We start from the raw sequence: 57,671 nt of genomic DNA, 5'->3' as shown, positions 1-57,671 counted from the left end.
AGGTCGAGCCGCGCACGACACCGCGACGCGCGCACCAGCACGTCGGGCCCCGACGCCTGCAGGAGTCCGGGGCGATTGGCGATCGTTTCACGCGCGTCGTCGATGCGGTCGAGTTCGTAATAAGCGTCGGCAAGCACGCATGCGCAGATGTTCGCGCTGATCGAATGCCGGCCGACGGCCTGTAGGGAGCGCGTGAGCAACGCCGAACCTACGCGCTCCGCTTCGCGTATGTTGCCTTCGAGCAGCAACGCGGTGGCGCGCGTCGACTGTGCAACGAGCGCCATGTCGTTGTCTTCGTCGGCAGGCGGAATCGGATGGGTTTCGAACAGGCGCCGCGCGTCCGCATAGCGGCCCGCGGCACCATATGCGGCGCTCAGTTCAGCAACCAGCATGTACTGCAAAAAAGGATTTTCGACTGGCTCGTCGCGATGCGGCTCCAGCAAGTCGATCATGCGTTGCGTGTCGTCGTCCTGGAACGCGATCGCGGCATGGATCAACGGCACGCTGCGGGCAATCTCTGGATGCGCCGACAGCGCGCTCGTCTGCAGTTGCGCGAGCCATGCGCGGGCTTTCGCGGGCCGCGTGGTCAATGCGACGGCAAGGCAGGCGATGAAAAGCAGCCGTTGATGCTTGAACAGTGTCTCTTCCGGCAATCGTTCGAGCAGATGAAGCGTCGGGCTCAGGTACTCGAGATTCCACGTGGCGGGCGCCGCGCGCTCGATGACGGAGGCGGCGAAATCGACGTCCTCGCCGGCGCTTGCATGCCGCACCGCCTCCGCCAGCAGGCCATGATCGGCAAACCAGCGGCTCGCGCGCCGATGAAGCTCCTGCACGGCGGGAGGATCGCGGCGCGCCAGCCGCGTCGTGAGAAATTCGCCGAAGAGCGGATGGAAACGGAACCAGCTCAACCGGTCGTCGGAATCGACGCGGATGATGAGCAGATTCTCGACCTCCATGCGTTTGAGCAGATCGGCCGCATTTTCGTTGTGCGTGACGAACTGGGCGAGCGGCGCGCAAAAGCGCCGGAAGACCGACAGCGCTTCGGCGAATTCGGTCAGTTCGAGAGGCAGGTGCGCGATGACCTCTTCGCTCAGATAGGTCTGCAGGTCGCTCGAACGCCAGACGAGGTCGCGCAGCGCGGCCCGGGTTTCGGGCCGGTTCTTGAGCATGATGACGATCAGCTGGATGCACGACGGCCAGCCGCCCGTCAGTTCGTGGATCAGCGTCAGTTCGTCAGCATTGAGCTTGCCGGATCCAAGATTCTCATCGACGAACGCGCGCGTTTCCGCGAGATCGAACGGCAGCGCGGCGCTGTCCAGTTCCGCGACCTGGTCCATCATCCGCAGCCGGCTCAGACTCAGCGGCGGCGCGACGCGCGACGCGATCACGAGATGCAGGTTGCCCGGTCCGTGGTCGAGCAGCGCCTGCATGAACTTGTGCGCGAGCGGCGCTTCGACGTGGTGATAGTCGTCGATCATCAGGTACACGTCTTTCGGCAGATCGATGGCGGCCTCGACGATGGCGGCGATCGACGCATCCATGGCCGCCGCGCTCGCTTCTTCGAGTGGCAGGTCCATCTCGACGGGTATCCCGCCGCGCTGCATCGCCGCAAAGAGCGCGGAGCAGAAGTCGATGTAGCCCTTGTCGTCGGCCGTAAGCGACAGCCATGCCACTTCCGCGCCTGCTTTCAGGCAGGCCTGACGCCATTGCGCGAGCAAGGTGGTTTTGCCGTAACCGGCGCTGCCCGTGACGAGCGCGAGCCGGCACTGGTTCATGCGTTGCAGTTGCGCGAGCAGCTCGGCGCGCGCGACGTGCTTGGCGCCAATGCGTGGCGGCGAGAACCGGGTCGAAACCAGATGTTTGGTGAAAGGGGTAGTCAAGAGCTCACACAGTCGATGCAATGCGCCGACCCGCCTTTTGATCGCGCGGTCCGCCGCATTCGCGCCCCCTCAGAACGAGGGGTGATAAATAGGGATACTGAACCTAACTTATCACAACTGTAACGTCAAGAATGAATGTTGTGATTATTGGGAGGGGCGATGAGCTATACGAAAACTTTGGTGGATTCAGTCGCTTGGCTGACGATGGATCGTCCATCTGCAATGAACAGTCTGAATCGCGAGATGGCGACGGGCCTGACCGCACAACTGAATGCATGGCGCCATGACGAGGCCGTGCGGGTCGTCGTGCTGACGGGCAACGGCCGCGCGTTCTGCGCGGGCGCGGACTTGATCGAGGCGGCAGAACCGCCGCACCCCGACAAGCGTGAATTTCTCGACCTGATCGTCGAATTCTTCGACACGCTGCGCGCCTTTCCGAAGCCGGTGATCGCAGCCGTCAACGGGCTCGCGCTGGCAGGCGGCCTCGAAGTGGTGCTTGCATCCGACCTGGTGCTGGCCGCCGAGTCCGCTCGCCTCGGCGATGCGCACTCGAACTTCGGCGCTTTCCCTGGCGCGGGCGGTGCTGCAATCCTGCCGCGCAAGGTGCCCGCGAACGTCGCACGCTATCTGCTGTTCACAGGCGACGCAATGAGCGCCGCGGAATTGAAGGGTTACGGCCTCGTCAACGAAGTGCTCGCCGACGCCGAACTGAAGCCGCGTGCTCAGGCGCTTGCCGAGCGCCTCGCGAAGAAGAGCCCGCTCGTGCTCGCGCGCATGAAACGCGTGGCGAACGAAGCAGCCGACAAGTCAGCCGCCGATGCGCTGCGCCATGAGTTGCTCGAGTTGCGCAATCACCAGCGTTCATATGACATCCAGGAAGGACTGCGCGCGTTTGCCGAAAAGCGCGAGCCTCAGTTCAAAGGCTGCTGACACCTATACCAACATCACGTGAAAAACATGGAAAACATCTACATCGTGGGCGTCGGCATGACGCCGTTCGGGCGTCATCTCGACAAGTCGGTCAAGCAGTTGACAGCATGGGCCGTCGAAGACGCGCTGAAGGATTCCGGTTGCGACCGTAGCTGGGTCGAAGCCGCTTACTTCGGCAACACGACGCAAGGCCACATGCAGGGCCAGCACATGATCCGCGGGCAGGTCGCGCTGCTTCCGCTCGGCTTCGGCGGCATTCCGATTCACAACATCGAAAGCGCGTGCGCGTCGGCGAGCAGCGCGTTCCATCTCGCCGTCACGCAGCTGCGCGCGGGCATGGCCGACGTGGTGCTGGCCGTGGGCGCCGAGAAGATGTACTCGCATGACAAGCCGCGCATGTTCTCCGTGTTCGATTCGGCGTGGGATGTCGAGACAGCGGAAGCGAACGCGGCGCAGATGGTCGAGTTGGGCAAGGGCGTCGCCGTGCCGCCGGGCACGACGTCCGACAAGCCGTATAGCGTGTTCATGGATGTCTACGCGGGCATCGGACGCCAGTTGATGGCGAAGCATGGCATCACGCAACGGCAGTTCGCGGCGGTGTCGTCGAAGAATCACGGTCATTCGGTGCATAACGAGCGCTCGCAATACCGCATGGCCATGTCGGTCGAAGAGATCATGGCGGCGCCGCCGATCACCTACCCGCTGACCTTGCCGATGTGCTCGCCGATTTCCGATGGCGCTGCTGCGGCGATTCTGTGCACGGAGTCGGCGCTCAAGCGCTACGGCTTCAACCGCAGCCGCGCGATACGCGTGCTCGCGACGGTCGTGCGCTCGGCATCGCAGCGTGCCGGCGACGATCTGGCAAACCACATCACGGTCCATGCCGCAAAGCTCGCGTATGAGGAAGCCGGCATCGGCCCCGAGGATATCCACGTCGCCGAACTGCACGATGCATCGGCGATCGGCGAGATCGCGCTGTGCGAAAACCTGGGGCTTTGCAAGCCGGGCGAAAGCGGCGTGATGGCTGAGCGAGGCGAGAGCGCGCTCGGCGGGCGTCTGCCGATCAACCCCTCGGGCGGTCTCGAATCGAAGGGGCATCCGATCGGCGCGACGGGTCTCGGGCAAATCTTCGAACTGGTCCAGCAACTGCGCGGCGAATGCGGCCCGCGTCAGGTGGAGGGCGCGCTCTTCGCCATTCAGGGCAACGGCGGCGGCCTGTGGGGGGTCGAGGAAAGCATCGACCATATCGGCATCTTCGGCCGCGCGTAAAACAATTGGATCAAAGGAAAAGAACATGCCGTATCAAATGCCCACCGAAGAACAGAACCTGGCTGTCGAAAGCTTTCGCAAGTTCCTGCAGGCGGAAGTCAAACCCGTGGCGAGGGAATATCGCGACCGCTTCATTCCGAAGGAAAAGATGCGCGAATTGACGCAGCGCATCGCCGAGTTCGGCCTGCCGGGCTGCACCATCCCCGTCGAGTACGGCGGCATGGGCTGGACGTTCACCACGCAGGGCATGTTGTTCGAGGAACTGGTGGCCTGTTCGTGCGACGTCGCGCTGTGCGTGATGCTCAACATGGGTCTTGCGATGATGCTGACCAAGGCCAGCCCCGAATTGCGCGAAAAGTACATGCCTCATGTCCTCGCCGGCAAGCTTTTCGGCTCGATCGGAATCAGCGAGCCCGACGTCGGCTCCAACGTGGCCGAACTGAAGACGCGCGCCGTGCGCGATGGCGATCACTTCATCATCAATGGCGAGAAGACGTGGATCACCAACGGCGTCTATTCCGATGTGTTGATCTGCACGGTGCGCACGGACAAGGGCCTTTCGCATATTCTCATCGACCGCAACGAGCACGGCTACGAGTCTCGTAATATCGACAAGATCGCGCTCAGTTCGCAGTCGACCGCGCAGATTTTCATCACCGATGCACGCGTGCCCGCCGCCAACCTGATCGGCGAGGACGGCGATGGTTTGCGCAATACGATGAAGGTGTTCGAGAATGCACGCGCGCACGTCGGCACGCTGTCCGTCGGCATCATGCGCGCGGCGCTGGAGGAATCGATCGCATACGCGAAGGAGCGCAAGCAGTTCGGCAAGGTGCTCGCTGCGCATCAGTTGATTGCCGCGAAAATCGCCAATATGGCGATCATGGTCGATGCGTCGCGTCTGATGTGTCAGCGCGTGTTCGGGCTGATCGACGCCGGTGTGCGTTGCGACATGGAATCGTCGATGGCGAAGGCGTTTGCGACGGAGGCGGCCGTCAAGGTGTGCCGCGACGCGGTGCAGTTGCACGGCGGCAATGGCATTACGAAGGAGTTCAATGTCGAGCGTCTGTTGCGGGAAGCGATCATTATCCCGATCCCGGATGGCACGACCGAGATCCAGCAACTGATCATCTCGCGCGCGCTCACAGATGTTGCAGCTTTTGTCTGAATCGGCGATCAAAACAACTGAAGAAGGAGAACGTATGGCGCGCAAAGTCGTCGTCGCAGGGGTGGGCATGGTGCCATTCAAAAAGCCTGGCGCCAGCGAAACCTATGACCTGATGGGCGCGCACGCCGCGCGACTCGCGCTGGCCGATGCCCGCGTCAACTATCAGGATATCCAGCAAGCGTATGCGTGCTTCGTCTATGGGGACTCGACGGCCGGGCAGCGCAAGCTTTATCAGGTCGGCATGACGGGTCTGCCGATCATCAACGTCAACAACAACTGCTCGACGGGCTCGACAGGGCTGTATCTCGCCCGTCAGGCAATCGAGGCGGGCGCGCTCGACATTGCGCTCGTGGTGGGGTTCGAGCAGATGAATCCCGGCGCGCTCGGCGACCACTTCACCGACCGTCCGTCACCTTCTGAGCGCTTTCTCAAGCAATGCAGCCGACTCGGTGTGCCGTCCGAGGTTGCGCCCGCGTTGCGCATTTTCGGCGGAGCGGGCATGGAGCACATGAAGCGCTTCGGCACCCCGCTCGAAAGTTTCGCGAAGATCCGCGCAAAGGCCAGCCGGCACGCGGCCAACAATCCGCTTGCGGTGTTCCGCAAGGTCGTGTCGGCTGAAGAGGTGATGGCCGATCAGGTGATGTGGCCCGGCGTGATGACGCGCCTGATGGCTTGCCCGCCGACCTGCGGCGCGGCGGCGGCCGTTCTTTGCAGCGAGGACTACGCGCGCCGTCACGGCCTCGATGCGCGTGTCTGGATTGCCGCGCAGGCGCTGACGACGGACGGCCCCGAGTCGCTCGAAGGCGACGACCTGCGCGACGTCGCCGGTTTCAGCATGTCGAGGAACGCGGCGCGTCAGGTTTATGAAAAGGCGGGCATCGGTGCCGAAGACGTGGACGTGGTCGAGCTGCACGACTGCTTCGCGCACAACGAACTGATCGTCTATGAAGCGCTCGGCCTGTGCCCGGAAGGCGGCGCCGCGAAATTCATCGACGACGGCGACAACACCTATGGCGGGCGATACGTCGTGAATCCGTCCGGCGGGCTGCTGTCGAAAGGGCATCCGCTCGGCGCAACTGGGCTTGCGCAGTGCACGGAACTGGTTCAGCAATTGCGCGGCAGCGCCGGCGAGCGGCAGGTCGATCGCGCGCGCATCGCGTTGCAGCACAATGTCGGCATCGGCGGTGCGTGCGTCGTCACGATGTACCGCAATTGACGGAGGTGTCGATGGACTTTCAACCCGACGCGGGACTCGATGTTTTCCGCGAGGAGGTGCGTGCGTTCCTGCGCGAGAATCTCCCCGCCGACCTGACAGGCAAGCCGGTGGGCAGCGTGCGCTCGATGCGGCCGGACCTCATGCGCTGGCAGAAGATTCTGAACCGAAAAGGCTGGAGCGCGCCGTACTGGGCGAAACAGGACGGCGGAACCGGCTGGACCGTGTTGCAGCGTCTCGTGTTCGACGAGGAGTGCGTCGCGGCAGGCGCGCCGACGCAAGACGGCTTCGCGCACAAGCTGCTTGGTCCTGTGTTGAATGCTTTCGCTTCCGACGAGCAAAAGGCGGCCCATGTACCGGCCATTCTGAATGGCGACCGGCTCTGGTGTCAGGGTTTCTCTGAGCCGGGCTCGGGATCGGACCTCGCATCGCTGCGCACGCGCGCCGAGCGCGACGGCGATTTTTATGTCGTCAATGGCCAGAAGATCTGGACCAGCTATGCGCACGAATCGGACTGGATCTTCCTGCTGGTACGCACCAATACGGAAGTGAAGAAGCAGGCCGGCATCAGCTTCCTGCTGGTCGACATGAAGACGCCGGGCATCACGGTGCGGCCGATCCGCAGCATCGACGACTGCCATCACCTGAACGAGACGTTCTTCGACAACGTTCGGGTGCCCGCCGCTAATCGCGTCGGTGCGGAAGGCGATGGCTGGGCGATCACGAAGTTTCTGCTCAACAACGAACACGCGAGCGCGGCGGACCTGCCGATTCTGCGCCGCTACCTGATCCAGTTGCGCAAGCTGGCGACGACGCAACGGATGGGCCGCGATCCGCTGATCGCACAGCCGGGATTCGCGCAGCGGCTCGCCCGCCTGGAGGCGGAGGTGAGCGCCGTCACGATGCTGGTCCATCGTGTTGCGGCGCTCGAGCAGGATCACAGCCACGCGGCGCATGCGATGGGCTCGATCCTGAAGGTGCGCGGCACGGAGCTTCAGCAGCGCATCAGCGAATTCCTCGTCGAGGCGCTCGGCGATTACGGCGCTGTTGCTTATCCGGAGCCGCACGATCCCTGCGACGGCGAACCATTACCGCTCCAGGGCGTGGGCCGGGGCATCGCCAACGAAATGTTCTTCCGTCGCGCATCGACGATCTATGGCGGCACGAGCGAGGTTCAGCGGGGGATCATCGCGAAGATGCTGTTTCAACTCTGAGCCGACAAGACGATTATGAATTTCAATCTCAACGCAGAGCAGCAATTGCTGCAGGACAGCGTGCGGCGTTTCGTCGACAAGGAATATGGCTTCGATACACGTACGGCGCTCATCAAGGCGCGCTCGACATCGAGTGCGCAGCATTGGCAGACGTTCGCCGAGAACGGGTGGCTCGCCGCTGCGCTGCCTGAGTCGTGCGGCGGCCTCGGCGGCACGCTGATCGACTCGGTGCTGATCGCCCACGAGTTCGGCCGCGCTCTGGTGGTGGAACCCTGGCTCGGCTGTGCGGTGCTCGCGGCGCAAACGCTGCTGGCGGCCGGCTCGCCTTCACAGCGGGAACGATGGCTACCACAACTCGCCGACGGCTCGCGCAAATTCGCGCTTGCCTACAGCGAGGCGCAGTCACGCGGCTTTCCCGAGCCAGTGGACTTGCGCGCACAGGTCACGTCGAACGGCTATGCGCTCAGCGGCACGAAGACACTGGTGATCGGCGGCGCAAACGCGGACAGCTTCATCGTGTCGGCGCTGACACCCGATGCGGACGGCATCACGCTGTTCCTCGTGCATGCCGATGCGCCCGGGCTTTCGCGCCGCGTGCTGCCGCTGCACGACGGCAGCTTTGCCGCGGAACTGACCTTCGAGCGCGTACCGGTGACACGCGAAGCCATGCTGGGCGAGCCCGGCGAGGGGCTGGCCGCGTTGCGGCACGGGCTGGCGCAAGCGACGGCCGCGCTATGTGCCGAACTCGTCGGCGGGATGGAAAAGGCGATCGAACTGACGGCCGACTACCTGAAAGTGCGCAAGCAGTTCGGCGTGCCGATCGGCAGCTTCCAGGCGCTGCAACACCGTATCGCGGACATGGCCGCGGAAATGGAGGTTGCACGCTCGATGCTGTACGCGTTGCTCGCGTCGATCGAGAACGACGACGAGGCGGCGCGGCAGCATTGCGTGTCGCAGGCGAAGTCGCTCATCGGTCGTGCCGCGCGCTTCGTGTGCGCCCAGGCCATCCAGCTGCACGGCGGCATGGGCATGACGGAGGAATGCCAGGTCGGGCACTACTACAAGCGCGCAGTCGTGGCGGAGGTGCTGTTCGGCACGAGCGACGCGCATGACGCGGCGTGCGCGGCGCACCTGCAAAAAGAACTGCTTCAAAAGGAAAACCACGCATGAAGATTTTCGACAAGATCGCCGACTTGCAGCCGCTTGTCGGCGAGTCGATCGGCACCAGCGACTGGCTGTCGATCGATCAGCCGCGCGTCAATCAGTTCGCCGAGGCGACGGGCGATCACCAATGGATCCACGTCGACGTGGAGCGCGCGAAGCAAGGGCCGTTCGGCGGCACGATCGCGCACGGCTTCCTGACGTTGAGCCTGATGCCGGCGTTCTTCGCTACCGCCTTCCAGATCAAGGAAACGAAGAGCGGGCTGAACTACGGGCTCGACAAGGTGCGGTTCATTTCGCCTGTGCCGGTCGGCAGCCGTCTGCGCGCGCATTTCCGGCTGATGGAGTGGAGCGCTGTCGCCAATGGCGGCGCGCAGCTCAAGATCGAGATGACCGTCGAATGCGAAGGCGCAAACAGGCCGGCCTGCATCGCGGAAACGATCACAAGGCTCTTCCCCTGAGATTCTATTTACCGACAACAAAGAGGCTGGAGATCCAAGCATGAGTATTCGATTTGACGGGAAGGTCGCAATCGTGACAGGCGCGGGCGCGGGCCTTGGCCGCGCGCATGCGTTAGCGTTCGCCGGGCGGGGCGCGAAAGTCGTCGTCAATGATTTTGGCGGCTCGCGTGACGGCACGGGCGGTTCGTCGGCGGCTGCGCTCGCGGTGGTCGAGGAGATCCGGCAGGCGGGCGGCACGGCCATCGCCGACGGCGCGAACGTCGCCGATTACGAGCAGGTGCAGAGCATGGTCAAGCGTGCAGTAGCGGAGTTCGGGCGCGTCGACATTCTCGTGAACAACGCCGGCATTCTGCGCGACAAGAGCTTCGCCAAGCTGGAAATGGCCGATATCACGGCGGTGCTCGACGTGCACCTGATGGGCTCGATCAACTGTTCGAAGGCGGTGTGGGACATCATGCGCGAACAGGGCTATGGACGTATCGTGATGACGACATCGTCGTCGGGCATGTACGGCAACTTCGGGCAAGTGAACTACGGCGCGGCCAAGATGGCGGTGATCGGCCTGATGAACGCGCTGACGACGGAAGGCCGCAAGAGCAACATCCGGATCAACACGATTGCCCCCGTTGCCGCAACCCGAATGACGGCCGATATCCTGCCGCAAGCGCTGTTGGAGCGTATCCAGCCCGAGCGCGTGACGCCCGCCGTGCTGTTTCTCGCGAGCGACGATGCGCCGTCCAAGACCATCATTGCGGCGGGTGGCGGTGCGTTCGCAGCGGCGACCATCGTTGAAACGGAACCGGTGCTGCTGCCGGATGCAGACGTGACGCCGGAAGGGGTCGCGGCTCGCTTCGGCGATATCGCCAACTGGAGCACCGCTCGCGCTTACGATGAGTCGGGTCATCAGGTGCAGGCGTTTTTGAAGCTCGTCTGCGGGCAGTAGACGTTTTCGCGAGCCCCAAAAAAAAGCCGCCGCATTTTCGCGGCGGCTTTTTTGCGTCGTGGCGGAACGATGCGCGGTGCGATAGCGGGCACCGCGCACGTCGAGGTGGCTCCGTCAGTCGAGATGACGCGCGATGATCAGCTTCTGGATATGGCTCGTCCCTTCGTAGATCTTGGTGATGCGGACGTCGCGCAGATATCGTTCAACAGGAAAATCAGTCAGATAGCCGTAGCCGCCGTGAATCTGCAGCGCATCCGAGCAGACCTTTTCGGCGATTTCGCTCGCGAACAGCTTCGCAATCGACGCCTCCTTGATGCAGTCGACGCCCGCATCGCGCAGACGCGCCGCATGGACGCAGTATTGCCACGCGACATCCACCCGCGCGGCCATGTCGGCGAGATCGAAGGCGACGCCCTGCAGCTTGATGATGGGCGCGTCATACGCGTCGCGTTCGCGTGCGTACTTGACGGCCGCATCGAGTGCCGCGCGGGCGACGCCCGCAGCGATGAACGCAATGCCGATACGGCCATCGCTCAGGCCGCCCATCACGGTGCGATAGCCGTCGCCTTCGTTGCCCAGCAGATTCGCGGCCGGCACGCGATAGTCTTCAAGCGCGATTTGTGCCGTATGCGCGGTGTGCTGCCCGAGCTTGCTCTCGATGCGGGTGACGTGATATCCGGGCGCTTTCGGGTCGATGATAAACGTGCTTGCGCCGCGTTTGCCCGCCGTCCGGTCGGTGATGGCAAACGCAATGCCCACCCCCGCCTCGCTGCCGTTCGAAATGAACTGCTTGGTGCCGTTCAGAACATAGTCGCTGCCATCGCGCCGCGCGCTGGCCCGTAGCGCCGCCGTGTCCGAGCCCGCGTGCGGCTCGGTCAGCAGGAATGCGCCGATCGACTTGCCGCTTGCCATCGCGGGCAGATAGCGTTGCTTCTGTTCCTCGGTGCCGTGATCCACGATGCTCATCGCCGTGAAGTTGTGCACATGGATGATGGTGGCAAGGCCTGCATCGACGGCGGCAATCTCATGTTGCGCAAGGCAGAAGTCGAGCACGCCCGCGCCCGTGCCGCCGTACTGCTCGGGAATCAGCATGCCCAGAAAGCCGAGTTCGGCGAGCGCCGCCAGCTCGCTGCGCGGCCATGCGGATTCGAGATCGCGCTGCGCAGCCGTGGGGCCGACGATTTCGTGTGCCACGCGTCGCGCGGTATCGCGGATCAGCGTCTGCTGTTCGGTGAAAAAAGCGCTGGTGATGTCGGTCATGATTATTTCGCGTTGGTGTGTGTCGCGGGTCGTGGGAGCGGATGAGCAGTCGCGGGTCAACGGGCCGTCCAGTCGAGCAGCACTGCGTCGTTATGCTGGCCGCGTCGCGGGATCGGGCCGGGACCGCCGGCGGGCGTCGCCGAAAAGCGGGGCGCCGGATTCGGCTGCAACAGGCCGTCTTCCCGCGTATAGACTCCGCGTGCGCGCATATGCGGATGATCGGCCGCTTCATCGGGACTCAGCACGGGTGCAAAACAGGCGTCGGTGCCCTCGAGCAATACGCACCATTCGTCACGGCTGCGGGTCGCAAACAGCGCGGCGAACTGCTCGCGCAATTGCGGCCACGCGCGCGGGTCATAGGCGTTGTCGAATGCGGTGTCGGCGGCGAGGCCGAGCTTCTCGCGCAGCTCGCGATAAAACTTCGGTTCGAGCGAGCCGACCGAGATATAGGTATCGTCCGCGCAGCGGTAAGTGTTGTACCAGTGCGGCCCATCGAGCAGGCTTTGGCCGCGCTCGGCGCTCATCTGTCCGGACGCCTGCAGCGACAGCAGCAACGACATCATGTGCGCGCTGCCGTCGACGATCGCCGCATCGACCACCTGACCCGCGCCCGTCGCGCGCGCGCTCATGACGGCGGCAAGCACGCCCACGGCGAGATACATCGAGCCCCCGCCGATGTCGCCCACGAGGCTCGGCGGCGTCATCGGCGCCTCGCCGGGCTGTCCCGAGTACCAGAGCGCGCCTGACAGCGCGATGTAGTTCAGGTCGTGACCGGCCGCATGGGCGAGCGGACCGTGCTGGCCCCAGCCCGTCATGCGCCCGTAGACGAGGCGCGGATTGCATTGCAGGCAGATTTCCGGGCCGAGGCCGAGGCGTTCCATCACGCCCGGACGCATCCCTTCGATCAGCGCATCGCAGCGCTCGACAAGCCGCAGCACGGTGTCGACGCCTTCCGGCGTTTTCAGGTCGACGGCCACCGAGCGCTTGCCCCGGTTCGCGATCTGCACGTCGCCGAGATCGAGTGCATCGGCCCCGGACTCGGCGCGTTCGACGACGACCACGTCCGCGCCCAGATCGGCGAACAGCATGCCGCAGAACGGGCCGGGTCCGATTCCCGCGATTTCCAGCACTTTGAGCCCGACGAGCGGGCCTTGTCTCTTCGATGTCATTGGCGGTCTCAGTCGATTTATCTGTGGCCAATGATAGAGAGCGGCCCTCCCGCAGCGCCCCCTATTCTTGAGGGGGACGTTGCGTTGTCGAAGCACCTATCCTTTGCATGCAAACAGGACGTGAACGTGATGCCGGATGCTGTGTGTTTGAGGTCGTTGCTTAAGAATCTTTAGCGATGCGTATTAAAAAAATGAAGGAGACAAGCATGCGTTGTATCAGTATCGGAATTTGCGGTGCATCATTGCTGATGGCGGCGGGAGGGGCGGCGGCGCAATCCTCCGTGACCTTGTATGGTGTCGCCGATGTGTTCGTCCAGTATCTGCGGAACGGCTCGCAACATACTTTTTCTGAACGCAGCGGCGGCAGCTCGGGATCGAACTTCGGCCTCAAGGGAAGCGAAGATCTCGGTGGCGGATTGAAAGCGGTGTTCACGCTCGAAAACGGATACAACATTGCCAACGGCGGGTTCTTCGTCGACAGCTCGGCAATGTTCTATCGTCAGGCATGGGTGGGCCTGAATCACGAGAAATACGGTTCGCTCACGTTCGGGCGTCAGTATCAACCAACGTTTTGGGCGGTATATCCGAGCGATCCGTTTCGCGGCAACGAGGTCTTGTCGCCGCTGTCGGCGGCGGCAAGCACGGTCGACAGAAATACGATCGCAACCCAGGCCGCTTCTGGCCGCAGCAGCAACTCGATTGTCTATCAGTCAGCCGTTATGGCAGGCGTGAAGCTTTATGCAATGTACGGCTTTTCCGCGACGACGACGCAGCCGGTGCCGACATCGACAGGCAATATTCTCGACCTCGCGGTGACGTATTCGGGCGCTGGTCTGTTCGCCGCGGCTGCGTACCAGAAGGTGCATGCGGGTACGGAAACGCTGCCTTCACTGCCCACGGCGCTCAACCTGCTGTCGACGGAGCGCTTCACGGGAGCATTGGCTTACCGCATCGGCATTGTGAATCTGCAGGCCAACTACACGTATAACCGTTCAACCGATGCGCCGGCAGGTTCGCTCGCGGCCCGTCTTAACGCGGCTCACTCATACAGCATCGCGGAAGTGGGCGCGACGATTCAGGCGACTTCCGCGGATACGTTCGAGATCGCCGGTATCCAGCGCAAAGCGCGGGGCGTGCATGACAACACGCTCGGCATCGAGGTCGGCGCCGATCACAACCTGTCCAAGCGAACCACGCTTTACGCGCGCGCCGGCTACATGAAGAACAACGGCGTGGCGACGATGAGCTGGCCGGGTATCACGGCGAGCGGGCCGAATGCGTCGCAGACGCTCGTGGCCCTGGGTATGGCACACCGCTTCTGATCGAGGCCCCAAGGGTGGCGGCTGGGAGTGGCGTCGCTATTCTCAGCCGTGATCAGGCTTGGGCAATGAGAAACAAGGCGGTCAAATGAATCTGCATAACAAGATGGCGGTGGTGACAGGCGCGGCGTCCGGTCTCGGACTCGCGACGTGCAAGCAACTCGCGACAGCGGGGGCGACGGTGGTCGGATTCGATCTCGATCAGCGCAAGCTCAATGAGGCGCTCGGCCCGCGCTTGACAGGCATCGCGGTCGATGTCGCGGATGAGTCCAGCGTGAAGGCAGGCATCGAAGCGGTGATCGCACTGCACGGTCGCATTCACGTCGCAGTGAACTGCGCGGGCGTGCTCGGGCCGTGCAAGACCATTTCGAAGGGGCAGCTGTTTCCGTCGGATTTGTGGAACCGCGTGCTGTCCGTCAATCTCACTGGCACGTTCAACGTGATCCGTCACGCGGCGCTCGCGATGACGCGTAACGAACCCGAGGAGACGGGCGAGCGCGGCGTGATCATCAATACGTCGTCAGGGGCGGCGCGCGCGGGGCAGATGGGCCAGGCGGCCTACAGCGCAAGCAAGGCGGGTGTGATCGGCATGACGCTGCCCATCGCGCGCGATCTCGCCGAGCACGGCATCCGCGTGGTCTCCATCGCGCCGGGACTATTCGAGTCCGGCATGTCAGCCGGGATGCCGCCGAAGGTCTCGGACGGATTGATCGAGAAGATGCTGTTCCCCCGCCGGATGGGCAAGGCGGACGAGTTTGCGGCGCTGGTGCGGCACGTCATCGAGAACGCCTATTTGAATGCGATGACACTCGATATCGATTGCGGCATGCGCTGACGGTTCGCGCGCGTGAAGGATGGGCTTGCTTCGGCGAAATCGGTGAAGCGGCCCTGAAGGAGGGCGGTATGTGCGGTCGGGAAAGGTGCTTGCGCGGCCTCGTTGAGAAATGGCTCGGCTCTGCTTCGCGAGATTGCATTCGCGTGACGCAGTTCGGCCATACGCGCCACAGGCCGTGGCGCTACGTGCGTATCGAGGCCACGCATACGTCGAACCCGTACGCATTTGTTTTCTTTCGGCATGACGACGGATCATGGTGCGTCTTTCCGCCGGATGACGCCGGAATGCCCACACTTCGCAGCGAGCGCACCGTCAAGGCCTTATATGCGCCGTGAGCACGAGCAGTCTCGACGGGCGCAGCAGGACGGCGCGCTTGCGCGTCGTCCCGTGCGCCCGTCCTGGCAGCATGCGTAAGCGTTCAGGATTACCGTCAGTCCGCACGCACCTTCACATACCTGCCGGGCGCCTGTTCGAGCGGCTTGTACTTCGCGCTGCCGAGCGTCGTGCGCGCTTTCACCTGGTCGCCGGCGTGTTGTTTCACCCAGCTAATCCAGTGATTCCACCAGCTACCCGGCTGCTTTTCGGCAGACGCGAGCCAGGCCTCGGGGTTATCGCCGTTCTCGCTGCTCGTCCAGTAGCTGCGCTTGTTCTTCGAAGCCGGATTGATGACGCCGGCGATATGTCCGCTCGCACCCAGCACGAACTCCGTTTTGCCGCCTAGCAGATGCGTCGAGCGCCACGCCGATTGCCACGGAACGATGTGATCTTCCTCGGTTGCCACCAGGTAGCCTGGCATATCAATGCGCCCAAGATCGACGGGAGTGCCGCACATCGTCAGCTTGCCCGGCTCGCGCAGATTGTTCTCGAGATACATGTTGCGCAGATACCAGCTATACATCGGACCAGGAAGATTGGTCGTATCCGCGTTCCAGTACAGCAGATCGAACGCGGCGGGCGTCTTGCCTTTCAGGTAGTTGTTCACGACGTACGGCCAGATCAGGTCGTTGGCGCGCAGCGTCTGGAACACGAAGCCGAGTTCACGTCCGGGATACAGGCCGCCGCGGCCGATCGTCTGTTCGCGCATCGACACGCCCATTTCGTCGATGAAAACGCCCAGATCGCCGGGTTCGCTGAAGTCGAGCAGCGCCGTCAACAAGGTCACACTCGATACTGACTCGTCGCCGTTTGCGCGCATCACGGCGAGCGCGGACGACAGCATCGTGCCGCCGACGCACCAGCCCAATGCATTGACCTTGTCGGCACGGCTGATGGCGCGTGCGACTTCGATCGCCTTCATGACACCCTGATCGAGATAGGCATCCCAGCCGGTATGCGCCATCTGTGCGTCCGGATTGCGCCAAGAGACCATGAACACTGTGAGTCCCTGTTCATTGGCAAAACGCACAAACGAATTCTCGGGCTGGAGGTCCAGAATGTAGAACTTGTTGATGCATGGCGGGACGATCAAGAGCGGGCGCTGCGCGACTGTCGGCGTGAGCGGCGCATACTGGATCAGCTGGAACAGATCGTTCTCGAATACGACGGAACCCTCGGATGCGGCGACGCTGCGGCCCACTTCAAATGCGCGCTGGTCCGTGATGGAAATGCTGCCTTGCTTCACGTCCTCCAGCAGATGAGTGACGCCCGCCAGCAGACTGCTGCCGTTGGATGCGAGCGCTTGCCGGAGCACTTCGGGATTGGTCGCGGCGAAATTCGCCGGGCTTGCCAGATCGATGAACTGCCCCATGAAAAAGCGCAGCTTGTGCTTTTCCTTTTCGTCGAGCGTGCTCGCTTCGACCATCTCTTCGAGCATCCGGGCGTTGATCAGGTAGCTCTGTTTCAGAAGGCTATACCAGCCGTTGCTGGACCAGTCTTCCGCCTGAAACCGGCGGTCGCCGCGCGCGGGCTCGGCCACGGGCTTCGGGCCCAGCCGCGCGCCGAACATACCCGTCACGACGCTGCTCCACAGTTCCGTCTGCTGTTGCCAGTATTTCGCGCCCGAACGCATCACGATATTGCGCGCGCCGTCCGAACTGGGAAGGATCTCGTTGCCGTTCGCGTCGATCACCGTCGTACCCGGCGCATCCGTTGCCGGCATGGATCGCCAGAAATTGAATCCGGCCTTGAGCCAGCCCATCGCGAACTCATCAGGCATGCCAAATAGCATCTTCATATCGAACCCCGCTCAACCGTTATTGACTGACGGAGCGGTGCGTTCCGTGGTCCGCTCGCCGCGCGAGGTCGGCATGACGATCGCGTCACCGTCGATCACCACTTTGCCGTCGACCGTGCAGACCGTCGACATCACCACGCGGCGCTTTTCCGGAATCAGCTCCTTGATGGTCACTTCAGCCTGCACGGTATCGCCAGGGCGAACGGGTGCCTTGAACCGCAGGTTCTGTCCGAGATAGACGGTGCCGGGACCCGGCAACCGGCCGGCGATCGTCGCGGAGATGATGCCTGCCGTGAGCATGCCGTGCGCAATGCGTCCCTTGAAGGGCGTCGTCTTGGCGAATTGCTCGTTGATGTGGACTGCGTTGATGTCCCCCGACGCACCCGCGAACAGAAGGATGTCCGCTTCCGTGATGGTCTTGGCAAAGCTGGCGCTCATGCCGGGTTGCAGGTCTTCGAAATCGTATCCGTTCAGTTCGTTCATGCTTGATCCAATTGCAGAGGGTGCATCTAACCGCTTCGATCGTTTCGCGGCACACTGGAACCGCATCGGCCAGTGGGTCCGATCCGTTCGTCAGGTTCGTATCGTACGGTCAAGGACGCTCGATATCCGTGACCAAATCTGCCGATGCAGTGACAAAACGTGCCACTCGGGCCGTCGCCGCATCGCCGGTGTTCCGCTTCGCCTCATCGACCTGTCGGCCGCCTGGGAAAGCGACTTGCAGGCCCTCGGTGTTAGTACGGGGTGGCGCGAAAGGCTAAAAAAATGGCGCGCAAACTAAAACGGCTAGCGGTCAATGCCGGTAATGTGCGGATAGGCGCCAGACGTCACTCGCGATGTTGCGGCGGCGATTCGTGCAAGGCCGTTGCGCTCCGAACGTTCTTCGCGTCATCTGCGCAATGGAGGGCTTGCCATGCCGCAAGCGCTTCCTCCAGCGTGAAGAACATCCGCTCACGGCCCAACGTTTTGCCGAGTGAAGAGCGTTGAACCGTCGCGAGGACATTGGGGTTCAGATTCACCAGCCAGGTCGAGATGCCGCGCTCGCGTTGTCTTTGTTCTGCCTGTATCAGCATCTTGAGGGCGGTGTACTCGAGATCGAAGACGGCGCTCATGTCGAGGACGACAACCGTCGGATGCGCGTCGGCGATGAGCGGCCGCAGCTTTTGACCGATATGTCCCGCGTTGGCGAAGAAGACGCGGCCTTCGATCCGTAACGCCAGCAGCCCTGGAAAAGCCTCGTCGTCCGGATGCTCGTCGGATGCCGGGCGGAACACGTTCGTCCCTGGCTTGCGGCGCAGCACGTAGACGGGCGGGTCGGCCACCTGATGCGCGAGAGCGACCAGCGACACGACAATGGCGACGAGGATGCCCTGCAACGTGCCGAGCAGCACGACGCCGCCGAGCGCCACGAGCGCCCAGAGAAATTCGGTGCGCCGGATCGCGAGAATCGCGCGGAAATCGGCGGGGTTGAAAAGGCCGATCGAGTAGACGATGACGACGGCGGCCAAGGTCGCGTGAGGCATCAAGCCGATCAACGGCGCAAGCAAAAGCATCGTGCCTAGCGTGACGGCCGCCGTGACGAGTTCGGCGAGTTGCGAGCGCGCGCCCGCAAGACGGTTGACGGCCGTCTGGCTCGTTCCTCCGCCCGCCGGCATCGAACCCAGCAACGCGCCCGCCGCGTTGCCGAGTCCCGTCGCGAACAGCTCGCGATTGGGCTTCGGCACGGGTTCTTCATTTTGCGCGAACGCGCGCCCAGCGGCGATCGTTTCCGTGAAGCTCATCAGCGCGATTCCCGCTGCGTCTTTCCAGAGCGATGGGATCAGCGACGCGTCGGGCATCACGATGGACGGCATTCCCGTCGGAATATGGCCCACCACGCCAACGCCGTGAGAGGGCAGGCCAAGCAGGACGACCCCGCCGATCCCACACGCCACCGCGATCAGCGGCGCGGGCGCGCGAGGGTAAAAGCGCTCGAAGGCCAGCAGAATGACGATCGTCGCCACGCCAACGGCGAGCGTCCACCACGACGCATCCGGGATGCCCATGGCGACGGCCGCGACGTTGTGGAAGAAGGAACCCTTGGCCGGATGGATGCCGAGCAGCTTCGGCAGCTGGTCCAGCACGATGACGACGGCAATCCCGGCCTTGAAACCTGTCAGGACGGGCTCGGAAATGAAGTTCGCGACGAAGCCGAGGCGCAGGAGCGCGGCCAGCGCGAGCATCGCGCCGACGAGGAGGGTGAGGGTCGCCGTCGCCCGCATGAGTTCGGCCGTTCCGCCGCCCGGGACGGCCTGGCCGAGCGCCGCTGCCGTCAGGATAGCGAGCGTCGCGCTCGTGCTGACGCTCAGCGGCCGCGATGTGCCGAACAACGCATAGATGATCATCGGCACGAACGCCGTGTAGAGCCCGACTTCGACGGGAAGTCCAGCCACTGACGCATACGCGAGCGCCTTCGGCAACACCACGGCCGCCGCCGTGATGCCCGCAATGATGTCCGGCCTGATCCATTCTTTCCGGTAGTCGTGCGCCCAGTCGAGCAGAGGAATCCGATGGCGGCTGGCAGCCTGCGCGGAAGAATTTTTCATGATCGCGAGGTCTCCGTATTCCCGTCCAGCGTCTTCAGCAAGTCAGGCATGCGAAGAGGCTCAAGAGAAAACACGCAGCCAACCGGGACGACATGACGATGGGGCGCTCGACTACGTAAGAGCTTAAGTCGCTTCTCCGCGAGGCGGATCTGCGTTCCCCGGATGCGCGTCGTGCTTTGCATCCCTTGGCGATCGTTCGATCCGACGCATGAAACGGGAGGCGCGCATCGACTGTCATCGGTTTGCCACACTCGAAGAATACCTATCTATGACGCTGCACACCGAATAGACTGAGAAAGAGCACGCCACCGAAGAGGGGATTCTCATGCACACGTTCAGCAAGCGTTGGATCTACCCTGGCGCTATCGCGCTGCTATGCGCCCAGGTCGTCGCAGAGGCGCAGCCCGTCGCCTATCCAGCAAAAGGCCAAAGTGCGCAGAAACAGCAGCAGGACGAGTCGTCATGCGCATCGTGGGCCAAGTCGAAGACGGGCGTTGATCCGGCAGCCGTGGCTGCGACGCCTCCTCCACCGTCCGGTCCTGCCGTCGGAGGCGGAGAGCGCGTAGGCGGGGCGGCGCGCGGCGCGGCAGGCGGGGCGGTGATCGGCGCGATCGCGGGCGACGCGGGCAAGGGCGCTGCCATTGGCGCGGCGGCTGGAACCATGGGCGGCGGCATGCGGGCTCGCCAGAACCAGCGCAATGCGCAGGCTTCGGCTGAAACTCAGAAGCAGAACGCAATGGGCGCCTTCAATCAGGCGTATTCCGCCTGTATGAGCGGCCGTGGATACACGATGCACTAAATAATTGAGCGATTGCACACAGGCGTCTTGCGGCTGAGGTTCGACGCGTGGCCAGAACGGTTACGGCCACAGCGATGTGGCGTTCCGGCGAACAGAACAATGAACGTCGAGAACGCCCCGGTCTCATCCGCAGTCGCCTTGCTCGTCTGCCACGCGTTCACCGGGCTCAGGTCCCGGTTATCAGGTTGTGTCCAAAATCGAGAGCTATTCCCGGCATCTGTTCGGGGTCGGTCTGACTGCGACGTGACATCGCTGCGGGAGGAAAGGTTATGAATAACCGGGCCGCACTCGTGTTGATTTGCGCCGTGATACTGGAACTCGTGGGCTGCGCGCAACCGCATCAGCAAGTGGAGGCCGGCGCGGATCAGTCGACGGTCGTTGCCCGATTCGGGCCGCCGAAGGAAACGTACGACCTTCCGAACGGCGGCAAGCGTTTGATGTGGCCGACCCAGCCGATGGGCACGACAACCACGGCAGCCGATATCGATGCTTCCGGGAAAGTGGTGAGTGTGCGTCAAGTGCTTCAGGAAAACGAATTTTATCGAACCGAGGTCGGCAAATGGACGCGCGACGACGTCCTCGTCAATTTTGGACGACCGTTCGAGACATCGTATTACCCGCTGATGAAGCGCGAGGTGTGGTCTTACCGCTATCTGGAAAGCAACATCTACTACATGATCTTCAGCTTTTATTTCGACGATCAGGGCGTCGTGCGACAAACGCAGAAATCGCCTGATCCGATGCGCGATCCTAGCCGGCGCAGCCTCTTCTAGCTGATTCGCGACGCGTGCGCATCACTTGCGGACGGTGTCGTTGCCAGGAGCGGCCGCCGACGATGCCGAAAAGGTCTGTCCGGCAGGCGGCTCGGTCAGGCTCGGCTCCTTGAGCACGCGTAGTTCCGGCGCCACTGAGATATCCGGCGCGCGCCGGCTCGCGCTGCCGGCTTCCGTTGCTCGCCGGGGCTCGCTGGTGGCGCGCTCATCCGTCTGCGGCGGCGCGTTTCGCTCAGCCGGCGCGGTGTGAAGCTGCATTTGCGGCAGCGGGATCTGGATGCCCGCTTCGTCCATCTTGAGCTTGATCCGCGCATTGAACGCGCGCGCCACGCTCCACTGCTGAAGCGGCCGCGTCTTGATCTGTCCTTTCACCACGATGCAATTCGCGTCGAAGCGGTCGAGCCCCCACACTTCGACAGGCCCGAGAATCTCGTTGCGAAAGCGATAATCGTCCATCAGATCGGCGCCCACTTCCGCGATCATGCGCGTGACTGCATCGATGTCGGCGGAGAACGGCACGCGTACTTCGAACACCGCATTCGCAAAGTCACGGGACAGGTTCTTCACGATCTTGATCTGCGAAAACGGGATCGTGTGAACGGCGCCTTGCCCGTCCCGAAGCCGGACCGTGCGGATCGTGAGATCCATGACGGTCCCCGCGTGGCCGCCGTCGATATCGATCCAGTCACCGACCGAAATCGTTTCCTCGACGATGATGAAAAGCCCTGTGATCAGATCAGTGACGAGGGTTTTCGCACCGAAGCCGACGGCGAGACCGATCACGCCCGCGCCCGCGAGCAGCGGAGTCAGGTTGATGCCGAGGCTGGCGGCCGCGATGATCGCGGCCAGGCTGGCCACCGTCACGAAAATGGCGTTGCGCACGAGCGGCAGCATCGTGCGTGCGCGCACGCCGGGATTGAGCGTCTTGTTGCGGGAACTGCTCGGCCCGAGTGCTTCGAGAATGATGGTATCGATCAGAATCCACATGAACCAGGCGCCGAAGACGGTCGCGGTGACCGCGACGAGGGCATGCCTGAAGCCGGGCGTCATCGCGCTGTGCTTGATCAGCCGCGCAATCGGGCCGCTCCACAGGTCCAGTTCGAAGTGGATGTACGCGAGCCACATCACGAGAATCAGAAGCGAGCTGGCGAAGCGCAGCAGCCGCATCAGATGCGGCGCGCGGCGCTGGGCGCGGGTGTCCTTGCGGCGCGTCAGGTGCAGCAGCAGCGCCGATGCGAACAGCGTGAGCACGAGCAGCAGCGCGCTGAGCAGCGACGGCTGCAATACGTTGCCTTCGTCGCCGCGCCCGTCGATGATCGCGACCACCGACGCGATCGCGATCAGCAGGATCGGGATGTGCCACAGCGACGCGAGGATATCGAGGGCTTCCGTGGCGAGCTTGTGATCGCGCCTTCGTGAATAAGGGCGATTGCGGATCAGATGCGTGACGGGCCGCCGGTAGGCGAGCGCGAAGTATCCGCTCAGCACGGCGGCCGCCATGTTGGCGAGGCTCGATAACAGCGAGGCGAGGTTCAGGCCGAGAAGTTGCGTGACGTCGGGGTTGGCTGCCGCGTCGCCGAGCGCGCCGCACGCCCCGATCGCGAAGAGCGGCCAGAGGCTGCGTGCGAGCAGCTGATGCACGGCGACTTGCCGGTGTGCCGTGCTGAACACGGAGAAAACGATCATGCAGATCGACGAGAAGACCGAGCCCCAGACGATCGCGTAGGCGATCACGAGACCCAGCGTGCGTCCGAGCGCGCCCGGCATTCCCCGCGCGAACACCAGCACGGCAACGAATGCAACGATCCAAGGGCCTGTCTGCCGCAACGTGAAGGACAGCAGGTCGAGCGAAGTGGGATTCGGCTTCAGTGCGGCGTCCCAGCCATAGTGCGCGCGAATGCGCCGCTGCAGATAGATCAGCAAGGCCGCGCATGCGCCCCATCCCGCAAGCGTCGCGGCCATGCCGAGCAGAATCTGGCCGAATGTCTCGCCTTTGCCGCCCGACAGAAGGATTTTCAGCTCGTTGGCCGCTGCGCTGGAACGGGTCGCCCACACATGCATTGGTGTGCGGCCCTCGCTGAGATTCGTTTCGACGGACGCGATGCCCGACGCGATCGCGCCCAGCAGATCACTGTTCGTCGTGGCGGGCGCCGCGGGCGCTGCACGTTGCGTGACGTCCCGAAGCCCCTTTAGTTGCTCGACGAGTGCCTTGCGTTGCGCATCGTTGTCGAGGGTCGCGATCAAGGTGTTCAGCGAACGCGTCAGTTCCGCTTGGCTGGCGGGCGTCGGGGCGGATGCGGGCTGCGCCGCCGGGGCGGGTGACGCCGACGCGCCCGTCGCGACATTGAGAACGTTTTGCAAACCAGCGGGCAGAGGCGCGGCTGCCGCCGGGAGGATCGATATCATCGCCAGCACCAGGACGCCAGCCGCGGCCGTCCATGCGCGAGCGCTCCAGCAAGAAGCAGGAGGTTTCCGTCCCGCAAGGACCCGGGCATGGCTGGATACGCGCAGCACGATTGCGTTCATGGAGATCCCTTGCGAACCCCGCCGCGAGCCTCGCATTGAAACTGACGCCGCCCCGCCTTCGCGCAAAGATTAGCGCATTAGATGCCGACGTGCCATCTGCAGGCCGCCGCCGTCACGCGCGGTGTCCGCCCGGATGTCGAACGTTGCAACACAATAGTCTTTTGCTTAAAGGGGGCAATTCGTCAAAATAATGGAAAACGGGAGACCAGCAGGTAAAGTATTTAAACACCCCTGCAATCCAGACAGATGATCCTGTAGTGCAATATCCAGGTTTGCGAACCCGTGCAAACGGACGTCGCAAACGCGACTTCCACCCCAGACGCAAAGCCGCCATGTAATTTCGCTCAAATCGAAGCCGGGTTGTGCATGCTCCAACAGGAAGTGAACGAGTGCGATAAGCGCGACTAGAACGGGAGTACGTCATGTGTGGTCGATCCGATGAACCAGATCGCAGTCTGCCGCATCGTTGGCGGTGGCTTTCGAAGCGGCTTGTCGAGCGGGCATTCTTGCGGCATGCGCGGGCAGCGGCATCCACTGGACTGATCGCGGCTCTGTTGCCTGTGCTGTCACACGCGCAGGCGACACCGGCACCGCCGCTGTCGGAGCATACCGTCATTGGAGGCAATATCAAGCGGCACGCCGATGCCGTGCTCGCCGTCATGACCTATACGACCGTTCCCGATGTGACGACCAGTTCGCTGTCGATCAACAGCGGGACCACGGGCAACCCCGGCTTCGGTCAGACGCAGCTTGGAGGAGGGTTCACGCTCAGCCGGTCTTTTCCTTTGTATATGGAGGGCACGCTCGCATACAGCCGGTACGACCCGACCTTCGTCGCGACGGATGGCACCCAGCAGCGCGCGCTGCCGACCCGCTGGAACACCTTCAGCACCACGGTCGGAATCGGCTGGGACTTCCGGATCACGGATGAACTCGTCTTGCGTCCGATTCTGAACGGCACGATCGGACGCGTCGCAAGCGACCTCAAGGTCGGGCAGACGATCGTCAATCACGTGACGGACAGCAACCTGGAGTTCCTGAACAACGGGTCTCTCGATGCCTACGGCTATGGCGGCTCGCTGATGCTCGATTACGAGCACTATCGCGAAGACCACGAGATCGATGTCGAACTGCGCGCGACGGACATCTACCTGCGAAGCTTCGGCGGCACGTCCGAAGCCGTGCAGGGCTCGGCCATGGCGCAGCAGCTGAGCCTATGGACGCGCTGGCGCGCGCCGACGGGATGGCATGCGCTCGACCGGCCGGTTCGCTATGTACTCGAAGCGGCTTACTCGCACTATTTCGGCGACAGCGCCGGGGTTCTGGGCTTCAACGATCTCACATCGCTTGGCGTCGGACTCGAACTCGACAGCAGCAAATACCCGATCATCGTCACGCGCACGCGTGCGCTGGTCCGATACGTCTTTGGGCACAACGTGCATGGCGTGTCGTTTGGATTCGCGATGAGTTTCTAGCGGAGATCGGGTTTGTATCTACGGGTACATCAGCACCGTCGTTTCGCTGGGCAGCGACCGAGTATTTACATCACAAACGCGATGAATGTTCTAACATCATATTGAGTCGAAGCCGTAATCTGCTGCATACCATTCCGCATTTGCCATCAGTCTCGACAGTCCGGATCGTCCGGATTTCTGTCGCCCGGTCTGAGGAGCGGTCATGTCCCTGTGGAAACTACGACAGGCCAAAGGCATCTGCCTGTGGCCGCTTGTCTTGCTGACGCTGGTGGCGGGCGCCGCGCGTGCGCAAACCCAAACGCAATCCCAGCCCCAATCCGAGCCCCAAGCCCAAACACAAGGGCAAGCCCAAGCGCAAGCCGAGCCCGCGCAGCCCGCGCCGTTCAAGCCGGAGGAAATCGAAGCGCTGGTCGCGCCGATCGCGCTCTATCCGGATTCGGTGCTTGCGCAGGTATTGATGGCGTCGACCTATCCGCTTGAAATCGTGCACGCGGCGCGCTGGGTCAAGGCCAATCCGAATGTCAAGGGTGACGCCGCCGTGAAGGCCGTCGAAAACCAGCCGTGGGATACGAGCGTGAAATCGATGGTCGCTTTCCCGCAAATTCTCGAACCGATGAACGACAAGCTCGACTGGACCCAGAAGCTCGGCGACGCTTTCCTTGCGCAGCAAAAAGACGTATTCGCCGCCGTTCAGCGCTTGCGCGCCCGCGCGAAAGACTCGGGCAATCTGAAGTCGAACGAGCAGCAGAACGTGGTCGTCGAACCGCCTCCCGCCGGCGGCGGGGAGACCATCGTGAAGATCGAACCCGCGAATCCGCAGGTGATCTACGTGCCCGCCTACAACCCGACGGTCGTGTATGGCGCCTGGAGCTATCCGACCTATCCGCCGACCTACTGGCCGCCTTACCCCGCCTACTATCCGGGCGGGGCACTGATGACGGGTTTCGCCTGGGGCGTCGGTCTCGCCGCCGCCGGGGCGATCTTCAGCAATTGCAACTGGGGCGGCGGCGACGTCAACATCAACGTCAACAAGGCTGCGAACATCGATCGCAACTTCGACCGCACCAAGGTGCAGGGCAGCGGCGGCCGCTGGCAGCACGATGGCAGCCATCGCCAGGGCGTCGCCTATCGCGACAACGCGACCCGCGAAAAGTATTCGCGCAACGTCGGCGGCGCCGAAGGGCGCAACGATTTTCGCGGCCGGGACACGGGCGGGGCTGGACGTGCCAACACCGCGGACCGGGCGGGCGCGGGCAATCGTGCCTCCGTCGCGGACCGATCGAACGCCGGCAATCGCGCGGGCGGCGGCGCAGGTGTGGCGGACCGGTCGAATGCCGGCAATCGCGCGGGCGGCGGCGCGGGTGTGGCGGACCGGTCGAATGCCGGCAATCGCGCGGGCGGCGGCGCGGGTGTGGCGGACCGGTCGGCGGGCGGCAACGTCGGCGGCGGTGCGGGGGGCGTCGGCAATCGCGCGGGCACCGGCGATGTATCGCGTGCGAGCGATCGCGTGGGCGGCGGGAGCGGCTTCGGCGGTGGCGGCGCGAGCGGCGGCCGCGACAACGCATTTCAAGGCGTAGGCGCGGGCGGTGCGACACAACGCAGTTACGATCGCGGCCGCTCCAGCATGCAGGGTTCGGGCTTCAACCGGCCAAGCGGGGGCGGCATGCGCGGGGGCGGCGGCGGACGCGGTGGAAGACGCTAGGGAGACGGGAACATGAAATCATCGTCACGATTTCGTTCGGGGTCGCTCGCGGGCGTGCTGCGCGGCGTCGCCGTCGGGTGCGCGCTGTATCTGGGCGCGTTGCCCGTGGCGCACGCCGAGAAGGACTTCAGTTCGCCCGATGCCGCGATGAACGCGCTCGGCGAAGCGGTCAGCAACAACGAGGAGAGCACGCTGCAAGCCATTTTCGGACGCGATTTTCGCACCCTGATACCGCCTGCCGGCGCGGCGATCCGCAGCCGCTTCCTCGACGAATGGGCGAAGTCGCATCAGATCGACCAGACGGATGACCACCATGCGCGCATCGCCGTGGGCAACGACGGCTGGACCTTCCCGATTCCGCTCGTGAAGAGCGACAAGGGATGGCATTTCGATATGCGCGCGGGCGCAGAGGAAATGCGCTTGCGCCGCATCGGCCGCAACGAACTCGCCGTCATTCAGACGATGCTGGCCGTCTACGACGCGCAGCGCGAATACGCGCTCACGAATCATGATGGCGTCGGCTTGCTCACCTATGCATCGAAGCTGTCGAGTTCACCGGGGAAACACGACGGCCTGTATTGGCCGACGGAACCCGACGCGCCGCCCAGCCCGCTCGGGCCGGCGTTTGTCCAGGCGAGCGCGCGTAACGCAGAAGATGCCGGCTATCACGGCTACCGCTACAAGCTGCTGAAGTCGCAAGGCCCGCATGCTCCCGGCGGCGCCTACGACTATGTCGTGAATGGCAAGCTGTTCGGCGGCTTCGCCGTGATCGCATGGCCGGTGCGCTATGGGGACACGGGCATCAAAAGCTTCATGGTCAGTCACGCCGGGCAGGTCTATGAACGCGACCTCGGCCCGGATAGCGCGGCCAGAGCGAAAGACATGTCGTCGTTCGATCCCGGTCCCGGCTGGGCCAAGGTGCAGCCTTGACGCAACAGACCCGGCGCGGCCGGTTGCTGCCGGCGCGCAAAGGTAGCGGCGAGTCGCGTCCGGCACTGCACGCGACGGCGATGAAGCGTGCCGGACACGACGGGCGGCATCGGCAGCTGCACGATGTTCACGGGCAAGAAGACGCGTATAGCGCTTGAGTACCGCGAGGCAATATGAGACGTTCCGCCTCTTACGCCGCTACGCTGATCGTCTTGCTGGCGGTGACGGCGCTGGCGGGCGCCGCGCTACGTCGAAATACGGATTCATATCCGCCCTCCGACAATCCCGCGTCCGCGGCCGCACCGGCCGGCGCGAAAGCGGGCGGTCCGGAGACCCTGTTTATCCAGTCCGGCATCGATCCGAACTCGAACAAGGCGCGCATCATCCTCGCGTGGATGGAGAGGGTCCGTCACGATCCCGTCATCGCTGCGGGCATTCCAGGCGGAGCGCGACGCGTCGGACAGATCTTTGTCGATCCTGCCGCGCGCGAGGAATTCATGGCGCAGGGCATCGCCCGTCTCTCGCCGGCCGACCGGCTGAAGTACGTGCAGCTTCTGACGAAATTCCTCGACGAACTCGTTCCCGTCAACTGCTTCGGTCTTTCCGACATGCGGGCGGTGATGAACCGCGTCTCGCTGAATGAGATGCAGGATGCCGACGTCGACCAGTATTTCGATCTGCTCTTCAAGGTGCTGGTCAGCGATGCGTCGAATGCGCCCATCAGCACGCCGACGCCGCAGCAGTTCGCCGACGCCGAGCGCAAACTCACACATGCGCTTGTCGCGCAGCTTCACGGCAACGAGGCGGACATCGAACGGCTCGCGTTCTATGCTTCCAATCCGTCGATGGCCACGCCATCGGACGCGTGCTGGACAACGAGAGTGACCCTGCACGCGATCATCGCGATGCCCGACCCCGAACGTGATCTCATTCTGCTTCACACGATGATGCCGCGCGGCAGGCAGGACGCTTCGACGATGAAGCCATGGAGCGCGCCCGGCTCGCACGCACCGTTGCCTGCATCGTCGCAGCCGGGCGGCGCGGGCGCGCCGTAGCGCGTCGCTTCATCGCTGCTCACGTCCGGATTGGCTCTCACGCGGATCGATGGCCGTGTCGCCCAGATAATCATCGACGGCGCTGCCGACGGTCGGATGGAATCGCTCGTCGCCGATGGTTTCCATCAGCTCGAAACGCTTGAGCTTGTCGCGCACGGGGTCCTTCATTTCGGCGAAATGCAACGCGATGCCGCGCTCGCGGAGAATGCGGATCAGGTCCCGCAACATGTCGGCGGAGGTGACGTCCACGCTGGTCACGGGTTCGGCCGCCACGACGACCCGGCGCACGGGCGTCGGCGCTTCGTCGACGGCTTCCAGCAGACGCTGCTGAAACAGTTCGGCATTGGCAAAGAACAACGGCGCATCCCAGCGAAACAGCAGCAACCCCGGCATCCGCGTGGCGTGCGGATAGCGCTTGATGTCATGGAAGCCGCGCAGATGTTCGACGCGTCCGAGCACGGCGAAATGCGGCCTCCAGCCGTCCCACAGAAATTCGATGACGGCGATCACCACCGCGATGCAAATGCCGGGAATCGCACCGAAGACGGCGACACCGCCAAGGCAGACGATCGAGAGCCAGAATTCCCATTGCTGGATCCGATAGATACGCTTGAGATCGGCAAATTCGAACAGGCCGATGGCGGCCGCGATGACCACGGCGGCGAGCGCGCTGTTGGGCAGGTATCGCATCAGGTTCGGTGCGGCGATCAGCAGTGTCGCGACAGCGAGTGCGCCCACGACGCCTGACAATTGCGTCTTCGCGCCTGCTGCTTCCGCCACTGGCGTGCGCGACGAACTGCTGCTGATCGGGAAGCCCTGGAAGAATCCCGCAGCCAGGTTGGCCGCGCCCAGGCCCACCATCTCCTGGCTCGGGTCGACGCGGCTCTTGAAGCGCGCCGCGAAGGTTCGCGACAGCACGCTGGTGTCCGCAAAAGATATCAGCGCGACGGCGCAACCGCCGAGCACGATCTTGACGAGATCGGCGCCGCTTGCCCAGGGCACCGCAAAGGACGGCAATCCCTGGGGGATCTTGCCGAGCACCTTTACACCCAGGCTATCGAGCTTGAACACGCTGACGCAAAGGGTGGCGAGCACGACGGCGATCAGGATGCCCGGCACCTTCTCGAAACGCTTGAGAAAGAGAATGAGTGCAAGGCTTCCCGCGCCCACCGCAAAGCTGTACCAGTTGGCCTTGCCATCGGCGATTGCGCCGGCGAGGTTCAGCAGGTCCCGCAGCGGACCGGCGTCTTCGATGGAAATGCCGAAGATCTTGGGCAACTGGCTGATCAGGACGGTGATGGCAATGCCGTTCATGTAGCCATACCGAATGGGCTTCGACAGCAGTTCGGTAATGAAGCCGAGGCGCAGCAATCCCATGACGATACAGAATGCGCCGGAGACGACGGCCATCATGCTGGCGACAGCGATGGCGCGCGACGGATCGCCGGCCGCCGTCGCTACGACGACGGCGAGGATCGGCGCGGCAAGCGCGGAGTCCGGGCCGAGCACGAGTATCCGGCTGGGTCCGAAAACGGCATACGCAAGCAGCGGGACGATCGTCGCGTAGAGACCGTAGACGCCGGGGACGCCGGATGCCTCGGCATAGGCAATGCCGACAGGCACCAGCATGGTCGTGAGGACCAGTCCCGCGATCACATCCTTCGGGAGCCAACTGGCCTGGTACTCTTTCAGCGTCGCTATGCCCGGCAGCCACCGCAACCATCCTTGCTTGCCGTTCGCAGCGTGACTGCCGTTGGAGATCGACGTGTCCGGTAGCATGAGTCGATTGTGCGTGATTGGCCCGTGATTGCGCGGGTAATTGGATGGATACCTTCTAGTGCCTAGAATAGTTCAGGTATATAGAAGACAACAGTTCCGAGCATAACGCGGCGCGGAGGAGCCATGAACATTGACTGGTCGCTAACGCAACTACGGGGTGTCATGTTCAGTCTGACGGCGTTGCTTGCACCGATGGCGGCCGGCTTTTATGGCGTGCATCTGTCGTACTCGATCCTGTCGCCGCGCTCCGACGCGATTCTCGATGCCGTCCTGATGTTCATGCTCGCGGCCCTCGTTCTGGTGTCGTCGCGGCGGATGTTTCTGGTCGTGCAGATGACCGCGCTGGGCGTGCTGCTGTGCATGGCCGTCTGGACTTATAGCGACATTTATATGCGCATAGGCATTCTCGACGGCGCGTCGAACGTCGTTCGGGATCGCGAAAGCTGCCTGTATTTCAGTGTCATCACATTTACGACGGTCGGCTACGGCGACTACCGGCCCACGCTCGACGCCAGGATGGTTGCGGCCACGGAAGCATTGACGGGCTATGTGTTCTTTGGAGTATTTATTTCAATGCTTTCTTCGTACGTAGCGGTGCAAGGTCAACAGATGATGAAAGGCCGGCATCGTCAATGACCTCACGTCGATGTACTGAAGACCGATGAGCCATCCGTCGACACGCGATCCGAACATCGGGCCTTCAGGAATATGTCTGGAAAATGACATCGCCGTTGCATTTCGACGCGCAGCGGATGGTTGCAGGGACCTCACTTGCAATCCAGGCCGGGTAACGTATTCTGCGTTATTGTCGGTTCGGCTATTGCGTAGCGATCTGAACGCCGAAAGAGGCCGTCAACAGGTGCGACACGGCCCGACAAGTCAGAAGAAGCGCCGACGCAGCCCACCCGTCACGGGAATCGTGCTGCAAGCATCAGGAGACGCTGACATGGGCAAGCATCCGTCTTCCGACTCTGCACAGCAATCCACCGCATTGAATGCCGACGAGCTTCGACTGATCGACGGCTGGTGGCGCGCGTGCAACTATCTGTCGGTCGGCATGATCTATCTGATCGACAACCCGCTGCTGCGAGAGCCGCTGAAGGCCGAGCATGTGAAGCAGCGCCTTCTCGGGCACTGGGGCGCAAGTCCGGCGCTCTCATTCGTGTGGGCGCATTTGAACCGCGTCATCAGGCGGGACGACCTGAATGTGATCTTCATGGCGGGTCCCGGTCACGGTGCGCCGGGCGTGCTCGGTCCCGCGTATCTGGAAGGGACATATTCGGAGGTGTATCCGGACAAGAGCGAAGACGTCGAGGGCATGCAGAAGTTCTTCAAGCAGTTCTCGTTTCCAGGCCATATCGGCTCGCATGTCACGCCGGAAACACCCGGCTCGATCCATGAAGGGGGCGAGCTGGGTTACAGCCTGTCGCACGCATACGGCGCGGCGCTCGATAACCCCGATCTGATCGTCGCGTGCGTGGTCGGCGATGGCGAGGCGGAGACGGGACCGCTCGCGACAGCATGGCATTCGAACAAGTTCATCAACCCCGCCCGCGACGGCACCGTGCTGCCGATCCTCAATCTGAACGGCTACAAGATTGCGAACCCCACGGTCCTTTCGCGCATCAGTCACGATGAACTGGAGGCGCTATTCGTCGGTTATGGCTACAAGCCTTATTTCGTCGAAGGGGCGGACCATGCCGAGATGCACGAGAAAATGGCGGGCACGCTCGACGCCGTTTTTGCCGACATTCGCGCTATACAAAAGGCGGCACGCAATGGCGGCCCGGTGGAGCGGCCACGCTGGCCGATGATCGTGCTGCGTACGCCCAAAGGCTGGACAGGGCCGAAGGAGATCAACGGGCATAAGGTCGAAGGATCGTGGCGCTCGCATCAGGTGCCGTTTTCCGACGTGCGCGGCAACCCTGCGAACCTCGAACTGCTGGAAAGCTGGCTGCGCAGCTATAAGGCCGAAGAACTGTTCGACGCCAGTGGGCGGCTGATTCCCGAGTTGAAAGCCCTTGCGCCGGAAGGACGGCGCCGGATCAGCGCGAATCCGCATGCGAACGGCGGCGTGTTGCGCAGGGAACTGAAGCTGCCCGATTTCCGCGACTATGCCGTGGACGTGACGCACGCCGGAAAAGTTCTGCGCGAAAACACGCGGCCGCTCGGCGAGTTTCTGCGCGACACGATGCGGCTCAACATGAACAGCTTTCGCGTGTTCGGGCCGGACGAGACCGCGTCCAATCGTCTACAGGCGATCTACGAGGTCAGCAAGAAGATCTGGATGGCCGACCTGCTGCCGGAAGACGAAGACGGAGGCGAACTCGCGCGTGACGGCCGCGTGATGGAAATGCTTTCCGAGCATACGCTGATGGGTTGGCTGGAAGGTTATCTGCTCTCCGGGCGTCATGGTTTCTTCCACACCTACGAGGCGTTCGCTCACGTGATCGACTCGATGTTCAACCAGCACGCGAAATGGCTGGATATCTGCAAGAACCACGTGCCGTGGCGCGCGTCGGTGTCGTCGCAGAACATTCTTTTGTCGTCGACGGTCTGGCGGCAGGACCACAACGGGTTTTCGCATCAGGACCCTGGCTTCATCGACCTCGTGACCAACAAGAGTCCCTCCGTCACGCGCGTCTATCTTCCACCCGACGCCAACACGCTGCTGGTGGTGGCCGACGGATGCCTGCGTTCGACCGACTGCATCAACGTGATCGTCGCCGACAAGCAGAAGCATCTGCAGTTCACCACGATCGACGAAGCCGTTGTGCACTGCGCGAAGGGCATTGGTGTCTGGCGGCGCGCGAGCACCGACGAGGACGCCGAGCCGGACGTCGTGATGGCGTCCTGCGGCGATGTCGCGACCCAGGAGTCGCTGGCCGCGACGGCCATCCTGCGCGAGCGCCTGCCTGAACTCAAGCTGCGGTTCGTGAACGTGGTGGACCTCTTCAGGATGCAGCCGGCAAGCGAGCATCCGCACGGCTCGACGGCGCGCGAGTTCGATAGCCTGTTCACTGTCGACAAGCCGGTGATCTTCAATTTCCACGGCTATCCGTGGCTGATTCACAAGCTCGCGTATCGTTTTCGCAACCACGACAACATCCACGTTCGCGGCTACAAGGAGAAGGGCAACATCAATACGCCGCTCGAACTCGCGATCCTCAACCAGGTGGACCGCTTCAACCTGGTGATCGACGTGCTCGACCGCGTGCCGCGATTGCAGGCGCGCACCGCGCATCTCAGGGAAGACATGAAGAACGCGATCATCGACAACCTGAACTACGCGCACACACACGGCATGGATCGCCCCGAGATCACCGACTGGGTATGGCCCGAGTAGGTCCTTCAAGCGACGAACCCGAGGGGAAGCACTGTGGACACGACCCTGACGTCAGATGTGACCCGGAAAATCGAATCCGCGCGCAGCGGCCTCGACGCCGACGCGCTGCGGAGCGGCGTGCTCGACAATCTCATCTGTCTGCAGGCTCGTCCGCCTCGCATCGCGACGCCGCACGACTGGTACATGGCGCTTGCGTACAGCGTGCGCGACCGCATGCTGGCGCGCTGGGCCGCGACGATCCAGACGTATGCCACGCGCGATCTGAGAGTGGCGTGCTATCTGTCCGCCGAGTTCCTGATCGGACCGCAGCTCGGCAACAATCTCGTGAACCTGGGCATCGAGGCCAATGCACGCGCGGCCATGCGCTCGCTCGGCCAGGACCTCGACGAACTGCTGGCGCTCGAAGAAGAGCCGGGGCTCGGCAATGGCGGGCTCGGCAGGCTGGCCGCCTGTTATCTGGACTCGCTCGCGACGCTCGAAATACCGTCCGTGGGCTACGGCATCCGTTACGAGTTCGGCATCTTCGATCAGGAGATCCGCGACGGCTGCCAGGTGGAAGTTACCGACAAATGGCTGCAAAAGGGCAATCCGTGGGAAATCGTGCGACCGAACGTGAACTACTACGTTTCGTTCGGCGGTCACACGGAACACTGGGCCGATGAGCAAGGACGTTTTCGCGCACGCTGGATTCCGGCGCGCATGGTCAAGGGCGTCGCGTGCGATACGCCGATGCTCGGCTATCGCGTCAACACGTGCAACACGCTCCGATTGTGGAAGAGCGAGGCGATCGAGTCATTCGACCTGCAGGACTTCAACGCCGGCGACTACTATCAGGCCGTGCAGGAGAAGGTGATTTCGGAAACGCTGTCCAAGGTGCTCTATCCGAACGACGAGCCCGAGGCGGGCAAGCGGCTGCGCCTTGCACAGCAGTATTTTTTCGTGTCGTGCTCGCTTCAGGACATGCTGCGCCTGCTCGACATCAAGGGCGAACCCGTGTCCCGTTTCGCCGACATGTTCACCGCGCAACTGAACGACACGCATCCGTCCATCGCCGTCGCGGAGCTGATGCGGCTGCTCGTCGACGGGCGCCTGCTTCCGTGGGACGAGGCGTGGGACATCACGTGCCGCACGCTGGCTTATACGAACCACACGCTGCTGCCCGAAGCGCTGGAGACCTGGGAGCTGCCGCTCTTCGGCAGCCTGCTGCCTCGTCCGCTCGAAATCATCTACGAGATCAACCGCCGGTTCCTCGACGAGGTGCGGCGCAAATACCCCGGCGACGAGGCGCGCGTCGCGCGCATGTCGCTGATCGACGAGCGCGGCGAGAAGAAGGTGCGCATGGCGCATCTGTCGACCGTCGGCGGCCATGCCGTCAACGGCGTGGCCGAACTGCATTCGAAGCTGCTCGGACAGACCGTGCTGCGCGACTTCGCCGAGCTGTGGCCCGAGCGCTTCCACAATGTCACCAACGGCGTCACGCCGCGCCGCTTCATGCTGCTCAGCAATCCGCGTCTCGCGAGGCTGCTCGACGAGACGGTGGGCGACGGCTGGGTCACCGACCCTGCGCGGCTGCGCAAGCTCGAAGCGTATGCCGGCGATCCGGCGTTCCAGCAAAAGTGGCGCAGCATCAGGCGGGCGAACAAGATGATGCTTGCGGAACGCATTCGCGCCGTCACGGATATCGTCGTGGACCCCGACGCGCTGTTCGATATTCAGGTCAAGCGTATCCACGAGTACAAACGGCAGCATCTGAACGCGCTTTACATCATCTCGCTATACCAGCGTTTGCGCCGCAACCCGGAACAGGACGTCGTGCCGCGCTGCTTCGTGTTCGGTGGAAAGGCTGCGCCGGGCTATGCGATGGCGAAGCTGATGATCCGCCTGATCACGGGCATCGCGGAGGTGGTCAACAACGATCCCGCGATGGAAGACAGGCTGAAGGTCGTGTTCTTCCCGGACTTCAATGTGAAGAACGCGCACTTCATCTATCCCGCCGCCGATTTGTCCGAGCAGATCTCGACGGCGGGCAAGGAAGCGTCCGGCACGGGCAACATGAAGTTCATGATGAACGGCGCAATCACGATCGGAACGCTCGACGGCGCGAATGTCGAGATCCGCGAAGAAGCCGGCGACGACAACTTCTTTCTGTTCGGCCTGACTGCCGAACAGGTCGAGCACGTCAAGCGCGATGGCTATCGGCCCGCGCAGTATGTCGAAGGCAATCGGGAGTTGCGCGAAGTGCTGGACCTGATCGGCGGCGGATATTTCTCGCGCGGCGACGGGCAGGTGTTTCGTCCCCTCGTCGAGAACCTGCTGCACGCCGATCCGTTCCTCGTGCTCGCCGACTACGCCGACTATGTCGCGTGCCAGCAACGGGTGAGCGCCGCCTGGCTGGACACGGCGCGCTGGACGCGCATGTCGGTCCTCAACACGGCGTACTCGGGGAAGTTCTCGTCGGACCGCGCGATCAACGAGTACTGTGAGCGAATCTGGAAAATTTCCCCGGTGAGAATCGCACTTGATGGAGCCTGACACCGAGCCAGCGTCGCGTTATGCCGTGCGCGCCGGATCGCGGTTTCCTCCGGGGGCGACCGTCATGCCGGGAGGCGTCAACTTTTGCGTGTTCTGCCGCCACGCGACGAGCGTCGAATTGCTGCTCTACGCGACGCCGGACAGCCCGGAGCCGTTCCAGACGGTCACGCTGACGTCCGAGCACAATCGCGCCTTTTTCTATTGGCATGTGTTCGTCGAGAACTTGCCGGCGCATATCTGCTACACGTGGCGGGTGGACGGACCCCATGACGCGCAACGCACAGGCCTTCCATCGGACGCGCGCCGCGAACTTCTCGATCCGTTTGCACGCGCAGTGAGCGATGTGCTGTGGAAGCGGCGCACCGCGATCGAATCGCCGCAGACGCGGCATGCCGGGCACCGTGCGATCGTCAGCGAACCCGCGCAGTCGGCGCCCCGCGCACGGACGGCCCGGAGTCTCGAGGATGCCGTCATTTACGAACTGCACGTCGGCGGCTTTACGCGCGATCCGTCGAGCGGCGTGCGGCACCCCGGCACGTTCGGCGGGCTGATCGAGAAGATTCCGTACCTTCTTCGTTTGGGCGTGACCCATGTCGAGCTGCTGCCCGTGATGGCGTTCGACGAGCAGGACGTGCCGCCCGCCGCGGCCGCGCGCGGCCTCGTCAACTACTGGGGCTACAGCACGCATAGCTTCTATAGTCCGCATCCGCGGTATTGCACCGATCCCACCCGCGCCGCGGCGGAATTTCGCGCGCTGACGGATGCGCTGCATCGCGCGGGTATCCGGGTGCTGCTCGATGTCGTCTTCAATCACACGTCGGAGGCGGGCGAGGCGGGGCCCGTGATCAATTTCAAGGGATTTGCCAACGATATCTTCTATCAGCACGATCCGTGCGATGTCCGGCGCTATCTCGACTACACGGGCTGTGGAAATACGGTGAACTGCAATCATCCCCTCGTGACGGCGTACATCGTGCATTGCCTCGAATACTGGGTCGAGGAAATGGGCGTCGACGGCTTCAGGTTCGACCTGGCGAGCGTCTTCGTGCGTGACAGGCATGGCAAGCTGATGGACGATCCGCCGCTTCCGTGGGCGATCGAATCGTCGCGGATTCTTTCGCGGGTGCCGCTGATCGCGGAAGCGTGGGATGCCGCAGGGCTGTATCACGTCGGCGCGTTTCCGGGGCTCGCGTGGGCAGAGTGGAACGGCCGTTACCGCGACGTGATCCGCCGCTTCGTGCGCGGCGACCCGGGCATCATCGGGGAGGTCGCGACCTGCATCGCCGGAAGCGCCGATCTTTACGCCGACGACGGCAGGCTGCCGACCAACAGCGTCAACTTTGTCACGTGTCACGACGGCTTCACGCTGCACGACCTGGTGAGCTACAACGGCAAGCACAACGAGGCCAACGGCGAGGAGAACCGCGACGGCAGCAACGACAATCTGTCATGGAACTGCGGCGCGGAAGGCGAAACGGACGACGCGGGCATTGTGCAACTGCGCGGCCGCCAGGCGCGAAACCTGATGGCCATCCTGTTGCTGAGCCAGGGCGTGCCGATGATCCTTGCCGGCGACGAAGTGCTTCGCAGCCAGCGCGGCAACAATAACTGCTATTGTCAGGACAATGCGCTGTCGTGGTTCGACTGGCGCTTGCAGGAGCACGCTGCGGGCATGCTGCGTTTCGTGCGCGAACTGATTGCGCTGCGCAAGCGCCACGCCAGTTTGCGCCGGCGGCGCTTCCTGACGGGGCGGCCCGCGCACGGTCATGCGATGCCGGATGTGACGTGGCATGGCGAGCGCCTTCACGAACCCGGCTGGCATGAGCGGGGCGCGCGGCTGATCGCATGGACGCTCGGTGGCGAAGAGCGCGACGAAGCGCCACTGCACGTGATCCTGAACATGGACGACGCGGCGCGCCGCGTCGCGCTTGCGCCGCTCGAAGGGCGCTGCTGGCACCGCATCGTCGATACCGCGCGGGACAGTCCCTATGACATCGTGCCGTCGCCGCGCGAGGCGGCGACGGAGCACGAACACTGTCAAGTAGAGGCGCGCAGCGTCGTGGTGCTGGAGGGTTGAACGCACACTCGCTATTCAGCTCGCACGGATTTCATTTTCGAGGGTTTCGTTTCGCTCGAAAGCCGTCACGCTGCGCAACGTCGTTTCGCAGATCGTCGTCAGCGCTTCGTTTGTCAAGAACGCCTGGTGCCCCGTCACGATGACGTTCGGAAATGAAATGAGCCGCTGGATGACGTCATCGGCGATCACAGTGCCGGAAAGATCCCTGAAAAACAGGTCCGCCTCCTGCTCATACACATCAATGGCCAGTCCGCCTAGCTGACCGGACTTGAGCGCGTCGATCACGGCTTCCGTATCGATGAGGCCGCCGCGGCTGGTGTTGATGAGCAACGCGCCAGGCTTCGCTCGCGCCAGCGTCTGGGCATTGATGATGTGGTAAGTCGAAGGCGTCAACGGGCAGTGAAGCGACACGACGTCCGCCTTTTCACCGATCTCGCCAGGCTCCGCATAATGCGCACCCATCGCTTCGAATTCGGGCGAATGCTGCGGATCGTGGCCGATCACCTCGCAGCCAAAGCCGAGCATGATCCGCGCGAATACCTGGCCTATCTTGCCCGTGCCGACGACGGCGACCGTCTTGCCGGCGAGGTCGAAGCCGATCAGTCCATCGAGCGAAAAATTTGAATCCCGCGTGCGGTTATAGGCGCGATGGATTTTCCGGTTGATCGCCATCAGCAGCGCGACGGCATGCTCGGCGACGGAGTTTGGCGAATAGGTCACCACACGCACGACCCTGATGCCGAGACGGGCCGCGGCGTCGAGATCGATGTTGTTGAAGCCGGTGCAACGCAGCGCCACGAGGCCCGTGCCGTTGCGCTTCAACACGTCGAGCGCGGCAGCGTCCGCGTTGTCGTTGACGAAGATGCAGATGGCCCGACAGCCGGCGGCAAGACCGGCTGACTCGATGCTCAACGGCGTATCGAAGAACTTCAACTGGTGATGACCGTCCGCGTTGGCCGCTTCGAGGTAGCGGCGGTCATACGGCGTTGCGCTGAAAACGGCTATCTCCATCGCGCGCCTCCCGCAGGGAAAGTGTCGTTCAATTGAACGCCTTTTCCGTTTGCTCGTCCAGTCGCAATTGCATGCAGTGCTGCCGCCCGTCATGCGACGGAAGTGGCCAGATTTGTCAGCACACAGGCCAGCTTTGACAGTCCAGATGGTGAACGCTGGCGATAGGATGTGGGTGCAAGATCCGGCGCCACGCTCGCCGCGCGCGGTTGAAACGTCCACGAATGGAAGGAGAAGAAGTTGAACAACGAAGTGGTAGTAGTCAGCGGTGTCCGTACCGCCATCGGCAAGTTCGGCGGCAGCCTGAAAGACTTCTCGCCGACCGTGCTTGGCACGATCGTCGTGCGCGAAGTGATGGCGCGAGCTGGCGTGACGGGCGACGACGTCAACCACGTCGTCTTCGGCAATGTGATCGCGACCGAGCCGAAGGATTTCTATCTGTCGCGGGTCGCGGCCGTCGATGCGGGCATTTCGCAGTCGACGCCGGCGTTCAACGTGAACCGGCTGTGCGGCTCCGGCCTGCAGGCGATCGTGTCCGCCGCGCAAACGATCCTGCTCGGCGATGCCGACGTCGCGATCGGCGCGGGCGCGGAAAACATGAGCCGCGCGCCGTACATTTCGGTGGATGCGCGCTTTGGCGCGCGCATGGGTGACATGCGGCTCATCGACATGATGCTCGGCGCGCTGAACGACCCTTTTCATACGGTGCCCATGGGCGTCACGGCGGAAAACGTCGCGCGAAAGTTCTCCATTACGCGCGAGCAGCAGGACGCGCTGGCGCTGGAATCGCATCGTCGCGCGGAGCGGGCGATCGCTGAAGGGCGCTTCAAGAGCCAGATCGTGCCCGTGACGAGCAAGGTCAAGGGCCGCGACGTGACCTTCGATACGGACGAGCACGTGCGCGAGGACGCGACCCTCGACGACTTCGCGAAGCTCAAACCGGTATTCGCAAAGGAGAACGGCACGGTGACGGCGGGCAACGCGTCGGGCATCAACGATGCAGCGGCCGCCGTGCTGATGATGTCGCGCAAGGCAGCCGAGCAACGCGGCATCCGGCCGCTCGCGCGTCTCGTCGCGTATGCGCATGCGGGTGTCGATCCGCTGCATATGGGTATCGGGCCCGTGCCGGCAACGCGGCTGGCGCTGGAGCGCGCGGGCCTTTCGATCGCCGATCTGGACGTCATCGAGGCAAACGAGGCGTTCGCTGCCCAGGCGTGCGCCGTCACGCAGGAGCTGAGACTCGATCCCGCGAAAGTCAACCCGAACGGTTCCGGCATTTCCCTCGGCCATCCGATTGGCGCGACGGGGGCGCTGATTACGGTGAAGGCGCTTTACGAACTGCAGCGGATCGGCGGGCGCTATGCGCTTGTGACGATGTGCATCGGTGGCGGGCAGGGTATTGCCGCCATTTTCGAAAACCTTCAATAAGCGGGCCGGGGCCCGTCTCCAGACAGACTGGCCCCCGGGGCTGACGCTACCCGCATGCGCCGATTTCGCCGCATGCGGTGCAAAAGTCGCAACCATCCTTGCGGATCACCGCATTCGCGCCGCAATGGCCACATGTGCGGCCATGCATCGTGCGCAGCGCCTGAACGCCGCGTTCTTCCGCCGATTCATCTTCAATAGCCGAGAGCGTGTTGTCCGCAGACGACGCATTGGGATTCGCGTGGCCGCGCGGCAAGCGCGCAAGCAGGCGCGACGGCACCTGGTTGCCTTCTGCATCGAGAAAACCGCGCCGATGCAGGATTTGCTGAAGCGCATACGCGAGCGCGGCGACTTCCGAATCGTGCCAGCGCGGCGAACGATGTCCATCGAGGCGCTGCACTTCGCCAAGCCGCACCTGTCCGCGATCCCACGACACCTTGCGCAGGTCCTGCAAATTGCGTGCGACGAAGCCGCCGCGCGCGGCAAGCGAAAGCGAGCGCATCGTCGCGGTGATCCATTGCTGCGATTCGTCGCGCTGTCCGGCGGGAATGAAGAACTCGATGGGCCGTTCGATCGTCACTTCCTCGCCGCTCACGCGCCCCGTCACCTCGATGAACGACACGGCCAGGTACAGCGACTTCTTGCCCGCCGCCGTCAGGTATTCGACCTTCTCAATGATCGCGGGCAATTCGCCTTTCGGCCGATGATCGATTGCGATGCGCAGCGGGTCCTGGTCGATCTCCGCGAGCGCGTCGTCGGGCGTCGAAGCGGGTTCCTGCGTCACGCTCAGCACCGCGCCCAGCGTTTCGTTCGGACGATAGGTGGCGAGACCCTTGAGGCCGCTCTTCCAGGCATCGAAATAGAGGCTTTCGAATGCGTCGAACGGATAGTCGGCGGGCACGTTGACCGTCTTCGATATCGACGTGTCGATGAACGGCTGCACGGCGGCCATCATGTCGAGATGGTCGCGCGCCGACATCTCGAGTGCGCTGACGAAATAGTCGGGCAGGTTGCCGACGTCGCCGCCCAGTTCGCGATACAGACGGTACGCGTGATCTTCGACGGCGAACTGCTCGCGGCTGCCGTCCGCCATCATCTTCATGCGCGTATAGGTCCACGAGAACGCGGGCTCGATGCCATTCGATGCGTTGTCCGCGAACGCGAGGCTGACGGTGCCCGTCGGCGCGATCGACAGCAGGTGGCTGTTGCGGATGCCATGCTTGCGGATCGAATCCTTGATGTCGTCGGGCAGGCGCGACGCGAAGGTGCCGTCTTCGAGATATTGCTTCGCGTTGAAGAGCGCAAACGCGCCGCGCTCGCGCGCGAGTTCGACGGATGCGCGGTACGCTTCGTCGCGCATCAGCCGCGCGATGCGCACGGCGAAATCGCGGCCCTCCTGAGAGTGATAGCGCAAGCCCATCATCACCAGCGTATCGCCGAGCCCCGTGAAGCCGACACCGATGCGCCGCTTGGCACGCGATTCGTCGTATTGCTGCGGCAGCGGCCATAGCGTCACGTCGAGCACATCGTCGAGGAAGCGCACATGAGTGCGCGTGCGTTGCGCGAGCGCGTCCCAGTCGAACGACGGCTGGCGGCCGTGACGCTGCGCAAACGGATCGATCACGAAGCGCGTCAGATTGAGCGGCCCCAGGTTGCAGCAGCCATAAGGCGGCAGCGGCTGTTCGCCGCAAGGATTGGTTGCGCGAATCGTTTCTACCGCGCGCAGATTGTTGTCGTCGTTCATCCTCGACATGAACACGACGCCTGGTTCGGCGATATCGTAGGTCGAGCGCATGATGCGGTCGAAGATCTCTTTCGCGCGCCGTTCGGTGTAGACCCACATGCCGTCTTCGCGCTGACGCATATCGTTGGCTGCGCGCATTGCGGGCGACGGCTCGGCGCGATGCACGAGCTGCCACATCTCGTCCTTTTCGACGGCGCGCATGAATTCGTCCGTCACGGCGACGGAGATGTTGAAGTTGTTCCAGCGGCCTTTCGAGTGCTTGGCTTCGATGAATTCGAGCAGGTCGGGATGCGTGCAATCGAGCACGGCCATCTGCGCGCCGCGCCGCGAGCCTGCGCTTTCGACGGTGCGGCACGACGCGTCGAACACATCGATATAGCTGCACGGTCCTGATGCCGACGAGCTCGTCGTCTTCACGCGCGCGCCGCGCGGCCGGATCGCGGAGAAGTTGTAGCCGACGCCGCCGCCGCGCCGCATCGTTTCGGCGGCTTGCAGCAGCGCGACATAGATGCCGGGCAGACCTTGTTCATCGACGCCCTGAATGCTGTCGCCCACGGGCTGCACGAAGCAGTTGATGAGCGTGGCCGCGATGCCCGTGCCCGCTGCGCTCATGATGCGGCCCGCGCCGAGCGCGCCGTTCTGCAGGTTCTCGGCGAAGCGCGCTTCGATAGCGGGGCGCAAGGCTTCGGGTTCGGCCATTGCTACACCGCGCGCGACGCGTCGATATACGTCATCGGCTGTGCGCTCGTTGCCTTTGGCGTATTTTTCGAGCAGTACGTCGTGGGAGAATTGCTGCGGCGCGAGGGTAGTCGTATCGATGGGAGTCAGCTCGTTGTCGGTGTCAGCCATGAGGGGTCTCTGTGCGCGACGCGGTGGCATTCACCATAGCGCAATTGGGGGCGGTGGTGCAAACCACGCCGGATTTGTTTTTGTTTTTGTTTTTTTGTCTGCGACGCTGTTGGTTTTTTGTCCGCTGTCGCTGGCATCCGTGATTGCGGTTTTGTTTTGCCCTTGCGCTGGCATCCGCGATTGCGGTTTTGTTTTGCCCTTGCGCTGGCATCCGCGATTGCGGGTTGTTTTGCCTTTGCGCTGGCATCCGCGATGCGCCTCGCGGCGCGGGTGTTGCCCCTGTGCGGGGCGGCACTTACTTTCTTTGCCGCGGCAAAGAAAGTAAGCAAAGAAAGCCGCTCACCCCGCCAGTGCTTGACGCTTTTCCACGGGCTCTCAACGTCCCCGCGCTTCGCATGGCAGCGTGCTGAACTTGCCCATTGCCCACGCGCTGATTGAAGCCTCACCCACTTCATGCACTGGCACAACAGCTAACCGTCCTGAGGTTTTACTGCCCGTTAGCGGCAAACATATGTTGGTTGTCGCGCATCGCAGGGCAGCGCCCGAACTGTGTGGGTGTGTCGCGCAGCGAGGGTATTCTGATGGCGCGACGGCCTACATATGTTTGCCGCACAGGCGCTGGATAATCGAGGTTGTCGTTTGCAACGCGGGTGCATGAAGCGGGTGAGGCGCCGCTCAGTGCGCAGGCAACGGGCGTGGGCGAGCACACTGCCGCGATAAACATGGGGACGTTGGGAGCCCGTGGCTAACGGTCAAGGTTTGGCGGTGTGAGCGGCTTTCTTTGCCTACTTTCTTTGCCGCGGCAAAGAAAGTAGGTGCCGCCCCGCACAGGGGCGACGCCCGCGCCGCGAGGCGCTATCGCGGATGCCAGCGATAGTGGCAAAACATAAGGCGCATCGCGGATGCCAGCAAAACAAAACCGCATCGCGGATGCCAGCGATAGCGGCAAAACAAATCCAACAGCGTCGCAGACAAAAAAACATTCAGACATGCACAGGCGCACCCGCCAAAACATCCATCACGGGATGCGCAAGCGGCGCCACCTGCCTGCGCCGCTCCCGGGTAGGAGCGGTCCCAAACGCATCACGGTAGCTCTTGCTGAAGTGGCACGCGGACTGGAACCCGCACGCCATCGTGATATGCATGATCGACATATCCGTCTGCAACAGCAACTCGCGCGCGCGGCGCAACCGCAGGGTCAGATAATAATGTGTCGGCGTCATGCCGAGATGTTCCCGGAACAGCCGCTGCAATTGCCGCTGTGACATATTCGCGAGCCGCGCGAGCTCTTCCCTCGACAGCGGCTCCTCGATGTTGTTCTCCATCAACGCAATGACCTCGAACAAGGACTTGTTCGCGGACCCGAGCCGCGCCACCAAAGGCATGCGCTGCTGCGCGTTGTTGTCGCGCACATGCTCGACGATGAACTGCTCGGCGATCTGCGTGACGCGCGGCGTGCCGACGCGCGCCGCAATCAGGTTCAGCATCATGTCGAGTGGCGCGACGCCGCCCGTGCAGGTCACGCGGTCGCGGTCGATCACGAAGAGTTCTTTCAGGAAGCGCGTGTCGGGAAACTCTTCCTTGAGCGCCGACATGTTCTCCCAGTGAATTGCGCACGCATAGCCCGCGAGCAGGCCCGACTTCGCGAGCGCATAGGTGCCCGTGCACAGGCTGCCCAGCACGACGCCCGCGCGCGCGAAGCGGCGCAGCGCCGAAAGATGCTCGGGCGTGGTTTCGCGCTGCACGTCGATGCCGCCGCAGACGAACACGATGTCCGGCGCGCCGACGCATTCGGCGGGACCCGTATCGACAGACAGTCCATTGCTTGCCGTGACGGGGCCGCCGTCGGGGCTGATGATTGACCATCTGTAGAGGGATTGCCCGCTCAGATAGTTGGCCATGCGCAGCACTTCGATCGCGTTCGTGAACGCGATCATCGTGAAATTGGGTAGCGGCATGAACGCGAAGTGCGATAACGACGCGGTTCGATCGGGCGACATGTTTCCGGCGTTCCTTCCTGCTCGATGTTCTGGTGCGGCGGTCGTGGGGAAGCCGCCTTGTTATTCTGCGAGTGAGCGCAACAACCATGCCATACGGCTAAACCCTGGCTGGATAAAGGGAATGCCGGCTTGAATGCGCGCGAGCGCACCGCCGCTGTGCAATCGCCGCACTGCCGGCGAGCCCGTTGCGCGCACATGCGGTGCCTGTCGGCTGCCGCTGAACGGGCGGCGACGCTGCGTTGCACCATCGTATCGGCGTTTCAATCGGGCGGATCGGCATTGCCATTTAGCACGACCGGTCGCTGCGCATCACTTGTCCAAAACGGACTTGCATGGCGGAAAAGGCAAAGAACGCGTCTGAATTCGTAAATTGACGAGTCGGGCTAAAGACAAGAATAGAACCGTCGGTGGAGGTCGTGCAATGCCCGTCCAGTCAAGGGATAGCGTGGAACTGGATAGTTGGCGTCGCACACTCTTTTCGCTTTTCGGTCATCAACGGACAACTGAACGGACGCCATGTCGAACGCCAACCCTTTCTTCTCGCAGACCCTCGCCGAACGTGACGCAGCCGTGCGCAAGTCGGTGCTCAAGGAACTCGAACGCCAGCAGTCGCAGGTCGAGCTGATCGCGTCGGAAAACATCGTGTCGCGCGCGGTGCTCGAAGCGCAAGGCTCGGTGCTGACCAACAAATACGCGGAAGGCTATCCGGGCAAACGCTACTACGGCGGTTGCGAGTACGTCGACGAAGTGGAAGCGCTCGCGATCGAACGGATCAAGAAGCTCTTCAACGCGGGCTTTGCCAACGTGCAGCCGCACTCTGGCGCGCAGGCGAACGGCTCCGTGATGCTCGCGCTCGCGAAGCCGGGCGACACGATTCTCGGCATGTCGCTCGACGCGGGCGGGCATCTCACGCACGGCGCGAAGCCCGCTCTGTCGGGCAAGTGGTTCAACGCGGTCCAGTACGGCGTGAATCGCGAGACGATGCGCATCGACTACGACCAGATCGAAAAGCTCGCGCACGAGCACAAGCCGTCGATGATCATCGCGGGCTTCTCGGCTTATCCGCGCGTGCTGGACTTCGCGCGCTTCCGGGCGATTGCCGATAGCGTCGGCGCGAAGCTGATGGTCGATATGGCGCACATCGCAGGCGTGATCGCGGCGGGCCGTCATCCGAATCCCATCGAGTATGCGCACGTCGTCACGTCGACCACGCACAAGACGCTGCGCGGTCCGCGCGGCGGCTTCGTGCTGACCAACGACGAAGACATCGCGAAGAAGATCAACTCGGCTGTGTTCCCAGGCCTTCAGGGCGGTCCGCTGATGCATGTGATCGCTGGCAAGGCGGTCGCGTTCGGCGAAGCGCTGGAAGACAGCTTCAAGACCTATATCGACAACGTGCTGGCCAACGCGCAAGCGCTGGGCGAAGTGCTGAAGCAAGGCGGTGTCGATCTCGTGACGGGCGGCACCGACAACCATCTGCTGCTCGTCGATCTGCGGCCGAAGGGTTTGAAGGGCACGCAAGTCGAGCAGGCGCTCGAACGCGCTGGCATCACCTGCAACAAGAACGGCATTCCGTTCGATACGGAAAAGCCAACGGTCACGTCGGGCGTTCGACTGGGCACTCCGGCGGGCACGACGCGCGGCTTCGGGGTCGCCGAGTTCCGCGATATCGGCCGGCTGATTCTCGAAGTGTTCGACGCGCTGCGCACGCATCCCGATGGCGATGCCGCAACCGAGCAGCGCGTGCGCCGCGAAATCTTCGCGCTGTGCGAACGCTTCCCGATCTACTGAGCCGCCCCTGAACACGAACGCACCACCGCTACGGAGTCAAGCATGAGCAACCTGCACGAGAGCAGCATCATCATCGACGGCCTGAACATCTCGAAGTTCGACCGCTCGGTGTTCGAGGATATGAGAAAGGGCGGTGTCACTGCCGTCAACTGCACGGTCTCCGTATGGGAAGACTTCCAGAAGACCATCGACAACATCGCGGAAATGAAGCAGCAGATCCGCGAATACAGCGAGATCCTGACGCTCGTGCGCACGACCGACGACATCCTGCGCGCGAAGAAGGAGAACAAGACGGGGATCATCTTCGGCTTCCAGAACTCGTATGCGTTCGAGGACAACCTCGGCTATATCGAAGTGTTCAAGGATCTCGGCGTGAACGTGGTGCAGCTTTGCTACAACACGCAGAACCTCGTCGGCACCGGCTGCTATGAAGCGGACGGCGGTCTCTCGGGTTACGGCCGCGAAGTGATCCAGGAGATGAACCGCGTCGGCATCATGGTCGACCTGTCGCACGTCGGCGCGAAGACCTCGTCCGACGCAATCGCCTGCTCGAAGAAGCCGGTCACGTATTCGCACTGCTGTCCTTCGGGTCTCAAGGAGCATCCGCGCAACAAGAGCGACGAACAACTGAAGGAGATCGCCGACGCGAACGGCTTCGTCGGCGTGACGATGTTCGCGCCGTTCCTCAAGCGCGGCCCCGATGCGACCGTCGAGGACTATCTCGAAGCGATCGAATACGTCGTCGATCTGATCGGCGAAGACCGCGTCGGTATCGGCACCGACTTCACGCAAGGCTACACGACGGAGTTCTTCGACTGGATCACGCATGACAAGGGCCGTTATCGCCGTCTGACGAACTTCGGCAAGGTCGTGAACCCCGAGGGCATTCGCACGATCGGCGAGTTTCCGAACCTGACGGCCGCGATGGAGCGCGCGGGCTGGAGCGAGACGCGCATCAGGAAAGTGATGGGCGAGAACTGGCTACGCGTGTTCGGCGAAGTCTGGAACGTCTAAACGAAGCGTACAAACAAGGAACCCTGCAATGCAACCGCAACTGCCCATCGATGTCGATCCGAACACGGGCGTCTGGACGACCGACGCGCTCCCGATGCTGTATGTTCCGCGCCATTTCTTCACGAACAACCACACGGCTGTCGAAGAAGCGCTGGGGCGCGACGTCTACGCCGAGATTCTATACAAGGCTGGCTACAAGTCCGCATATCACTGGTGCGACAAGGAAGCGAAGCAGCATGGACTCTCCGGCATGGCTGTGTTCGAACATTATCTGAAGCGCCTGTCGCAACGCGGCTGGGGCATCTTCAAGATCGTCGAAGCCGACCCGTCGACGGCGCGCGCGAAGATCGAACTGCATCACTCGTCGTTCGTGCTCGCGCAGCCCGGCAAGGAAGGCAAGCTTTGCTACATGTTTGCAGGCTGGTTCGCGGGCGCAATGGACTGGGTGAACGACACCGCCGACGGCGGCAAGAACGCACCGCGCGCGCAGTCGAAGGAAGTGCAGTGCGCAGCCGAGCATCACGACCATTGCGTATTCGAAGTGTCGCCGATTGCTCATTAAAGCTGCAGTCATATTTGAAGCCTGAACCGAACACCGCCCGAGGTCGTCTGCGATGCGTTACCCCAACCTGTTCAAACCCTTGACGCTCAATCAACTGACGCTGCGCAACCGCATCGTCAGCACCGCGCATGCCGAGGTCTACGCCGAACCGGGCGGCCTGCCCGGCGACCGCTATATCCGCTATTACGAGGAAAAGGCCAAGGGCGGTGTCGGCCTCGCCGTGTGCGGCGGGTCGAGCCCGGTATCGATCGATAGTCCTCAGGGCTGGTGGAAGTCCGTCAATCTGTCGACGGACAAGATCATCGATCCGCTGTCGCGTCTCGCGGAAGCGATGCACCGGCACGGCGCGAAGATCATGATTCAGGCGACGCACATGGGCCGCCGCTCCGCGTTTCATGGCGAGCACTGGCCGCATCTGATGACGCCTTCGGGTGTGCGCGAGCCCGTGCACCGCGGCAACGCGAAGATCATCGAAGTGGAAGAGATCCGCCGCATCATCGGCGACTTCGCGGCGGCGGCCAAGCGCGTGAAGGACGCAGGCATGGACGGCATCGAGATCTCGGCCGCGCACCAGCATCTGATCGATCAGTTCTGGAGCCCGCGCACGAACTTCCGTAACGACGAATGGGGCGGCTCGCTCGAAAACCGTCTGCGCTTCGGCGTCGAAGTCTTGCAGGCCGTGCGCCAGGCAGTCGGCAAGGACTTTTGCGTCGGCTTGCGCATGTGCGGCGACGAGTTCCATGAAGACGGTCTCGATCATGAGCAATTGAAGGAGATCGCGCAGGCGATGTCCGAAACAGGATTGATCGACTACATCGGCGTGATCGGTTCGGGCGCCGATACGCACAACACGCTCGCCAACTGCATGCCGCCGATGGCGCTGCCGCCTGAGCCGTTCGTGCATCTCGCGGCGGGCATCAAGTCGGTCGTGAAGCTGCCCGTGATGCACGCGCAAAGCATTCGCGATGCCGGGCAAGCAGAGCGTCTGCTCGCGAACGGCATGGTCGATCTCGTCGGCATGACCCGTGCGCAGATCGCCGATCCGCACATGGTCATCAAGATCCGCGATGGCCGCGAAGACGAGATCAAGCAGTGCGTCGGCGCGAACTACTGCATCGATCGCCAGTACAACGGCCTCGACGTGCTGTGCGTGCAGAATGCCGCGACTTCCCGCGAAGCGACGATGCCGCATGTGATCGAAAAAACGCGCGGGCCGCGCCGCAAGGTCGTGGTGGTCGGCGCGGGTCCCGCCGGACTCGAAGCGGCACGCGTCGCGCGTTCGCGCGGCCATGACGTCGTGCTGTTCGAGAAGAGCGATGTCGTCGGCGGCCAGATCATGCTGGCAGCGAAAGCGCCGCAGCGCGAGCAGATGGCGGGCATCGTGCGCTGGTTCGACATGGAGACGAAGCGTCTTGGCGTTGACCGGCGTCTGGGCGTCGAAGCCGACGAGAAGATGATTCTCGCGGAGAAGCCGGACATCATCGTGCTCGCGACGGGAGGCTCCGCCTTCACGCAGCAGGTGCCCGCGTGGGGCGTCGCGGAAGGTCTCGCCGTGAGTTCGTGGGACATCCTGTCGGGCAAGGTCGAGCCCAAGCAGAACGTGCTCGTGTATGACGGCGTGAGCACGCATGCGGGCGCGGGCGTGGCCGACTTCATTTCGAGCCGCGGCTCGAAGGTCGAGATCGTCACGCCGGACGTGAAAGTGGCCGATGACGTCGGCGGCACCACGTTCCCGATTTTCTATCGACGCCTCTATGCGCAAGGTGTGATCCATACGCCGAACTACTGGCTCGACCGCGTGTACGAGGAAGACGGCAAGAAGATCGCCGTGATCCGCAACGAGTATACGGAAGAGCAGGAAGAGCGCGCCGTCGATCAGGTCATCATCGAAAACGGCAGCACGCCGAACGACGCGCTGTACTGGAAGCTCAAGCCCGAATCGGTGAATCGCGGCCAGGTCGACGTGCACAAGCTCTTTGCCGCCGAGCCGCAGCCGTCGCTGTCCGAGGAACTCGGCAATGGACGCTTTCTGCTGTTCCGTGTCGGCGACTGCATTTCGATGCACAACATCCACGGCGCGATCTACGATGCGCTGCGTCTTTGCAAGGACTTCTGATGATGAGCCCGGCGTTTCTCATCACCGCGTTGTTGTGGGTATCCGTCGCCGGCCTTGCGTTCGCGGTCGCAAAACGGGCGGCATACTGGCGTCTCGGACGGGCAACGGCAGCCGGCGCGTTCGGCTGGACCAATCTGCTGACTATTCCAAAGCGCTATTTCGTCGATCTGCATCATGTGGTCGCGCGTGATCCGTACATCGCGAAGACGCACGTCGCAACGGCGGGCGGTGCAATCGCGGCCTTCGCGCTCGTGTTCATCAACTATGGTCTCGCGATCTACTCGCCGTGGCTCGACCGGCTGATCTTTCTGGCCGCGCTGATCATGCTGGTGGGCGCCGTGTTCGTGTGGCGTCGCCGTCATGCGAAGGACGTGCCCGCGCGTCTGTCGCGTGGTCCGTGGAATACGCTGCCGTGGCTGCTTGGCTCATTCGCGCTCGGCTTGCTGCTGTACACGCTGCTGCCGGCATCGGCGATGTCGGGCGGGCTCGCGATCATCTTCGCGCTGCTGATCGCAACAGGTGCGTTCGCGATGACGTTCGGCGCGGCGCGCGGCGGCCCGATGAAGCATGCGTTGGCCGGTCTGCTGCATCTCGCGTTTCACCCGCGCCAGGAGCGCTTTGCGGCGCAAGGCGACGTGCGTAGAGAGCAGGCCGTGCCACCGACGGCGCTAAAAGCACCCGTGCTCGAACAGAACGAATACGGCGTCGGCAAGCCCGTTGAGTTTCGCTGGAACCAGTTGCTGAGCTTCGATGCGTGTGTGCAGTGCGGCAAGTGCGAGGCGGCATGCCCCGCGTTCGCGGCAGGCCAGCCGCTGAATCCGAAGAAGCTGATCCAGGACCTCGTGACGGGCATGGTCGGCGGCACGGACGCGGCGTATGCGGGCAGCCCGACGCCCGGCATCAAGGTCGGCCAGCATGGCGGCGAGCCGCAGCGCCCGATCATTTCGAGCCTGATCGAAGCGGATACGGTGTGGTCGTGCACGACATGCCGCGCGTGCGTCCACGAATGCCCGATGCTGATCGAGCACGTCGACGCGATCGTCGACATGCGCCGCAACCAGACGCTCGTGCACGGCACGGTGCCGGGCAAGGGCCCAGAAGTGCTCGCGAATCTGCGCGAAACGGGCACGATGGGCGGCTATGACAAGGCGGCGCGTTACGACTGGTCGGTCGATCTCAGCTCGCCCGTCGCGCAACCGGGCAAGACCGTCGATGTGCTGCTCGTCGCTGGGGAAGGGGCGTTCGACATGCGTTATCAGCGCACGCTGCGCGCACTCGTCAAGGTGCTGAACAAGGCGGGCGTGAACTACGCGGTGCTCGGCGCGCAGGAAACGGACACGGGCGATGTCGCGCGCCGTCTCGGTGACGAAGCCACGTTCCAGCGCATGGCGAAGCAGATGATGGGCACGCTGGCGACGCTGAATTTCAGGCGCATCGTCACCGCCGATCCGCACGTGATGCACAGCCTGCGCAACGAGTATCGCGCGCTCGGCGGACGCTACGACGTGCTGCATCACACGACGTTCCTCGCGGAACTCGTCGCGAGCGGCAAGCTGTCGCCGAAAGCCATCGCCGCGTTCAACGACAGGAAGATCACGTATCACGATCCCTGCTACCTGGGCCGCTACAACGGCGAGACAGAAGCACCGCGCCAGTTGCTGAAGACGATCGGCATCAAGGTCGTCGAGATGGAGCGGCACGGCAAGCGCGGGCGCTGCTGTGGCGGTGGCGGCGGTGCGCCGTTGACGGATATTCCCGGCAAGCAGCGCATTCCCGATATCCGCATCGCCGATGCGCGTGCGATTGGAGCGGACGTCGTCGCCGTGGGTTGCCCGAACTGCACGGCAATGCTCGAAGGCGTGGTCGGTCCGCGTCCCGAGGTGCTCGATGTGGCCGAACTCGTTGCGGCAGCGCTGGAGTGAACGATGAATACGACCATCAAACGTATCGATCCGCGCCGTCCATATGTCATCACGGCGGCGGGGCTGAAGCGCATCACGCTCGGCGCGGAGCATGTGGCGGGCGCATCGTATGACCACGCGCTGCAGGCCGGCGCGCACGGTCATGCCGCTGCCAGGATGCTGCGCACGACGCAAACGCCGCAGCACACGCTGCTCGTCGTCGCGCACAGCGACCGCGGCGGGCTCGACGATCATGCGCGTCAGGCGCTCGCCGCCGCCGCGCTGATCGCGGATGCAACGACGCAAGTGGCCTTGCTGGTGCTCGGCGAACTGAAGGACGACGCGGCCGCGCTCGGCGCGGACAAGGTGATCGAGCTGCCTTCGTTCGACCGCCGCACGTTCGCGCCGGAACGCGACATGCAAGCCGTTGCCGCGTGTGTCGCGCAACTGGCGCCGAAGCATATCGTGATGCCCGACAACGCGACGGGCGACGGCGATCTCGGCCGACGCTATGCGGCGCTCGCGGGCGCGAGCATCGCGACGCATGTCGTGCAGATCGACGCGCAACAGGTGTCCACCTATGCGCACGCAAGGAAGGCCTACGCGACGCGCGCCTTGCCCGATGTGATCCTGCTCGCGCAAGGCGCCGTCGATACACGCCTGCCGTTCGTCGGCGCTGGCGAGCGCATCGAGTTGCCCGCGCTGATGCAAGCGGGCGCGGTGCCCGACGGCGCATACAGGGATCTCGGCATCGAGGAAATCGACGCCGCGCAGGTCGCGCTGGAAGAAGCGGACTTCATCGTGTCGGCGGGCAACGGCGTGACGGATGTCGCCGCGTTCGAAAAGCTCGCCGGCACGTTCGGTGCGGCGATCGGCGCGAGCCGCGTCGCCGTCGACAACGGCATGTTCACGCGCGACAAGCAGATCGGCGCGACGGGCAAGACCGTTGAAGCGAGCGTCTATATCGCGTTCGGCATCTCGGGCGCGGTGCAGCACTTGCAGGGCATCAAGGACTGCCGTCACGTGATCGCGGTCAACCTGGACGGCAGCGCGCCCATCGTCAAGCGTGCGAACCTCACGATCATCGGCGATACGCAGGCGACCATCGCCTCGCTGATCGACGAGATCAATCGCGCGAAAGCGGCACGCGGGACGCCGGCGCCCGCGGCCACGAACCGGATCGTCGAAGGAGTTGCGGCATGAACGGCAAGCTCGAAAAAATCGCGGTGCTGGTGTCGGTCGGCAAGCATCCTGTCAGCGGTGTCGACCGCTATAGCCGCAACGACGCCGCCGCGCTCGAAATCGGCCGTCAGCTGTCGAGCCAGCACGCGGCGCGGCTCGACGTGCTGCATGCGGGCGATTCGGGTAATCCCGCACTCGAAGACTACCTGGCGCTGGGCGCGGAACGTGTCGAGGTGCTGACGTGCGGCGAAAACGATGATGCCGTGAGCGCGCTCGCCGCCCGCCTGAAGGGGTACGACCTCATTCTGACGGGCACCTGCGCAGAAGGCGCATTCGACAGCGGCATGCTGCCTTACCGGCTGGCCGACGCGCTGCGCTATCCGCTCGTCGGCACGGCCGTCGACGTGACGGCGGCGGGCGGCCGCGCGACCGTGCGGCAATTCCTGCCGAAAGGCGTGCGCCGCCGCGTGGAAGTCGCGCTGCCCGCCGTCGTCGCGGTGCATCCGCTCGCCGCCGTCACGCCGCGCTACGCGTATGCGCGGCTGCGCGCGGGCTCTGTCCAGCCGCAGCCCGCGCTGGTCGCCGCCGACGCCGAAGCCGTGCAATGGACGCTCGCGCCCGTCGCGCGCAAGCCGGTGCGTCTTGCCGCGGCCGAAAAGCGCTCGGGCCATGCCCGCATGCTGTCCGCGACGACCACGGAAAGCCGGGGCGGCAGCGTCGTAATTGAAGGGACTTCGGTCGAAAAAGCACAAGTGATACTCGGCTATTTGCGCGAGCATCAACTCATCGATTACTGATTTGCGCCGCACCCACACGGCCTCGCAAACCCGGAGCACACATGAAAGTATCGGCAGACATTCGCGCGCTGGTCGACCGGCGCAAGAAGGGTTACAGCCTCGAAGCACCGTTCTATCTGAGCGACGAAATCTTCGCGCTCGATATGGATTCGATCTTCCGCCAGCACTGGATTCAGGTCGGCGTCGAGCCGGATATTCCCGAGCCGGGCGACTACGTGACCGTCGAACTCGGCAGCGACTCGATCCTGCTCGTGCGCGACGACGACATGCAGGTGCGCGCGTTCCATAACGTGTGCCGCCACCGCGGCGCGCGCCTGTGCAACGAAGAAAAGGGTTCCGTCGGCAATATCGTCTGCCCGTATCACAGCTGGACGTACAACCTGTCGGGCGAGCTGATGTTCGCCGAGCACATGGGCGAGCAGTTCGACCGCTGCAAGCATAGCCTGAAGAGCGTGCATGTCGAGAACCTCGCGGGGCTGATCTTCGTGTGTCTCGCCGACAAGCCGCCCGTCGATTTCGCCGTGATGCGCGCCGCGATGGAGCCGTATCTGCTGCCGCACGATCTGCCGAACTGCAAGATCGCCGCGCAGATCGACATCATCGAGAAGGGCAACTGGAAGCTCACGATGGAGAACAACCGCGAGTGCTACCACTGCGTCGCGAACCATCCGGAGCTGACCATTTCGCTCTATGAATACGGCTTCGGCTATCAGCGTTCGCCCGCGAACGCCGAGGGCATGGATGCATTCGAGCGCACCTGCATCGAGCGCGCGAAAGAGTGGGAAGAGATGGATCTGCCTTCCGTCGAGATCGACCGTCTGTCGGATGTGACGGGTTTTCGCACGCAGCGTTTGCCTCTCGATCGCTGCGGTGAATCGCAGACGCTCGATGCGAAGGTCGCATCGAAGAAGCTGCTCGGCGAATTCAAGCAGGCCGATCTGGGCGGCCTGTCGTTCTGGACGCAGCCGAATTCGTGGCATCACTTCATGAGCGACCACATCGTCACGTTCTCGGTGATTCCGCTGTCGGCGGGCGAAACGCTCGTGCGCACCAAATGGCTCGTGCACAAGGACGCGCAAGAGGGCATCGACTACGACGTGAAGAATCTCACGGCCGTATGGAACGCGACCAACGACCAGGACCGTGCGCTCGTCGAGTATTCGCAGCGCGGTGCGGCGAGCAGCGCGTATGAACCGGGTCCTTATTCGCCGTACACGGAAGGCCTCGTCGAGAAGTTCAGCGACTGGTATGTGCGGCGCCTCGCTGCGCATATCGACGGTTCGGCGTCGGAACAGCGGACGATCAACATCAAGGCCGTTTGACCCGGCGAACCCAAGCGCCCAACGAAACCCACCGGATGCCTGGCGGCAATTGGAGCAAGCAATGATGCGCGATGCAGCAACCTTCGAGCCCGTCGAAAGCCGGGTGACGAAGCCCGAATTCTGGAGCGCGTTGCCCGCGCGCTGGACGAGCGATGCCGAGGAAGCGCTCGTCTGCTGCCAGGTGCGTCAGGAAACGCACGACGTCAAGAGCTTTTTCTTCCGCTCGCCGGAAGGGCGCGCGTTCGTGTTCGAGCCTGGCCAGTTCGTCACGCTCGAACTCGATATCGACGGCGAGACGATCAACCGCTGCTACACGATCTCCTCTTCGCCGACGCGCCCGCACACCATTTCGATCACGGTGAAGCGCGTGCCGGGCGGCAAGGTGTCGAACTGGCTGCACGACAACCTGCGGCCGGGCGCGCGCGTGCGCGTGCTGGGTCCGGCGGGCGAATTCACGTGCGCGCGGCATCCGGCGCGCAAGTATCTGTTTCTTTCAGCTGGGTCGGGCATTACGCCGCTGATGTCGATGAGCCGCGCGCATCACGAACTGAGCGAGGACCGTGACATCGTGTTCGTGCATAGCGCGCGCACGCCGGACGACATCATTTTCTCGCGCGAACTCGATCTGATCGCCGCGAACCAGACCAGCTTCAGGACATCGTTTGTCTGTGAGCGGGTAGGCACCCGCACGAACTGGCCCGGCATTACAGGTTTTCTGACGCTGCCGCTGCTGAAGCTGATCGCACCGGACTTCATGGAGCGCGAGGTCTTCACGTGCGGGCCCGCGCCGTATATGAAGGCGGTGCGTGATCTGCTCGACGAAGCGGGCTTTGAGCGCAAGCAGTATCACGAGGAGAGCTTTTCGTTCGAGACGTTGACCGAGGATGAGCCGGCTGTCGCCCAGGAGGTCCTCGAGGCCGAGGGGAAGGCGAAGGCGGGAGCCAATGGCGCGGACGTTTTCTCGGTGAGCTTTTCGCGTAGTAACCGTACGATCGAATGTGGTTCGTCGCAGCATGTGCTGGATGCCGCACGCCAGGCGGGCGTGAGGTTGCCGGCGTCGTGTACGCAGGGCATGTGCGGCACATGCAAGGTGAAGCTCGTGTCGGGGCAAGTGGACATGAAGCATAACGGTGGCATTCGCCAGCGTGAGATCGATCAGGGGATGGTGTTGTTGTGTTGTAGTCGGCCGTTGAGTGATCTTGTAGTGGATAAGTAAAGGTTTGGGATTGCGGTTTGGTTTTGATTTGGTTTTGGTTCGCCTTGCCCTGCGCTGGCATCCGCGATAGCGCCTCGCGGGGCGGGCGTTGCCCCTGTGCGGGGCGGCACTTACTTTCTTTGCCGCCGCAAAGAAAGTAAGCAAAGAAAGCGGGCTCACACCGCCAGTGC

42 protein-coding genes (1 of these 42 running past the window's edge) are annotated in these 57,671 nt (G+C 63.3%); 30 read left to right on the top strand and 12 right to left on the bottom strand.

Features of this window, described 5'->3' with window-relative positions; translation table 11 throughout:
- Positions 1–1,880, bottom strand: the 5' portion of a protein-coding gene (locus tag J8I87_RS17680) for a LuxR C-terminal-related transcriptional regulator (protein WP_209932940.1). It extends 823 nt beyond the left edge of the window; the window shows 1,880 of its 2,703 coding nt (coding positions 1–1,880); it begins with the start codon at positions 1,878–1,880; its stop codon lies off the left edge, out of view.
- A gap of 159 nt (positions 1,881–2,039) precedes the next feature.
- On the opposite strand from J8I87_RS17680, the gene J8I87_RS17675 reads away from it, so the two are divergent.
- From J8I87_RS17675 to J8I87_RS17640, 8 genes are read left to right on the top strand one after another with little or no spacing between them, the layout of a single operon-like run.
- The gene (locus tag J8I87_RS17675; protein WP_209932939.1) at positions 2,040–2,810 is read left to right on the top strand and encodes an enoyl-CoA hydratase/isomerase family protein; all 771 of its coding nucleotides are present in this window, start codon (positions 2,040–2,042) and stop codon (positions 2,808–2,810) included.
- Positions 2,811–2,837: 27 nt separating this feature from the next.
- Positions 2,838–4,079 (top strand): thiolase family protein, encoded by a 1,242-nt coding sequence (locus J8I87_RS17670; protein ID WP_209932937.1) that lies wholly within the window; start codon positions 2,838–2,840, stop codon positions 4,077–4,079.
- 25 nt (positions 4,080–4,104) lie between these two features.
- Positions 4,105–5,247 (top strand): acyl-CoA dehydrogenase family protein, encoded by a 1,143-nt coding sequence (locus tag J8I87_RS17665; RefSeq protein WP_209932935.1) that lies wholly within the window; start codon positions 4,105–4,107, stop codon positions 5,245–5,247.
- Positions 5,248–5,281: 34 nt separating this feature from the next.
- The gene (locus J8I87_RS17660; protein WP_209932933.1) at positions 5,282–6,463 is read left to right on the top strand and encodes a lipid-transfer protein; all 1,182 of its coding nucleotides are present in this window, start codon (positions 5,282–5,284) and stop codon (positions 6,461–6,463) included.
- 11 nt (positions 6,464–6,474) lie between these two features.
- A complete protein-coding gene (locus J8I87_RS17655; RefSeq protein WP_209932932.1) occupies positions 6,475–7,674 on the top strand; it encodes an acyl-CoA dehydrogenase in 1,200 nt (399 codons plus the stop codon).
- Positions 7,675–7,689: 15 nt separating this feature from the next.
- Positions 7,690–8,844: an acyl-CoA dehydrogenase family protein gene (locus J8I87_RS17650; protein WP_209932931.1), complete on the top strand. Its 1,155-nt coding sequence runs from the start codon at positions 7,690–7,692 to the stop codon at positions 8,842–8,844.
- Entirely contained in the window at positions 8,841–9,296 is a 456-nt protein-coding gene (locus tag J8I87_RS17645) for a MaoC family dehydratase (RefSeq protein WP_209932930.1), read from the top strand. The genes J8I87_RS17650 and J8I87_RS17645 overlap by 4 nt, the downstream gene beginning before the upstream one ends.
- Before the next feature lie 40 nt (positions 9,297–9,336).
- The gene (locus J8I87_RS17640) at positions 9,337–10,239 is read left to right on the top strand and encodes an SDR family NAD(P)-dependent oxidoreductase (RefSeq protein WP_209932928.1); all 903 of its coding nucleotides are present in this window, start codon (positions 9,337–9,339) and stop codon (positions 10,237–10,239) included.
- 114 nt (positions 10,240–10,353) lie between these two features.
- On the opposite strand, the gene J8I87_RS17635 is transcribed toward J8I87_RS17640, so the two are convergent.
- Complete coding sequence (locus J8I87_RS17635) at positions 10,354–11,499, bottom strand: acyl-CoA dehydrogenase family protein (RefSeq protein ID WP_209932926.1); 1,146 nt, start codon at positions 11,497–11,499, stop codon at positions 10,354–10,356.
- Positions 11,500–11,555: 56 nt separating this feature from the next.
- Positions 11,556–12,668, bottom strand: a complete 1,113-nt coding sequence (locus J8I87_RS17630) for a CaiB/BaiF CoA-transferase family protein (protein WP_209932924.1) — start codon at positions 12,666–12,668, stop codon at positions 11,556–11,558.
- A gap of 206 nt (positions 12,669–12,874) precedes the next feature.
- Here J8I87_RS17630 and J8I87_RS17625 point away from each other — a divergent pair, with 206 nt between their 5' ends.
- Positions 12,875–13,990: a porin gene (locus J8I87_RS17625; RefSeq protein ID WP_209932922.1), complete on the top strand. Its 1,116-nt coding sequence runs from the start codon at positions 12,875–12,877 to the stop codon at positions 13,988–13,990.
- A gap of 85 nt (positions 13,991–14,075) precedes the next feature.
- A complete protein-coding gene (locus J8I87_RS17620) occupies positions 14,076–14,822 on the top strand; it encodes an SDR family NAD(P)-dependent oxidoreductase (RefSeq protein WP_209932920.1) in 747 nt (248 codons plus the stop codon).
- A 430-nt stretch (positions 14,823–15,252) separates the two neighbouring features.
- Here J8I87_RS17620 and J8I87_RS17615 read toward each other — a convergent pair whose 3' ends face one another.
- From J8I87_RS17615 to J8I87_RS17605, 3 genes are all read right to left on the bottom strand, one after another.
- On the bottom strand, positions 15,253–16,995 hold the full coding sequence (locus J8I87_RS17615; protein ID WP_209932919.1) for an alpha/beta hydrolase: 1,743 nt from the start codon (positions 16,993–16,995) through the stop codon (positions 15,253–15,255).
- Between the two features lie 12 nt (positions 16,996–17,007).
- Complete coding sequence (locus tag J8I87_RS17610; protein ID WP_209932917.1) at positions 17,008–17,478, bottom strand: MaoC family dehydratase; 471 nt, start codon at positions 17,476–17,478, stop codon at positions 17,008–17,010.
- Positions 17,479–17,822: 344 nt separating this feature from the next.
- Positions 17,823–19,580, bottom strand: coding sequence for a SulP family inorganic anion transporter (locus J8I87_RS17605; protein ID WP_209932916.1), 1,758 nt, complete (start codon positions 19,578–19,580; stop codon positions 17,823–17,825).
- A gap of 325 nt (positions 19,581–19,905) precedes the next feature.
- Here J8I87_RS17605 and J8I87_RS17600 point away from each other — a divergent pair, with 325 nt between their 5' ends.
- Together J8I87_RS17600 and J8I87_RS17595 are read left to right on the top strand one after the other, a co-directional pair.
- Positions 19,906–20,379: a glycine zipper family protein gene (locus J8I87_RS17600; protein ID WP_209932915.1), complete on the top strand. Its 474-nt coding sequence runs from the start codon at positions 19,906–19,908 to the stop codon at positions 20,377–20,379.
- 269 nt (positions 20,380–20,648) lie between these two features.
- A complete protein-coding gene (locus tag J8I87_RS17595; RefSeq protein WP_209932913.1) occupies positions 20,649–21,152 on the top strand; it encodes a hypothetical protein in 504 nt (167 codons plus the stop codon).
- A gap of 21 nt (positions 21,153–21,173) precedes the next feature.
- On the opposite strand, the gene J8I87_RS17590 is transcribed toward J8I87_RS17595, so the two are convergent.
- Complete coding sequence (locus J8I87_RS17590) at positions 21,174–23,558, bottom strand: mechanosensitive ion channel family protein (RefSeq protein WP_209932911.1); 2,385 nt, start codon at positions 23,556–23,558, stop codon at positions 21,174–21,176.
- Between the two features lie 542 nt (positions 23,559–24,100).
- Here J8I87_RS17590 and J8I87_RS17585 point away from each other — a divergent pair.
- The 4 genes from J8I87_RS17585 to J8I87_RS17570 all read left to right on the top strand — a co-directional run bounded on the left by J8I87_RS17585 (position 24,101) and on the right by J8I87_RS17570 (position 28,840).
- Positions 24,101–25,153: a hypothetical protein gene (locus J8I87_RS17585; RefSeq protein WP_209932909.1), complete on the top strand. Its 1,053-nt coding sequence runs from the start codon at positions 24,101–24,103 to the stop codon at positions 25,151–25,153.
- Between the two features lie 202 nt (positions 25,154–25,355).
- Complete coding sequence (locus tag J8I87_RS17580; protein WP_209932908.1) at positions 25,356–26,855, top strand: DUF3300 domain-containing protein; 1,500 nt, start codon at positions 25,356–25,358, stop codon at positions 26,853–26,855.
- A gap of 12 nt (positions 26,856–26,867) precedes the next feature.
- Positions 26,868–27,785 (top strand): DUF2950 domain-containing protein, encoded by a 918-nt coding sequence (locus tag J8I87_RS17575; protein WP_209932906.1) that lies wholly within the window; start codon positions 26,868–26,870, stop codon positions 27,783–27,785.
- A 173-nt stretch (positions 27,786–27,958) separates the two neighbouring features.
- Positions 27,959–28,840: a hypothetical protein gene (locus tag J8I87_RS17570; RefSeq protein WP_209932904.1), complete on the top strand. Its 882-nt coding sequence runs from the start codon at positions 27,959–27,961 to the stop codon at positions 28,838–28,840.
- Positions 28,841–28,849: 9 nt separating this feature from the next.
- Here J8I87_RS17570 and J8I87_RS17565 read toward each other — a convergent pair whose 3' ends face one another.
- Positions 28,850–30,619, bottom strand: coding sequence for a SulP family inorganic anion transporter (locus tag J8I87_RS17565; protein WP_209932903.1), 1,770 nt, complete (start codon positions 30,617–30,619; stop codon positions 28,850–28,852).
- A 123-nt stretch (positions 30,620–30,742) separates the two neighbouring features.
- On the opposite strand from J8I87_RS17565, the gene J8I87_RS17560 reads away from it, so the two are divergent.
- The 4 genes from J8I87_RS17560 (at position 30,743) to glgX (ending at position 38,574) form a co-directional block, all read left to right on the top strand.
- Positions 30,743–31,255 carry a potassium channel family protein gene (locus J8I87_RS17560; RefSeq protein WP_209932901.1) on the top strand — a complete coding sequence of 171 codons (513 nt, stop codon included), beginning with the start codon at positions 30,743–30,745 and terminating at the stop codon, positions 31,253–31,255.
- A 310-nt stretch (positions 31,256–31,565) separates the two neighbouring features.
- Positions 31,566–33,965 (top strand): phosphoketolase, encoded by a 2,400-nt coding sequence (locus J8I87_RS17555; RefSeq protein WP_209932900.1) that lies wholly within the window; start codon positions 31,566–31,568, stop codon positions 33,963–33,965.
- A 33-nt stretch (positions 33,966–33,998) separates the two neighbouring features.
- Positions 33,999–36,497, top strand: coding sequence for a glycogen/starch/alpha-glucan phosphorylase (locus tag J8I87_RS17550; protein ID WP_313064837.1), 2,499 nt, complete (start codon positions 33,999–34,001; stop codon positions 36,495–36,497).
- Positions 36,487–38,574, top strand: coding sequence for a glycogen debranching protein GlgX (glgX, locus tag J8I87_RS17545; RefSeq protein WP_209932898.1), 2,088 nt, complete (start codon positions 36,487–36,489; stop codon positions 38,572–38,574). The genes J8I87_RS17550 and glgX overlap by 11 nt, the downstream gene beginning before the upstream one ends.
- Positions 38,575–38,589: 15 nt before the next feature.
- On the opposite strand, the gene J8I87_RS17540 is transcribed toward glgX, so the two are convergent.
- Complete coding sequence (locus J8I87_RS17540; RefSeq protein ID WP_209932897.1) at positions 38,590–39,585, bottom strand: 2-hydroxyacid dehydrogenase; 996 nt, start codon at positions 39,583–39,585, stop codon at positions 38,590–38,592.
- A gap of 237 nt (positions 39,586–39,822) precedes the next feature.
- On the opposite strand from J8I87_RS17540, the gene bktB reads away from it, so the two are divergent.
- The gene (gene bktB, locus J8I87_RS17535) at positions 39,823–41,010 is read left to right on the top strand and encodes a beta-ketothiolase BktB (protein WP_209932896.1); all 1,188 of its coding nucleotides are present in this window, start codon (positions 39,823–39,825) and stop codon (positions 41,008–41,010) included.
- A gap of 46 nt (positions 41,011–41,056) precedes the next feature.
- On the opposite strand, the gene J8I87_RS17530 is transcribed toward bktB, so the two are convergent.
- The 3 genes from J8I87_RS17530 to J8I87_RS17520 all read right to left on the bottom strand — a co-directional run bounded on the left by J8I87_RS17530 (position 41,057) and on the right by J8I87_RS17520 (position 45,600).
- A complete protein-coding gene (locus J8I87_RS17530; protein WP_209932895.1) occupies positions 41,057–43,600 on the bottom strand; it encodes an adenosylcobalamin-dependent ribonucleoside-diphosphate reductase in 2,544 nt (847 codons plus the stop codon).
- Positions 43,576–44,055 carry a hypothetical protein gene (locus J8I87_RS17525; RefSeq protein WP_209932894.1) on the bottom strand — a complete coding sequence of 160 codons (480 nt, stop codon included), beginning with the start codon at positions 44,053–44,055 and terminating at the stop codon, positions 43,576–43,578. Before J8I87_RS17525 ends, J8I87_RS17530 begins: the two co-directional genes overlap by 25 nt.
- 528 nt (positions 44,056–44,583) lie before the next feature.
- Positions 44,584–45,600 (bottom strand): GlxA family transcriptional regulator, encoded by a 1,017-nt coding sequence (locus J8I87_RS17520; protein WP_209932892.1) that lies wholly within the window; start codon positions 45,598–45,600, stop codon positions 44,584–44,586.
- 516 nt (positions 45,601–46,116) lie between these two features.
- Here J8I87_RS17520 and J8I87_RS17515 point away from each other — a divergent pair.
- The 9 genes from J8I87_RS17515 (at position 46,117) to J8I87_RS17475 (ending at position 57,501) form a co-directional block, all read left to right on the top strand.
- A complete protein-coding gene (locus J8I87_RS17515) occupies positions 46,117–47,391 on the top strand; it encodes a serine hydroxymethyltransferase (protein ID WP_209932890.1) in 1,275 nt (424 codons plus the stop codon).
- Between the two features lie 42 nt (positions 47,392–47,433).
- Positions 47,434–48,405 carry a dipeptidase gene (locus J8I87_RS17510; RefSeq protein ID WP_209932888.1) on the top strand — a complete coding sequence of 324 codons (972 nt, stop codon included), beginning with the start codon at positions 47,434–47,436 and terminating at the stop codon, positions 48,403–48,405.
- A 28-nt stretch (positions 48,406–48,433) separates the two neighbouring features.
- Positions 48,434–48,967: a DUF5943 domain-containing protein gene (locus J8I87_RS17505; RefSeq protein WP_209932886.1), complete on the top strand. Its 534-nt coding sequence runs from the start codon at positions 48,434–48,436 to the stop codon at positions 48,965–48,967.
- Between the two features lie 52 nt (positions 48,968–49,019).
- Positions 49,020–51,083 (top strand): NADH:flavin oxidoreductase, encoded by a 2,064-nt coding sequence (locus J8I87_RS17500; protein WP_209932884.1) that lies wholly within the window; start codon positions 49,020–49,022, stop codon positions 51,081–51,083.
- Between the two features lie 2 nt (positions 51,084–51,085).
- Positions 51,086–53,005 carry a (Fe-S)-binding protein gene (locus tag J8I87_RS17495; RefSeq protein WP_209933032.1) on the top strand — a complete coding sequence of 640 codons (1,920 nt, stop codon included), beginning with the start codon at positions 51,086–51,088 and terminating at the stop codon, positions 53,003–53,005.
- A gap of 3 nt (positions 53,006–53,008) precedes the next feature.
- On the top strand, positions 53,009–54,187 hold the full coding sequence (locus J8I87_RS17490; RefSeq protein WP_209932882.1) for an electron transfer flavoprotein subunit alpha/FixB family protein: 1,179 nt from the start codon (positions 53,009–53,011) through the stop codon (positions 54,185–54,187).
- Complete coding sequence (locus tag J8I87_RS17485) at positions 54,184–54,963, top strand: electron transfer flavoprotein subunit beta/FixA family protein (RefSeq protein WP_209932880.1); 780 nt, start codon at positions 54,184–54,186, stop codon at positions 54,961–54,963. The genes J8I87_RS17490 and J8I87_RS17485 overlap by 4 nt, the downstream gene beginning before the upstream one ends.
- A gap of 41 nt (positions 54,964–55,004) precedes the next feature.
- Positions 55,005–56,285: an aromatic ring-hydroxylating oxygenase subunit alpha gene (locus J8I87_RS17480; RefSeq protein WP_209932878.1), complete on the top strand. Its 1,281-nt coding sequence runs from the start codon at positions 55,005–55,007 to the stop codon at positions 56,283–56,285.
- A 61-nt stretch (positions 56,286–56,346) separates the two neighbouring features.
- Complete coding sequence (locus J8I87_RS17475) at positions 56,347–57,501, top strand: hybrid-cluster NAD(P)-dependent oxidoreductase (RefSeq protein ID WP_209932876.1); 1,155 nt, start codon at positions 56,347–56,349, stop codon at positions 57,499–57,501.
- Positions 57,502–57,671: the final 170 nt, after the last annotated feature.

This window comes from Paraburkholderia sp. LEh10, assembly GCF_017814945.1.
Classification (GTDB): Bacteria; Pseudomonadota; Gammaproteobacteria; order Burkholderiales; family Burkholderiaceae; genus Paraburkholderia.
The sequence above is the reverse complement of the archived record's forward strand: the minus strand, read 5'-3'. Positions and strand labels throughout refer to the sequence as shown.

Bases quoted from the DNA above. Each gene is read 5' to 3' on its own strand.
- J8I87_RS17675 (WP_209932939.1), top strand. From the start codon at position 2,040: ATGAGCTATACGAAAACTTTGGTGGATTCAGTCGCTTGGCTGACGATG.
- J8I87_RS17670 (WP_209932937.1), top strand. From the start codon at position 2,838: ATGGAAAACATCTACATCGTGGGCGTCGGCATGACGCCGTTCGGGCGT.
- J8I87_RS17665 (WP_209932935.1), top strand. From the start codon at position 4,105: ATGCCGTATCAAATGCCCACCGAAGAACAGAACCTGGCTGTCGAAAGC.
- J8I87_RS17660 (WP_209932933.1), top strand. From the start codon at position 5,282: ATGGCGCGCAAAGTCGTCGTCGCAGGGGTGGGCATGGTGCCATTCAAA.
- J8I87_RS17655 (WP_209932932.1), top strand. From the start codon at position 6,475: ATGGACTTTCAACCCGACGCGGGACTCGATGTTTTCCGCGAGGAGGTG.
- J8I87_RS17650 (WP_209932931.1), top strand. From the start codon at position 7,690: ATGAATTTCAATCTCAACGCAGAGCAGCAATTGCTGCAGGACAGCGTG.
- J8I87_RS17645 (WP_209932930.1), top strand. From the start codon at position 8,841: ATGAAGATTTTCGACAAGATCGCCGACTTGCAGCCGCTTGTCGGCGAG.
- J8I87_RS17640 (WP_209932928.1), top strand. From the start codon at position 9,337: ATGAGTATTCGATTTGACGGGAAGGTCGCAATCGTGACAGGCGCGGGC.
- J8I87_RS17635 (WP_209932926.1), bottom strand. From the start codon at position 11,499: ATGACCGACATCACCAGCGCTTTTTTCACCGAACAGCAGACGCTGATC.
- J8I87_RS17630 (WP_209932924.1), bottom strand. From the start codon at position 12,668: ATGACATCGAAGAGACAAGGCCCGCTCGTCGGGCTCAAAGTGCTGGAA.
- J8I87_RS17625 (WP_209932922.1), top strand. From the start codon at position 12,875: ATGCGTTGTATCAGTATCGGAATTTGCGGTGCATCATTGCTGATGGCG.
- J8I87_RS17620 (WP_209932920.1), top strand. From the start codon at position 14,076: ATGAATCTGCATAACAAGATGGCGGTGGTGACAGGCGCGGCGTCCGGT.
- J8I87_RS17615 (WP_209932919.1), bottom strand. From the start codon at position 16,995: ATGAAGATGCTATTTGGCATGCCTGATGAGTTCGCGATGGGCTGGCTC.
- J8I87_RS17610 (WP_209932917.1), bottom strand. From the start codon at position 17,478: ATGAACGAACTGAACGGATACGATTTCGAAGACCTGCAACCCGGCATG.
- J8I87_RS17605 (WP_209932916.1), bottom strand. From the start codon at position 19,580: ATGAAAAATTCTTCCGCGCAGGCTGCCAGCCGCCATCGGATTCCTCTG.
- J8I87_RS17600 (WP_209932915.1), top strand. From the start codon at position 19,906: ATGCACACGTTCAGCAAGCGTTGGATCTACCCTGGCGCTATCGCGCTG.
- J8I87_RS17595 (WP_209932913.1), top strand. From the start codon at position 20,649: ATGAATAACCGGGCCGCACTCGTGTTGATTTGCGCCGTGATACTGGAA.
- J8I87_RS17590 (WP_209932911.1), bottom strand. From the start codon at position 23,558: ATGATATCGATCCTCCCGGCGGCAGCCGCGCCTCTGCCCGCTGGTTTG.
- J8I87_RS17585 (WP_209932909.1), top strand. From the start codon at position 24,101: ATGTGTGGTCGATCCGATGAACCAGATCGCAGTCTGCCGCATCGTTGG.
- J8I87_RS17580 (WP_209932908.1), top strand. From the start codon at position 25,356: ATGTCCCTGTGGAAACTACGACAGGCCAAAGGCATCTGCCTGTGGCCG.
- J8I87_RS17575 (WP_209932906.1), top strand. From the start codon at position 26,868: ATGAAATCATCGTCACGATTTCGTTCGGGGTCGCTCGCGGGCGTGCTG.
- J8I87_RS17570 (WP_209932904.1), top strand. From the start codon at position 27,959: ATGAGACGTTCCGCCTCTTACGCCGCTACGCTGATCGTCTTGCTGGCG.
- J8I87_RS17565 (WP_209932903.1), bottom strand. From the start codon at position 30,619: ATGCTACCGGACACGTCGATCTCCAACGGCAGTCACGCTGCGAACGGC.
- J8I87_RS17560 (WP_209932901.1), top strand. From the start codon at position 30,743: ATGAACATTGACTGGTCGCTAACGCAACTACGGGGTGTCATGTTCAGT.
- J8I87_RS17555 (WP_209932900.1), top strand. From the start codon at position 31,566: ATGGGCAAGCATCCGTCTTCCGACTCTGCACAGCAATCCACCGCATTG.
- glgX (WP_209932898.1), top strand. From the start codon at position 36,487: ATGGAGCCTGACACCGAGCCAGCGTCGCGTTATGCCGTGCGCGCCGGA.
- J8I87_RS17540 (WP_209932897.1), bottom strand. From the start codon at position 39,585: ATGGAGATAGCCGTTTTCAGCGCAACGCCGTATGACCGCCGCTACCTC.
- J8I87_RS17530 (WP_209932895.1), bottom strand. From the start codon at position 43,600: ATGGCTGACACCGACAACGAGCTGACTCCCATCGATACGACTACCCTC.
- J8I87_RS17525 (WP_209932894.1), bottom strand. From the start codon at position 44,055: ATGAAGTGGGTGAGGCTTCAATCAGCGCGTGGGCAATGGGCAAGTTCA.
- J8I87_RS17520 (WP_209932892.1), bottom strand. From the start codon at position 45,600: ATGTCGCCCGATCGAACCGCGTCGTTATCGCACTTCGCGTTCATGCCG.
- J8I87_RS17515 (WP_209932890.1), top strand. From the start codon at position 46,117: ATGTCGAACGCCAACCCTTTCTTCTCGCAGACCCTCGCCGAACGTGAC.
- J8I87_RS17510 (WP_209932888.1), top strand. From the start codon at position 47,434: ATGAGCAACCTGCACGAGAGCAGCATCATCATCGACGGCCTGAACATC.
- J8I87_RS17505 (WP_209932886.1), top strand. From the start codon at position 48,434: ATGCAACCGCAACTGCCCATCGATGTCGATCCGAACACGGGCGTCTGG.
- J8I87_RS17500 (WP_209932884.1), top strand. From the start codon at position 49,020: ATGCGTTACCCCAACCTGTTCAAACCCTTGACGCTCAATCAACTGACG.
- J8I87_RS17495 (WP_209933032.1), top strand. From the start codon at position 51,086: ATGAGCCCGGCGTTTCTCATCACCGCGTTGTTGTGGGTATCCGTCGCC.
- J8I87_RS17490 (WP_209932882.1), top strand. From the start codon at position 53,009: ATGAATACGACCATCAAACGTATCGATCCGCGCCGTCCATATGTCATC.
- J8I87_RS17485 (WP_209932880.1), top strand. From the start codon at position 54,184: ATGAACGGCAAGCTCGAAAAAATCGCGGTGCTGGTGTCGGTCGGCAAG.
- J8I87_RS17480 (WP_209932878.1), top strand. From the start codon at position 55,005: ATGAAAGTATCGGCAGACATTCGCGCGCTGGTCGACCGGCGCAAGAAG.
- J8I87_RS17475 (WP_209932876.1), top strand. From the start codon at position 56,347: ATGATGCGCGATGCAGCAACCTTCGAGCCCGTCGAAAGCCGGGTGACG.